Source organism: Paraburkholderia mimosarum LMG 23256 = NBRC 106338 (genome assembly GCF_000739815.1).
Taxonomy (GTDB): domain Bacteria; phylum Pseudomonadota; class Gammaproteobacteria; order Burkholderiales; family Burkholderiaceae; genus Paraburkholderia; species Paraburkholderia mimosarum.
The window spans coordinates 1-57671 of the sequence record NZ_BBJJ01000018.1; the positions used below are offsets into that span (position 1 = coordinate 1).

The 57671-nt window shown below is 63.0% G+C and carries 47 protein-coding genes and 2 pseudogenes (1 of these 49 running past the window's edge); 22 read left to right on the forward strand and 27 right to left on the reverse strand.

Annotated features, from left to right (window positions below; genetic code table 11):
* Window positions 1-430: 430 nt before the first annotated feature.
* The 4 genes from BMI01S_RS15270 to BMI01S_RS15285 form a co-directional block, all read right to left on the reverse strand.
* Window positions 431-1519, reverse strand: coding sequence for a porin (locus tag BMI01S_RS15270; protein ID WP_341809839.1), 1089 nt, complete (start codon window positions 1517-1519; stop codon window positions 431-433).
* Window positions 1520-1649: 130 nt separating this feature from the next.
* Complete coding sequence (locus tag BMI01S_RS15275; protein WP_028213719.1) at window positions 1650-2159, reverse strand: bacteriohemerythrin; 510 nt, start codon at window positions 2157-2159, stop codon at window positions 1650-1652.
* 34 nt (window positions 2160-2193) lie between these two features.
* Window positions 2194-2730, reverse strand: coding sequence for a cupin domain-containing protein (locus BMI01S_RS15280; RefSeq protein WP_028230971.1), 537 nt, complete (start codon window positions 2728-2730; stop codon window positions 2194-2196).
* A gap of 29 nt (window positions 2731-2759) precedes the next feature.
* Window positions 2760-3875, reverse strand: a complete 1116-nt coding sequence (locus BMI01S_RS15285) for an alcohol dehydrogenase catalytic domain-containing protein (protein WP_208460986.1) — start codon at window positions 3873-3875, stop codon at window positions 2760-2762.
* A 373-nt stretch (window positions 3876-4248) separates the two neighbouring features.
* Between BMI01S_RS15285 and BMI01S_RS15290 the strand changes: the two genes are divergently transcribed.
* The 4 genes from BMI01S_RS15290 to BMI01S_RS15305 are packed head-to-tail and all read left to right on the forward strand — an operon-like array spanning window position 4249 to window position 9423.
* A complete protein-coding gene (locus BMI01S_RS15290) occupies window positions 4249-5598 on the forward strand; it encodes a Rieske 2Fe-2S domain-containing protein (protein WP_028213722.1) in 1350 nt (449 codons plus the stop codon).
* A 30-nt stretch (window positions 5599-5628) separates the two neighbouring features.
* Window positions 5629-6651 (forward strand): ring-hydroxylating dioxygenase ferredoxin reductase family protein, encoded by a 1023-nt coding sequence (locus BMI01S_RS15295; protein ID WP_028230973.1) that lies wholly within the window; start codon window positions 5629-5631, stop codon window positions 6649-6651.
* Between the two features lie 27 nt (window positions 6652-6678).
* Window positions 6679-8004 (forward strand): M20 family metallopeptidase, encoded by a 1326-nt coding sequence (locus tag BMI01S_RS15300; protein ID WP_028230974.1) that lies wholly within the window; start codon window positions 6679-6681, stop codon window positions 8002-8004.
* Between the two features lie 21 nt (window positions 8005-8025).
* A complete protein-coding gene (locus tag BMI01S_RS15305) occupies window positions 8026-9423 on the forward strand; it encodes an amidase (RefSeq protein WP_028213725.1) in 1398 nt (465 codons plus the stop codon).
* 49 nt (window positions 9424-9472) lie between these two features.
* Here BMI01S_RS15305 and BMI01S_RS15310 read toward each other — a convergent pair whose 3' ends face one another.
* Complete coding sequence (locus BMI01S_RS15310) at window positions 9473-10060, reverse strand: winged helix DNA-binding protein (RefSeq protein WP_028213726.1); 588 nt, start codon at window positions 10058-10060, stop codon at window positions 9473-9475.
* A 489-nt stretch (window positions 10061-10549) separates the two neighbouring features.
* Between BMI01S_RS15310 and BMI01S_RS15315 the strand changes: the two genes are divergently transcribed.
* Window positions 10550-10990, forward strand: a complete 441-nt coding sequence (locus BMI01S_RS15315) for a DUF488 domain-containing protein (RefSeq protein ID WP_028230975.1) — start codon at window positions 10550-10552, stop codon at window positions 10988-10990.
* Window positions 10991-11053: 63 nt separating this feature from the next.
* Window positions 11054-11974, forward strand: coding sequence for a LysR family transcriptional regulator (locus tag BMI01S_RS15320; RefSeq protein ID WP_028213728.1), 921 nt, complete (start codon window positions 11054-11056; stop codon window positions 11972-11974).
* On the opposite strand, the gene BMI01S_RS15325 is transcribed toward BMI01S_RS15320, so the two are convergent.
* The 10 genes from BMI01S_RS15325 to BMI01S_RS15370 form a co-directional block, all read right to left on the reverse strand.
* A complete protein-coding gene (locus BMI01S_RS15325; protein ID WP_028213729.1) occupies window positions 11971-12672 on the reverse strand; it encodes a sterol desaturase family protein in 702 nt (233 codons plus the stop codon). The genes BMI01S_RS15320 and BMI01S_RS15325 overlap by 4 nt on opposite strands.
* A gap of 62 nt (window positions 12673-12734) precedes the next feature.
* A complete protein-coding gene (locus BMI01S_RS15330) occupies window positions 12735-14111 on the reverse strand; it encodes an MFS transporter (protein ID WP_028230976.1) in 1377 nt (458 codons plus the stop codon).
* Window positions 14112-14179: 68 nt separating this feature from the next.
* Window positions 14180-15901, reverse strand: coding sequence for a GMC family oxidoreductase (locus BMI01S_RS15335; protein WP_028213731.1), 1722 nt, complete (start codon window positions 15899-15901; stop codon window positions 14180-14182).
* Between the two features lie 47 nt (window positions 15902-15948).
* A complete protein-coding gene (locus tag BMI01S_RS15340) occupies window positions 15949-16755 on the reverse strand; it encodes an enoyl-CoA hydratase/isomerase family protein (protein ID WP_028230977.1) in 807 nt (268 codons plus the stop codon).
* A 6-nt stretch (window positions 16756-16761) separates the two neighbouring features.
* On the reverse strand, window positions 16762-18336 hold the full coding sequence (locus BMI01S_RS15345; RefSeq protein ID WP_028230978.1) for an AMP-binding protein: 1575 nt from the start codon (window positions 18334-18336) through the stop codon (window positions 16762-16764).
* Entirely contained in the window at window positions 18329-18865 is a 537-nt protein-coding gene (locus tag BMI01S_RS15350; protein WP_028213734.1) for a (2Fe-2S)-binding protein, read from the reverse strand. The genes BMI01S_RS15345 and BMI01S_RS15350 overlap by 8 nt, the downstream gene beginning before the upstream one ends.
* Window positions 18862-19683 (reverse strand): FAD binding domain-containing protein, encoded by an 822-nt coding sequence (locus tag BMI01S_RS15355; protein ID WP_028213735.1) that lies wholly within the window; start codon window positions 19681-19683, stop codon window positions 18862-18864. The genes BMI01S_RS15350 and BMI01S_RS15355 overlap by 4 nt, the downstream gene beginning before the upstream one ends.
* Window positions 19680-22721, reverse strand: a complete 3042-nt coding sequence (locus tag BMI01S_RS15360; RefSeq protein ID WP_028230979.1) for a xanthine dehydrogenase family protein molybdopterin-binding subunit — start codon at window positions 22719-22721, stop codon at window positions 19680-19682. The genes BMI01S_RS15355 and BMI01S_RS15360 overlap by 4 nt, the downstream gene beginning before the upstream one ends.
* On the reverse strand, window positions 22718-23338 hold the full coding sequence (locus BMI01S_RS15365) for a UbiX family flavin prenyltransferase (protein ID WP_028213737.1): 621 nt from the start codon (window positions 23336-23338) through the stop codon (window positions 22718-22720). The genes BMI01S_RS15360 and BMI01S_RS15365 overlap by 4 nt, the downstream gene beginning before the upstream one ends.
* Complete coding sequence (locus tag BMI01S_RS15370) at window positions 23331-24824, reverse strand: UbiD family decarboxylase (protein ID WP_028230980.1); 1494 nt, start codon at window positions 24822-24824, stop codon at window positions 23331-23333. Before BMI01S_RS15370 ends, BMI01S_RS15365 begins: the two co-directional genes overlap by 8 nt.
* Window positions 24825-25103: 279 nt before the next feature.
* On the opposite strand from BMI01S_RS15370, the gene BMI01S_RS15375 reads away from it, so the two are divergent.
* The 3 genes from BMI01S_RS15375 to BMI01S_RS15385 are packed head-to-tail and all read left to right on the forward strand — an operon-like array spanning window position 25104 to window position 28523.
* Window positions 25104-26045: a LysR family transcriptional regulator gene (locus BMI01S_RS15375; protein WP_028213739.1), complete on the forward strand. Its 942-nt coding sequence runs from the start codon at window positions 25104-25106 to the stop codon at window positions 26043-26045.
* Window positions 26042-27481 carry an aldehyde dehydrogenase family protein gene (locus BMI01S_RS15380; protein ID WP_028213740.1) on the forward strand — a complete coding sequence of 480 codons (1440 nt, stop codon included), beginning with the start codon at window positions 26042-26044 and terminating at the stop codon, window positions 27479-27481. Before BMI01S_RS15375 ends, BMI01S_RS15380 begins: the two co-directional genes overlap by 4 nt.
* 19 nt (window positions 27482-27500) lie before the next feature.
* Window positions 27501-28523 (forward strand): XdhC family protein, encoded by a 1023-nt coding sequence (locus BMI01S_RS15385; RefSeq protein WP_028230981.1) that lies wholly within the window; start codon window positions 27501-27503, stop codon window positions 28521-28523.
* A 124-nt stretch (window positions 28524-28647) separates the two neighbouring features.
* On the opposite strand, the gene BMI01S_RS15390 is transcribed toward BMI01S_RS15385, so the two are convergent.
* The 3 genes and pseudogenes from BMI01S_RS15390 to BMI01S_RS40810 all read right to left on the reverse strand — a co-directional run bounded on the left by BMI01S_RS15390 (window position 28648) and on the right by BMI01S_RS40810 (window position 32185).
* Entirely contained in the window at window positions 28648-29742 is a 1095-nt protein-coding gene (locus BMI01S_RS15390; RefSeq protein WP_028213742.1) for a branched-chain amino acid aminotransferase, read from the reverse strand.
* A 165-nt stretch (window positions 29743-29907) separates the two neighbouring features.
* Window positions 29908-31018, reverse strand: a pseudogene (locus BMI01S_RS15395) (2-isopropylmalate synthase); the annotation flags it as partial.
* Window positions 31019-31936: 918 nt separating this feature from the next.
* Window positions 31937-32185 (reverse strand): hypothetical protein, encoded by a 249-nt coding sequence (locus tag BMI01S_RS40810; protein WP_154671246.1) that lies wholly within the window; start codon window positions 32183-32185, stop codon window positions 31937-31939.
* Between BMI01S_RS40810 and BMI01S_RS15405 the strand changes: the two genes are divergently transcribed.
* The 6 genes from BMI01S_RS15405 to BMI01S_RS15420 all read left to right on the forward strand — a co-directional run bounded on the left by BMI01S_RS15405 (window position 32184) and on the right by BMI01S_RS15420 (window position 41468).
* Window positions 32184-36335: a CheR family methyltransferase gene (locus BMI01S_RS15405; RefSeq protein ID WP_051381409.1), complete on the forward strand. Its 4152-nt coding sequence runs from the start codon at window positions 32184-32186 to the stop codon at window positions 36333-36335. The genes BMI01S_RS40810 and BMI01S_RS15405 overlap by 2 nt on opposite strands.
* A 120-nt stretch (window positions 36336-36455) precedes the next feature.
* A complete protein-coding gene (locus BMI01S_RS15410; RefSeq protein WP_028230984.1) occupies window positions 36456-37457 on the forward strand; it encodes a chemotaxis protein CheB in 1002 nt (333 codons plus the stop codon).
* Between the two features lie 191 nt (window positions 37458-37648).
* On the forward strand, window positions 37649-38065 hold the full coding sequence (locus BMI01S_RS40815; protein ID WP_154671247.1) for a hypothetical protein: 417 nt from the start codon (window positions 37649-37651) through the stop codon (window positions 38063-38065).
* 447 nt (window positions 38066-38512) lie between these two features.
* A complete protein-coding gene (locus BMI01S_RS39010) occupies window positions 38513-38650 on the forward strand; it encodes a hypothetical protein (protein WP_407669011.1) in 138 nt (45 codons plus the stop codon).
* Between the two features lie 1044 nt (window positions 38651-39694).
* The gene (locus tag BMI01S_RS15415; RefSeq protein ID WP_028230986.1) at window positions 39695-39970 is read left to right on the forward strand and encodes a hypothetical protein; all 276 of its coding nucleotides are present in this window, start codon (window positions 39695-39697) and stop codon (window positions 39968-39970) included.
* Between the two features lie 280 nt (window positions 39971-40250).
* Window positions 40251-41468, forward strand: a complete 1218-nt coding sequence (locus tag BMI01S_RS15420; protein WP_028212714.1) for a DUF2252 family protein — start codon at window positions 40251-40253, stop codon at window positions 41466-41468.
* A gap of 439 nt (window positions 41469-41907) precedes the next feature.
* On the opposite strand, the gene BMI01S_RS15425 is transcribed toward BMI01S_RS15420, so the two are convergent.
* Both BMI01S_RS15425 and BMI01S_RS15430 read right to left on the reverse strand, forming a co-directional pair.
* Window positions 41908-42960 carry a GGDEF domain-containing protein gene (locus tag BMI01S_RS15425; protein WP_028230987.1) on the reverse strand — a complete coding sequence of 351 codons (1053 nt, stop codon included), beginning with the start codon at window positions 42958-42960 and terminating at the stop codon, window positions 41908-41910.
* Between the two features lie 239 nt (window positions 42961-43199).
* Complete coding sequence (locus BMI01S_RS15430) at window positions 43200-44924, reverse strand: methyl-accepting chemotaxis protein (RefSeq protein WP_028230988.1); 1725 nt, start codon at window positions 44922-44924, stop codon at window positions 43200-43202.
* A gap of 646 nt (window positions 44925-45570) precedes the next feature.
* Between BMI01S_RS15430 and BMI01S_RS15435 the strand changes: the two genes are divergently transcribed.
* Genes BMI01S_RS15435 through BMI01S_RS15445 form a run of 3 tightly spaced genes read left to right on the forward strand, consistent with a single transcriptional unit; the run spans window position 45571 to window position 46755 of the window.
* Window positions 45571-45945 (forward strand): cytochrome b562, encoded by a 375-nt coding sequence (locus BMI01S_RS15435; protein ID WP_042289722.1) that lies wholly within the window; start codon window positions 45571-45573, stop codon window positions 45943-45945.
* Window positions 45946-45970: 25 nt separating this feature from the next.
* The gene (locus tag BMI01S_RS15440; RefSeq protein WP_028230989.1) at window positions 45971-46531 is read left to right on the forward strand and encodes a cytochrome b; all 561 of its coding nucleotides are present in this window, start codon (window positions 45971-45973) and stop codon (window positions 46529-46531) included.
* Window positions 46532-46575: 44 nt separating this feature from the next.
* Window positions 46576-46755: a hypothetical protein gene (locus tag BMI01S_RS15445; RefSeq protein WP_028212719.1), complete on the forward strand. Its 180-nt coding sequence runs from the start codon at window positions 46576-46578 to the stop codon at window positions 46753-46755.
* 489 nt (window positions 46756-47244) lie between these two features.
* Here BMI01S_RS15445 and BMI01S_RS15450 read toward each other — a convergent pair whose 3' ends face one another.
* From BMI01S_RS15450 to BMI01S_RS40820, 3 genes are all read right to left on the reverse strand, one after another.
* Complete coding sequence (locus BMI01S_RS15450) at window positions 47245-48417, reverse strand: FUSC family protein (protein WP_051381411.1); 1173 nt, start codon at window positions 48415-48417, stop codon at window positions 47245-47247.
* Between the two features lie 456 nt (window positions 48418-48873).
* Window positions 48874-50049 carry a porin gene (locus BMI01S_RS15455; protein WP_028230991.1) on the reverse strand — a complete coding sequence of 392 codons (1176 nt, stop codon included), beginning with the start codon at window positions 50047-50049 and terminating at the stop codon, window positions 48874-48876.
* 37 nt (window positions 50050-50086) lie between these two features.
* Window positions 50087-50473: a hypothetical protein gene (locus BMI01S_RS40820; RefSeq protein WP_154671248.1), complete on the reverse strand. Its 387-nt coding sequence runs from the start codon at window positions 50471-50473 to the stop codon at window positions 50087-50089.
* Between the two features lie 291 nt (window positions 50474-50764).
* On the opposite strand from BMI01S_RS40820, the pseudogene BMI01S_RS15460 reads away from it, so the two are divergent.
* Together BMI01S_RS15460 and BMI01S_RS40825 are read left to right on the forward strand one after the other, a co-directional pair.
* Window positions 50765-52304 (forward strand): annotated as a pseudogene (locus BMI01S_RS15460) (methyl-accepting chemotaxis protein).
* 317 nt (window positions 52305-52621) lie between these two features.
* Window positions 52622-52771, forward strand: a complete 150-nt coding sequence (locus BMI01S_RS40825) for a hypothetical protein (protein WP_154671249.1) — start codon at window positions 52622-52624, stop codon at window positions 52769-52771.
* 368 nt (window positions 52772-53139) lie between these two features.
* On the opposite strand, the gene BMI01S_RS39020 is transcribed toward BMI01S_RS40825, so the two are convergent.
* Together BMI01S_RS39020 and BMI01S_RS15475 are read right to left on the reverse strand one after the other, a co-directional pair.
* Window positions 53140-53292, reverse strand: coding sequence for a DUF892 family protein (locus tag BMI01S_RS39020; RefSeq protein ID WP_244145355.1), 153 nt, complete (start codon window positions 53290-53292; stop codon window positions 53140-53142).
* A 39-nt stretch (window positions 53293-53331) separates the two neighbouring features.
* Window positions 53332-54207: a manganese catalase family protein gene (locus BMI01S_RS15475; protein WP_028230993.1), complete on the reverse strand. Its 876-nt coding sequence runs from the start codon at window positions 54205-54207 to the stop codon at window positions 53332-53334.
* Between the two features lie 23 nt (window positions 54208-54230).
* On the opposite strand from BMI01S_RS15475, the gene BMI01S_RS15480 reads away from it, so the two are divergent.
* The gene (locus BMI01S_RS15480; protein WP_154671250.1) at window positions 54231-54872 is read left to right on the forward strand and encodes a phage protein NinX family protein; all 642 of its coding nucleotides are present in this window, start codon (window positions 54231-54233) and stop codon (window positions 54870-54872) included.
* A gap of 41 nt (window positions 54873-54913) precedes the next feature.
* Here BMI01S_RS15480 and BMI01S_RS15485 read toward each other — a convergent pair whose 3' ends face one another.
* Window positions 54914-55336 (reverse strand): CBS domain-containing protein, encoded by a 423-nt coding sequence (locus BMI01S_RS15485; protein ID WP_028230994.1) that lies wholly within the window; start codon window positions 55334-55336, stop codon window positions 54914-54916.
* Window positions 55337-55835: 499 nt separating this feature from the next.
* Window positions 55836-57101: a phosphatidylserine decarboxylase family protein gene (locus tag BMI01S_RS15490; protein WP_028230995.1), complete on the reverse strand. Its 1266-nt coding sequence runs from the start codon at window positions 57099-57101 to the stop codon at window positions 55836-55838.
* 391 nt (window positions 57102-57492) lie between these two features.
* Here BMI01S_RS15490 and BMI01S_RS15495 point away from each other — a divergent pair, with 391 nt between their 5' ends.
* A protein-coding gene (locus tag BMI01S_RS15495) for a DUF4377 domain-containing protein (protein ID WP_051381413.1) crosses the window boundary here: on the forward strand, window positions 57493-57671 show its 5' portion. Its footprint extends 643 nt past the window's final position; the window shows 179 of its 822 coding nt (coding positions 1-179); it begins with the start codon at window positions 57493-57495; the stop codon falls past the right edge of the window.

Consider the following 57671-nt stretch of genomic DNA (forward strand, 5'->3'; position numbering starts at 1 on the left):
CTAGGCTCCAATCAGCAACTGCCGTCAGAATGCGAGGTAAACACCGGCGGATTCGTGGGTCGATCGGATTCCGGTTGTGTGCTTCCGGAATTCATTCGCTTTCCACCATCACGATAATGTTCAGGTTTCCTTATCATCGAGGAGAATATCACTCCGGGAATGCGGTTGTCCATTGAGAACCACAGGCCAGTCCAAGTAGTCGGCAACCACTCGGTGAAACCCATTGACGAAACATTGCCAGACGAGGCGCGCCGTGCCGCATCCGTAACCTTGATCTCCGCCACCCCGCCCGCTGCAGTGACCTCCCTCACTGCGGCGAGCTTGTCCTCGGTACTGCCGCCAGGACTACTGCAGCCCCTTCCGCTGCAAGTCCCAGCGCGGTCGCACAGCCCATCGCGGCCATGTTCCGTACGTTGCAGGGCCGAACCGATCAGAACACGTGATGGATACCGATATCGACGCCAACGGTCGTACCAGAAGGCGCGTACAGCGAGCTAGGCGTATTGCCGCCATTGCCAATCTGGAGGCCGAAATTCTGGTTGCCCTTGTTGTTGACCACGCCGACCTGCGTGTACACCCCGGTGCGTTTCGACAGACTATAAGTCGCCCCAAGCGCGCCAACGAGCGATTTGCTGTCGGTATCTTTGCGGTTGACCGTGTACCAGACGCCGGCATCGAGATTGAGTGCTGGCGTGGCCTGCCAGGCGAAGCCGCCGTTCCAGATATCGTAGTCGATGCCGCTTCCCGCCATCTTGAAGTCGGTAAACGAGGCCTTGGTCGTCAGCGCGCCGAATTTGTAGGTGGCGCCGATAACACGGCCTATCATTCCAAGCCGATCGGGCAGCGGTGCGGTGGGAGGTCCCTCGATGCCGTTATAGTAGGCGGCATAGAGACCAAGCCCCTCCCAGTTGTACGAGAGATTGGCAGAGTAAGAGCGACCGGTCTTGAAGCTACCCGCCACGCCGCCTGGCGCATACATCACGCTGGCTTGCAGTCCGCCCAGCACGGGGCTCGTGTAGGTCAGCGCGTTGGCGCTGAAGATGGCCGTCACGACCGTAGTGTCGATGAACGGCACAAGCGAACTGCCGAGTTGCGACATGTTGCGCGGATCGAGCGCGTAAACGGTATTGAAAAACGGCGAATATTGCAGACCCGCGCGCGCGGTACCGAAGTTACCGCTCAAGCCAACCCATGCTTGACGGCCGAAAAAGTTGCCGTTCGAATCGTTGAGGCCACCGTTGGCGATATTGATGCCGCTTTCGAGCTTGAACTCGGCGTGAAGACCCCCGCCCAGATCTTCGTCGCCACGCAGGCCAAACAATGATGGCATCTGGCCACTATCGGTGAAACCGAAGAATTTCCCGCCATTGCCACCGCTGGCATTGCGGGTCTTGCTCAGATAGAGAAGTCCACCGTCCACGATACCGTACAGCGTCACGCTGCTCTGGGCCTGCGCGCCGACCGCAAACAACATGACCGAAGCGGCCAGCGCAGATTTCACGAAGTTTTCTTTAGCCAATTTACCGCGTCTCCAAATAATTGCTTTTTTCGAATCGGGGTCTCTGATTTCCCCGACTTATACAGGGCGAAAACCGACGTCGTCGTGACGGCGCCTTGTCACGCGACCCGCCCTTTTCCTGCGCATCCCATCAAAGCACCGCAGCCGGTGTCTCGATCTTCAGATCGCGGCGCACCACTACAGGCGCACCGCCATGCAGCTTCTTGTTGACCCAGGCAGACAAAGCGGAGTCCATATAATCTGCATGACCTGGAAACCAGTCGATCAATGCCTGCGCAAGCCTCCTGACGTCCGACAACCCCGCTTCCCCAACCGCCGCCAGTGCGTTCACCTGCTGGACCGCGTCGAGCACTTTCTGATGTTCATCGAGATGACACTCCCTGGCCGGGAAGCCAGTTTTCGTCATCCACTCGAGTTCGACGGCGAAGTGGGACAGCAGATGCGTCTCCACTGCCTGCAGGCAGGCAAGCGCGGTGTGCTGTGTGCACTCGCGCAGCGCCATGACAACGTCGACGAACTCCTCGTGAGCCTCGTCGATCGGCGCATGGCCCAGCAGCATCGCGCTGCTCCATTCGAGCGTTTCAGTGTGCGGCGCGACGCGCGGCCGGTGCTGCCCGTGGTGTCCAGCTTGCTGACTCATCGTATGCGTTTCCACCTGGTTTCCCCTCTGAGCATTACTTCCGGTCGGCACCGATCAGGATCGCCGCCATCACGGCCGGTTGCGCGCTGCTGTTGCGCCAGGCATGACGGGTGCCGTTCTGGATCACGACATCGCCGGCCTTCAGGTGGCGAACCTGACCATCATCGAGTTCGAGCGTCAGTTCGCCGGCCAGGATGATGTCGTAGTCCACCGATTCGGTACGATGGAAACCTGAGCCGTTCGGCTCGAAGCACTCGGCCAGACCCGGCAGGTTCGCAGCGTACTCAGCACCCGCCGCGGCCGGATCAAAATCCGGCGAGGCCATCACGCTGTCGGGCGGAAACTGCACGATCATGAAGCGCGTGCCATGCGGGTCAGGAATCGTCGAGTCCAGGCTGACCACCGGATCGCCGCCCGGGTGCGGCAATGCGGCAGCCCCCTCGAACGTCGCCCAAACCTGTGTGGTCTCGAAGCCCGGTACCGCCGCATAGGCATGCCGGCTTTCCACCTCGCCATCGGCCACGAATACCGACTTGCCGTCCTGCTCGCCGGTCACGATACGTCTCACCATGTCGATCTCCTCGATTTACTTTGGATACCTTACTGAACAATGACAACATTGACGAAGCCGCTCGCACGCTTCTCGGCGTCCGACAATGCTTCGTTAGCCTGATCCAGCTGATAGCGGTGGTGGTCGAAGACATCGAGATCGAGTGTGCCGGCCGCGGCCATATTCGCGAGGTCCTGACCTTCGGCGACGGAGAACCATACAGAGCCGATGATGCTGATCTGCGAACACATCATTTCGTGCATGACGATCGGCAGCGGATCGGTCATCGAACCGATCTCGACCAGCTTGCCGCCGCGCCGCAGCGACGCCATCGCATCGAGCGTGACCTGGTGCGGTGAGCCGGGACCAATCGCGTCAACGACGGCATCGACTCCGGTCCCGCCGGTTTCCTGGCGAGCCCAATCGGCCAGTGAGCCAGTTCCGTACGAAAACGTACTGATTCGCTGCGGATCGAGTGCCTTGACCTTTGCCAGCACCGCCTCGTTGCGCGCCACGCACAGAATCTTGATGGCGCCCATGGCACGCGCGATCTGCACTGCACCCAGGCCCAGCGTGCCGGTCGCGCCAACGATCAGCACCGTGCGCCCTGCGCCAACACCCGCCTTGCGCAGACCGGAATAAGCGGTACCGAGATAACCGAAACGCGCTGCCGTTTCGAAGCTCACGGCATCTGGCAGCTTGACGAGGCCATCGGCCGGCGCCGTCGCAAACTCGCAGAAGCCGCCATACGGGTACTGCCGGTAGATGTTCTTCGACTTCGGACCGAAGCCGAAGTAACCCTGGAACGTGAACGCCTCGCAGTTGATCGGCTCGCCGATACGACATGCATGGCACGAGCCGCACGAGCGGCCCGGATTGATATAGACACGATCGCCGCGGCTCAGACCTGTCACTGCACTGCCAACCTCAGCGACCACGCCGGCCGCATCGAGGCCGTAGATCGCGGGCAAATCGGGCACGGTGAGGTAGGCGCGATCGCCGTAGTGGCTCATCACGTTGCGCAGGTTCGGCACGACGCCGGACGCCTTCACGCTGACCAGCACATCGGTCGGCCGCAACAAATCGGGCTTCGGAATCGTGTCGAGAACGAAACGCCCACCCGCGTCGTGAACGCGCATCGCGCGCATGGTATTGGCCGTGCTCATTGAGATGTCTCCTTTTGTTTATCGGGGTAAATCCTTAGCGCCGCAGCAGGGCGCCGAACCGTCTGAAGCGTCCTCTTCCACTCGGGATTAACCCCGATTCGGCCTGCACATGCGAGGACTGCAAGCAAGCCATCCGTCCGCTGGCAGCGCCATCTAGCAAGGATTCACGTCAATTTCCATGACGACGGTCAAGCCATCGATCACGGATAGACGATCGAACATTGATTGAATTTAAATTGACTGTCAATTTATATTTCCGTAGCCTTCACGCACAGCATCGAACACGGGGCCGTCCATATCCGTGTCCGTCTGTGCAACGCAAGCTTCCGTCGCGATGCGACAGCTAGCCCATAACAACCCGGAGATACCAGTAATGAGCGATACGCCCATCGTCCGCCGTCGCAGCGGCGCGCGTCTGAACGACATCAGCGATGCCCGCGTCAACGACGCCAAGGTTCAAAGCCAGTACCAGCCCTACAAGGACGCCGCGTGGGGCTTCGTGAATCATTGGTACCCGGCCCTGTTCAGCAATGAGCTGGCAGAAGATGCCGTAGAGGGCATCCAGATCTGTGGCATTCCGATCGTGCTGCGCCGCGTCGACGGCAAGGTCTACGCGCTCAAGGATCAGTGCGTGCATCGCGGCGTGCGCATGTCGGCCAAGCCGATGTGTCTGACAAAGGACACCATCAGCTGCTGGTATCACGGCTTCACGTTCAATCTGGCGGATGGCAAGCTCGCCACCATCGCTGGCAACCCGGACGACAAGCTGATCGGCACCACCGGCGTTACGACCTATCCGGTCGAGGAAGTGGCCGGCATGATTTTCGTGTTCGTGCGCGAAGACGACTTCCCGCTCGAAGACGTGCCGCCGCTCTCGGCAGACCTGCCGATCCGCTTCCCGGAGAACGACGAACGCTTCCCGCATCCACTGTGGCCATCGGCACCCAGCCTGCTCGACAAGGACGTGGTCGCGCGCGGCATGCACCGCACCGGTTTCGCAAACTGGCGTATCGCCTGCGAGAACGGCTTTGACAACGCCCACATCCTGGTCCACAAGGACAACGCCATCATCCACGCCAAGGACTGGGTGCTGCCGCTCGGCATCGTGCCCGCTGCCGATGACTGCATCGCAGCGGTGGAAGACGAGAATGGTCCGAAAGGCCTGGTGCAGTGGCTGTTCACCGAGAAGTGGGCGCCGATCCTCAAGAACGAGACGGTCGGTCTCGAAATCAGCAACCCGGTCGCACGGCCGTACCGCACCTCGGTATTCCTGCCCGGCGTGCTGATGGTCGAGAACTGGCCGGAAGAGCATGTCGTGCAGTTCGAGTGGTACGTGCCGATCACCGACGACACCTACGAGTACTGGGAAATCCTGGCGCGTGTGTGCCCGACCGAGAAGGAGCGCAAGGACTTCAACTATCGCTACGAGTACTTCTTCAAGCCGCTGTGCCTGCACGGCTTCAACGACTGCGACCTCTACGCGCGCGAAGCCATGCACGACTTCTATGCCGACGGCACCGGCTGGGATGACGAACAGCTGGTGGCGACCGACGTCTCGCCGATTACGTGGCGCAAGATCGCATCGCGCTGGAACCGCGGCATCGCCAAACCGGGACGCGGCGTGGATGGCGCGATCAAGGCGGGCGCGATCCGCATGAAGCGCACCGCAGAGGGTAAGGCACCCGGCTACTTCGTCGAGAAGATCGAAGAAGACGATAAGTAATCCGTAATTCTTCCGTATCAAGGTACCCGTATGTCATCCGTTAAACATGTCACTCTGAAATTCCGCGACGGACAGGAGACATCGGTTGCCGTGCAGCCTGGCGAGAGCGTGCTTGATGCCGCTCTCGCCGCGGGCGCCCCGGTCCTCCACCAGTGCCGCTCTGGCTCCTGCTCGAGCTGTATGGCGCATCTGGTGGAAGGCCAGGCTGGCCTGCGCGCCGGTGCGAGCTCGACTCTGCTCAAGAGCGAGTTCGACGCCGGCGAGCGTCTGCTGTGCGTAACCGAGCCCGAAAGCGATTGCACGTTCTCGCTGAACTACGAGAGCGCTGTGGGGTCGACAAAGGCCGTCAAGGCGCATGCTTTCGTGGACAGCATCGAGAAAATCGCCCCGAACGCGGTGCGCGTCTCGCTCGAACTGGCCGAAGGCTCGTGGCTCGATTTCCGCCCCGGCCAGTTCATCCAGGTTCGCGTTCCGGGCACGGATGTGACGCGCAGCTACTCGCCGTCGAGCACTGCGGCCGACCTGCCGAAAATCGAACTACTGGTGCGCCTGCTCGAGGACGGCGTGATGTCGTCATGGCTCGAGAATCGGGCGCAGCCCGACGACGTGATCGAGATCGAAGGCCCATTCGGCAACTTCTATCTGCGCGAGAAAGTCCCGGCGCCGCACATCATGGTGGCGGGCGGTACGGGTCTCGCGCCCATCATGTCGATGATCGACACGATCCGCCGCAAGTCGGGACGCAAACCATCGGTACTGCTGAGCTTCGGATGCGCGACTCCCGAGCAGCTGTTCTGCCTCGACGACATCGATCTGCGCAAGCACTGGCTGCCGCAGCTGGACGCGCGCATTTCGGTCGACCACAACCCCACCGGCGATTTCCTGCGAGGCAATCCGGTCGATGCGCTGAGCGCCGACGACGTCACGCACCCCGACACCGTCGCCTATCTGTGCGGGCCGCCGCGCATGATCGAAGCCGCCACGCTCAGGCTGACCGAACTCGGCTTGCGCCCGGAAAACATCTACGCCGAGCAGTTTTCTCCATCGAACTGATCGCACTTGTGAATGCAGAGGTACGTCTTGCTGACAACGAAACCGTTGCCCTTCTCTCCTGAACAGCAGGTCTGGTACGAACGCGCCTGCGCCCGGCTCGATCCGGGCCGCCTGCAACGGCTGCTGTTCGATTTGACGGACATCCACAGCCCTACCGGCGCGGCCCGCGAGGCCAGCGAGTTCATGGCGCGCCATCTCGGCAACATCGGCATGAACGCCAGCTACCGCCGCATGAACGAACGGACCGGCAATGTGGTGGGCGAGAAGCGCGGCAGCGGCGGCGGCGCCTCCGTGATGCTGTACGCGCCGATCGACACGCACCTCGAAGGCGATGCAACCGACAACCCATGGGTCGGACCGCCCGAGCACGTCGATCTGAAACCGCAGGCGCGCATGGAGGGCGACTGGGTGTTCGGGCTCGGTGCCTCCAATCCGAAAGGCATGATCGCCACCCTGACCGAGGTGGCGACCGCGCTGATCGAAGCCGATGTGCCACTGACGGGGGACCTGATCGTCGCGATGGCCGATGGCGGCATGCCTGTCGACGTCGCCGCACGCGACCAGGCCGGCATGTCGGCCGGCGTCACCCATCTGCTGAGCCGCGGCGTGGCGCCCGACTTCGCGATCGTGATGAAGCCGTGGAACTGGGTCTATCACGAAGAGCCGGGCATGGGCTGGTTCAAGGTCAAGGTCAAGGGCACGCTCGGCTATGCGGGCGTGCCGCGCGGGACGCCTGGCTTCCGCAGCTCGGTCGTGCCCGCCGCGCGGGTGATTCTCGAACTCGAGCAATGGCTGATCGAGTATGCCGAGCGCAATACCTCCGGTGTGGTCAAGCCGCACGGCTGGATTGCAGGCGTCCAGGGCGGCTGGCCCGAACGTCCGGCGTTCCCGTCGGCGGTCACGGAAATTTTCTTCGATGTGCGTATCAATCCACGAACGAGCCCAGGCGAGATCAAGGCACAGTTCGCGGCATTCATGACCGGGCTGCAGGCACGCCACCCCGATTTCGATCTGGACTGGGAAATGTACGGTTCGGTGCCGGGCGGCACGACCGAGCCCGACAACTGGATCATCCAGTCCGCGCGCCGCGGCTGGGAGCATATCGAACAGCGCCCGCATCCGACGCCCGACTATCTTGGCGGGCAGACCGACGGGGCCGCGCTGCGGCGCTTCGGGATCCCGACCGCCCGGATCGGCTGGCCGTGGCCCGCCGAAGGCTCGCCCGAACCGCTCGCCGAGGGGCTCGGCGGCATGGGCGCCACCTATATCCCCGATCTCATGCCGTGCGCCCACAAGATCCTGTACGCGCTGATCGATACGCTTACGCGGCCGCGCGCGGAACTCGGTCTTTAAACCCTTCGTCCGGACCTGATCATGTCAAATTCCGAATTGCATTACCTGGATATCCGCACGCTCGCACAGATGATCCGCGCTCGCGACATCTCACCCGTCGAAGTCACGCGCGCCATGCTCGAGCGCATCGAACGGCTCGAGCCAACGCTGCACAGCTATGCGCTCGTGATGCACGAGCAGGCGCTCGCCGACGCCAGCCAAGCCGAACGCAAGGTGCTCGCGGGCGAAGCGCTCGGCCCGCTGCATGGCGTGCCGCTCGGCATCAAGGATCTGTTCTGGACTGCCGCCGTACCCACTGCGGCAGGCACCACGATCCACAAAGGCTTCGTGCCGTGCGAGGATGCAACCGTGGTCAAACGTCTGCGCGAAGCCGGCGCGATCATGCTCGGCAAGCTACAGATGACCGAAGGCGCATTCGCCACACATCATCCGACCATCGCCGAACCGGTCAACCCGTGGCACGGGAACCACTGGGCCGGCGCCTCGTCGAGCGGCTCGGGCGTGGCTACAGCCGCCGGCCTTTGCTACGGCGCGCTCGGCACTGATACTGGCGGCTCGATCCGCTTCCCGTCGGCGGCAAACGGCCTGACCGGCATCAAGCCGACCTGGGGCCGCGTGAGCCGGCACGGCACCTTCGAGCTGGGCGCGAGCCTCGATCACGTTGGCCCGATGGCGCGCAATGCGGCCGACGCCGCGCTCATGCTTGGCGTGATCGCCGGCCACGATCCGCTCGACCCGACTTCGCTGCCGGAGGAACGCCTGGCGCTGCCAGAGGACGCCGGGGATCTGCGCGGCCTGCGTATCGGCATCGATCCCGCCTGGAACACCGAGGGCACCGATGCCGTAATCGTCGAGGCGCTCGAACGCGTGCTCGAGGTGCTCCGGGAACTTGGCGCCGAGATTCGCGAGGTGCGTTTCCCTGCGGTTCGAACCGTGGTCGACGAATGGCAGGAAGACTGCGGCGTGCAGGTCGCGCTCGCGCACGCCGACACCTGGCCGCGCCGCGCCGCCGAATACGGTCCGGCCCTGACCCGTCTGATCCAGATCGGACACGAAACCAGCGCGCTGCGCTATCAGCAGGTGCTGCTCAATCGTGCCGCGCTACGCGGCAGGGTCAACCAGGTGATGAAGGATATCGATCTGCTGGTCGCGCCGGTGCAGCCATTCGCGGCACCCACGCACGAGCAGTTGGGCGCGCTCGCGCAGGATCCCGACCTCAATGCGCGGCTGATCCAGTTCACGGCGCCGTTCAATTCGACGGGACATCCGGGCATGGCGCTACCGTGCGGATTCACGCCTGACGGACTGCCGATCGGCTTCCAGTTCGTGGCCGCCCACGGCGCGGAAGCGACGCTGTGCCGGGCCGGCATGGCCTGGCAGCGCGCCACTGACTGGCACCGCGCACGTCCGCTGGACTGACTCCCGTGCTGGCTATGACCGGGGGACTGCTGCCCGGCAAGACCAGGCCTCAGCCCCCGGACGTCTTGCGCGTCTTGCGGGCCGGCTTGGGTGTGGGCGCAGCCTCGAGGATCTGTGGCGTAATGGTCGCGGAATCGCGCGCCGCCTCTTCATAGATGCCCGTGAGAAGCGACATGAAACGTGCGCCCTTTTCGAACTTGTCCGCGACGTCGGTGATTTCCTCGAGGCGCTTGACGAGAATTTCCTGCCGGACCTTGTAATACTCGTCGGTGAGCTTCACGCCCAGTTCGCTCGCCACATAGGAGTAGGTCTTGCTGTTCTTGTCCTTCAGCTTTTCGATGAGACCGGCCGCTTCGAGCTTTCTGAGGCTGTACTGGATATTGGGGATGTCGTCCCGGTTCATCAATCGCGCAATCGTCGCGCTGTTTTTGGGGCGGTCCTGCATGCGGATCACGTGCAGGATCACGTGTTCCTGGTATTTGATGTCGACATCCGCCGCAATGGTAATCATGCCTGTCGACAGGACGAAGCGCGAAAACGCTTCATAAAAACGTATCAGCGACCATTCGAACTCCGTCGCCTGGTACTCCATGTCGGTTTTGGCCAGATGCCACCCGCGATAGAACTTCGCTTCCATTCCGAACTCGCAAAAAAGAGGTGTAGAGGTCCCGGCCTCGTGCATGCGACTGTCTGCTTCCCAATCGCAACTACCCCGGCACCTTCGATCAACTGTCTACTGATTAACAATGGACAGTTTAACAATGAAATGTGAACCTGGCGCAATCCCTGGTGGCCGCCTTTTCCGCCATTGCCCACACGCCGGCGCAGATCCAGTTGCTCCGGGCCGAGCCGCAACGCGCGCAAGCCCGTTGACGAGCCCCTCGACTTTGATTGTCGTGTGCACCAGCGTTGGACCACAGGACCGTACCTGCCCTGCGCACCTCGACCAACCGTCAGCGGAATAACCGCCCGCGGCGACGCAGAGTTAGACTCGCGGGAACGGTGCATCAAATTGCGCGAGCGACGATACGGCCTTCGCCCGTTACCCGGGCGAACGGCGGCCGGCGCGGATTCCGCATCGCGCGGCCGCCGGGCGACGGGCCCTCAGTGAACAAGGAATGCGGAAATGGACGTGGCAACGATTGGATTCACCAACAAGTCCGCCGAGAAGTTCTTCGGTCTATTGCGTCAGGCGGAAGTGCGTGCGCTGCTCGACGTTCGAGTGAACAATACATCGCAGCTCGCAGGGTTCGCAAAGAAGCCGGACCTTGAATATTTCTTATCGCAACTTGTTGGCGCGGTTTATCTGGAGCTACGCGACCTGGCACCTGAGAAGCAAATGCTCAAGCGATATCAGAGAAAGGAGCTGAACTGGGACAGCTACGCCGCTGAATACATCGAGCTTTTGGCGAAGCGCCGCGTAGAGCGTAACCTCGATGTTGCATTGTTCGACAGGGCGTGCCTGTTGTGCAGCGAAGACAGCCCGCAATACTGCCATCGCAGAATTGCCGTTGAATATCTGAACCTCTGGTGGGACGACAACCTGAAGGTAACGCACCTTTTCTAGTACGCACGCAGCTAGCGTAATCGTCCAGCTCGCCTGCGAATCAGGTTCATAGAGCCCTGTCCCATGGAACTGAAGCAGATCCACTACTTCATCGCGCTTTTCGAAGAAGGCACCGTCACGCGCGCCGCCAGGCGGCTCAACATCGCGCAACCGGCGCTCAGCATGCAGATCGCCAAGCTCGAAACGGAGATCCGGCAGAAGCTCTTCGAGCGTGGGCCGCACGGCATGGCGCCGACCGAAGCCGCACGGTTGATGTACCGCCTTTACACGCCGATCATGCGCGACATCGACCACGCACGCGAGCACCTGAGTCGTCGCGATGTCATCGTGACGGGCCGCGTGTCGCTAGGGATGGTGTCGTCGGAGGCGCAGAGCGTATTGCCCGAATCGCTCGCCAGATTCGATGCGCTTTTCCCGCAAGTCGAAGTCTCCGTCGCCGATGGCTTCAGCGCGCAACTGATCGACGCTGTCGAAACTGGCCGGCTCGATGCCGCCATCATCAACAAGCCGCGCGGGCGGCTGACGCTCCACGTAGAGCCTTTGCTCGTCGAAGAAATGGTGCTGGTGACGAGCGTGGTACAAGGCCCAAAGCTGCCCGACGAGATCGATCTCACGCAGCAGTCGGGCATCGAATTCGTGCTGCCCACGCGCCGCAACGGCCTGCGAGGCGCGCTCGATGCCGCGCTGATGGCGGCTGACGTCGTCATCCAGCCGAAGTTCGAGATCGATCTGCTCAGCACCATCGTGCAGTTCGTTGAGCAGAGCAGTGTCGCGACAATCCTGCCGCGCGTCGTCGTGCAGGCGAAAGTGGACGAAGGGCGCTTGCGCGCACGCAGGATCGCGTCGCCGCCGATCGTGCGCCACATCATTCAGGTCACGCATCCGAAGCGGCCGATCGGGCCGGCCGCCCAGGCGCTCATCACGATCATCACTGATGAGATAAAGCGCGTGACGACGGGTGTTTTGGGGAAACAAGCGCCTTAGCGGCCGCGTTCCAACGGTTCGCGCGCACTACCCGGAACGTCGCTGCGCGTGCCGAACAGCGTGTCGCAGATCGGGAACGTGAGGTTGAAGTTCTGTGTCGCCATCACTTCGGGATCGTGGTGTGTGGCGTGCAGGCGCCGCACTGTGTTGACGAGCGGAACGCGGTCGAGGAACGGGCTGTCGGTGACGTGTGAGAGCGTATGCAGGCCCTCGTACATCAGAAAGTACGCCGCCATCGTGAGCAGCGCGATATAGCCTGCGTTGCGGGAGAATACGAACCCGATCACGAGCGCGAACGGCACGGCCGCCAGCACGAACGCAACCGGCGCAAAAGGCGGAAACAGCAGCGCGCGCCAGTGACGGTGGCCCTTGTATTCAAGCGTCACATGCGTGAAGAACCGGTGATGGACGGCGCAATGGCGCTTGTAGATCATGCTGAAATACTTCGTCGGACGATGCAGCACGTAGCGGTGCGCCGCCCATTCCGCCCAGTTGCCGAACAGAAAGAGCGGAATGACCGCCAGCCATTCGGCGAGCGTCGGTGCATGAAGCTGCATCAGGCAATACACGATCACGCCGCCGGTGAAGAGCAAGGTGAAGCCGAGGTGCATTTCACCGCGATACCACCATGGCGTGGCATTGACATACTCGTCACGGAACTTGTAAGAACGCGCACGAACGTCTTCTTCGTATTTCATCGATATCTCCAACTGTTGTGAAAGGCGTGCGCCCGTTGGCGTCCGCCGTTATACCCAATGACTCAGGAAGGACTGCGCGCGGAACCGTCTTCGAGCTTGCCGAGCGTCTCGGGCACGACGAATGCGCCCACGAGAAAGATCACGCTGATCGCGCCGACGAAGATGGCTAGCGTCATCGGCAACTGAGTCGCGTCCTTCGCCACCAGCGACACGGCCGTCGGCATCATTCCGCCGATCGCGAAGCCGATATTCCACGAAAGGCCCGTGCCCGTCGCGCGGATCGCGGTCGGGAAGCGTTCGTTCAGGAAGATCAGGATCGGCGCATAGCCGGCGCTGCCGAGCGCGCTGAGAAGGACTGCATAGACGCCGACCATCATGATGCTGTCCGCGGTAGGCAGCAGCAAAAACAGCGCGGGCAACGCGATGAGCCGGATAATGCCGATCAAGATGAACGCGCCCTTGCGTCCGATGAACGTACTCACGTGCCCTGCCGCGACCGAAGCGATCACCACGGCCACGCTGCAGATCATCAGGATCGCGGCAGCGGCACCGTTCGGCGCATGACTCACGACTTTGAGGAAGGTCGGCAGATAGCCCGATGTGAGGTAGTAGCCGCTGCCGCCGCCGATAGTCAGCAGCAGATTGACGAACAGCACGCTGCGATATTCACGCGAGAAAAGCGTGCGGATCGGCGAGCGCGCCACTTCGACGGTCGCGCTCCTGACCTGCGCGGTGGCCCTCGCGGCCTTTTCGGCGGCGAGCTTCTTCCACAGAGGCGACTCTTCAAGGCTGTTGAACACGAAGAGACCAAGCAGCGAGCTGATGATGCCGGTGAAGAACATGCAGCGCCAGCCCCATACGTCAAAGGCATCGCCGGGGAAAAGCGCCGACATCGCGAGGAACGTTACTGAAGCGAGCAGCGCGCCGAGTCCCGCGCCGCCGCCGCCGATCAGCCCCGACACCGCGCCGCGATACTTCGGCGCGACCGATTCGGTGCCAATGGTATGCGTGGATGCGACCACGCCGCCGACGAACACGCCCTGCACGAGACGCAGCAGCAAGAACAACACCGGCGCGACGATGCCCGCCTGGGCGACCGTCGGCAGCACGCCGAAGGCCGCCGTCGACACGCCGACGCCGACGACCGCGAGGATCATCGCGCCCTTGCGGCCGTGACGGTCCGCGTAAGAGCCGAAGAGCGCGGAGCCGAGCGGCCGCATCAGCAGCGTCACCGCGAAGGACGCGTAGACCGCAGCGAGCGAAAGCATCGCGTGCTCGGACGGGAAGAACAGACGCCCGACGATCGGCGCGACGTACAACAACACGAACAGGTCGAACAGATCGAGCGCCCAGCCCATGCACGACGCCAACACCGCGCCCATGACCTGCCGCTGACTAACCGGAAGCACGGTGGCCCCGTCTTGCGCTGCTACAGACATTTGCATCTCCTTGTGTCTCACAGGCACGCTTTGTCGGACGCGTGCTCTTGTTCGAGGTTGAAAAATCGTCAGTGGGCGGCGGCGAACGGCGATGCCACGCTCGCCCGTCGCTGGGCAACCATCGCATCGGCGATTTTCTCGGCGATCATGATGGTCGGTATGTTCGTATTCGCCGATGGCAGTCGCGGCATCAGCGATGCATCCACGACGCGCAGCCCTCGTGTGCCTCGCACGCGGCCTTCCGTGTCGGTGACGGCGTCGCAGTCCTGCGCGCCACCCATACGGCAGGTGCCGCTCGCATGCCACACGCCGAACACGTTCGCGCGGATGAAATCGGCGAGCGCGCGGTCGTCGTGGATCAGCGAAGTCATCTTCAGGCCGCGCGTGAAGAAGCGTTCGATCAGCAAACGCCGCAGCGGCGCCGGTGTGTCGAGCAGCGCTCCGAGGATCGAAGTCAGAAGCGCATTGCCTTCGCCGACCTTGCTCAGCGCCTTCACCCGCGGCGAGAATGCGGCCGGGAAGAAGTCACGCGAATCGCGGCCAAGACCGGATGCATCGACGACGCGCGCCAGCATCCGCACGCCGGCGGCGAGCCGTTGCAGATCGCGTTCGTCGTCGAGCAGATTCAGATCGACGCGCGGCGCAACGGCCGCCTCGGGCGACGCCAGTTGCACGCGGCCACGCGAATACGGCCGGTTGCACCACAGGAAAAACAGGCCGAGCCGGTTGCCGAGCGCATGCCACGCGGCGCGCGTCGCACTCGACAGATACAGGTCCGACTCGTCGCAGCCCGCGACGCCCGAACTCATGCGCGCGGCCATCATGCTCGCGCGGCGGCGTGCTAGCGGCATGCGAAAGCGCGGTTCGAGAAAATGACAGAACGTGAGCGACGGATGATCCTGCAGATTGCGTCCGACGCCCGGCAAATCCACCGCACACGGGATACCCATCCCGATGAGTTCGCGCGCATCGCCGATACCGGCGCGCATCAGCATCGCGGGCGACTGCAACGCGCCCGCGCTCAGCACGACTTCGCCTGCATAGAAACGCACGCGCTCGCCATTCGCCGCCATCGCGACGACACCGAGCGCCGTCGCGCCTTCCATCACGATGCGTTCGACGCGCAGATTCGAATAGATGCTGAGATTCGGGCGCTTGCGCGTGGCTTCGTCGAGATAGGCGATGGCCGTCGATACGCGCTTGTCGTCGATGTTCGAGAACGCGCCCGGAAAGAATCCGTCGCCGAATTCGCCGTTCTGGTCCTGAAGTTCGGCGAGGCCGTTCGCGCGCAACCCCTTCGCGAATGCATGACAGAACGCCGGCCAGTCCTCCGGCATGATGCGGCGGATCGGCACGGGACCGTCGCTGCCGTGCAATTCGCCGCCGGGAAAGTCCACGTCGCGTTCGAGCCTGCGAAAGTACGGCAGCACGTCGCGCCACGACCAGCCTTCGGCGCCGTTAGCGGCCCATTCGTCGTAGTCGCGCGGCAGGCCGCGATTGGCCGACTGCACGTTGATGCTCGAGCCGCCGCCCATCACGCGGCCCTGCTCGTAGACGCGCGGCGCGGCCTGCCGCGCGGCTTTCGCTTTCAGATCGGGCCAGATGTACGTGTCGCCGCAGAAGACGGGCATCGGGTAGCTGTCGAGAATCGCCGCGGGCACCGCGCCCGGCGGCGTGTCGGCGCCCGCCTCGATCAGCGCGACGCGCACCGACGGCTGGGCCGACAGTCGATGCGCAAGCACGCATCCCGCCGAGCCGCCGCCAACGATCACGTAGTCGAAGCGATCCATCGCGTTGTCTCCTCTTCTCTCGTCCGCCGTGCGGCGTGTCAGGTATATCAGTTGCCGCGAAACACCGGCTTGCGCTTGCCATGAAACGCTTCGACGCCTTCACGGAAATCGTCCGACGCGCGCAGACGGCTATAGCAATGTCCTTCGAGTTCGATCGCGATCGAGAGCGGCGCGTCTTCCGAATCGTTCAGTAGCTTCTTCGCGGTGCGCTGCGCGAGCGGAGAGAACGCGCGCAGTTCGTCGACGAGCGCGTCCGTCGCCGATTCGAGTTCCGCGTCCGCGACGCATTCGACGGCGATGCCCCACTCGTACGCCTGTTTGCCCGGAATGCGGCGCGAGCGCATCACGATGTCCTTCGTGCGGCCGATGCCGACCATCGACTGCAAACGCGCCGAGCCGCCCGAGCCGGGAATCTGGCCGAGCTTCTGCTCCGGCAACGCATAGAAGGTCGTATCGGTGACGATGCGGAAATCGCACGCCAGCGACAACTCGAAGCCCACGCCGAAGCAGAAGCCGCGATTGGCCGCGATCACCGGCTTGGAGCAGCGCGCGGGCGCCGCGATGTTCCAGGCGAGCTTCGACACATGTTCCGGCGATGCTTCCAGAAAGCCCTTGATGTCGCCGCCGCTCGAGAAGTGCTCGCCCTTCGCGCGCACGACGATCACGCGCACGCGGTCGTCCTCGTCGAGGGCTTCGAAAACGGCGCGCAACTGGTCGCGTGCGTGCATCGAAATGACGTTGAACGGCGGGCGATGCAGGATGATGTCCGCGCGCTCGCGCTGCGCGTCGATTTCGGCCGAGAAGCCGTCGAGGTCTTGCAGCAGCGTCTGGCCGCGATGGTTGAGATCACTCATTGTGGGTTACTCCTTGGTGGTTTCTGCAGGTTGCGCGGCCTGCGCTTTCGAATCGGGCGTGTACTCGCCCGCTTGCAGCTTGCGGCGCAGAATCTTGCCGACGGGCGACTTCGGAATGTCATCGACGAACACGTAGTCGCGCGGGCGCTTGAAGTTGACGAGGTCCGACTGGCGGCACCATGCATCGAGTGCAGCGGAATCGACGTACTCGCGGCGCTTGATGAACGCGACCACGCGCTGGCCCCAGCGCTCGTCCTTGACACCGGCGACCGCGACTTCATCGACGGCGGGATGCAGCGACAACACCGATTCGATATCCACCGGCGAGATGTTTTCTCCGCCGCTGATGATCATGTCGTCGACGCGGCCGGTCACGTAGAGATCGCCGTCGGCATCGAAGTAGCCGGTGTCGCCGGTGAAGTACCAGCCGTCGCGCAGCGACTTCGCGTTGGCGTCCGGACGGTTCCAGTAGCCTTCGAACGCTTCGTCGCCGAGCAGGTCCACGATGATCTGCCCTTCTTCGCCGACCTCGGCGTTCTCAGCGGGCGAGAGCGCATCGAGCTTGACGACGCGCAGCCGCGTATTGATGCCCGCGCGGCCCGCGCTGCCGGGCTTCTTTGTCGCGTCCTGGTCGATGCTGAACGTGTAGACCTCGGACGAGCCGTAGTGATTGACGAAGAGCTCCGGCTCGAACGCGGCCGAGAGGCGCTTGAGCAAGCCGTCGTTCATCGGTGCGCCCGCGAAGCCGAGCTTTCTGACCGACGACGTATCCGTATCCGCGAACGCGCTGTCGGCGAGCAGATCGTGATAGAGCGTCGGCACGAGATAGAGGCAGGTGAGCGCGTGCTTCGAGATGCATTCGAGCGCGAGCTTCGCGTTCCAGCGCGGCACGCAGACGAAAAGGCCATCGACGAGCGCCATCGCGAGCAGCGAGCGCACGCCCATCGTGTGATAAAGCGGCATCACGCCGAGCGTGCGTTCGCCGCGCCTGTACAGGTTCTGCGCGACGTGCGCGAGCGCCCCCGCGCGTTCATGCCGATGCCGGCGCGGCACGCCCTTGCCTTTGCCCGTCGTGCCTGACGTGTAAAGGATCAGCGAGATGTCGTCGGCGGTGGCGTGCGTCGTGTCGGTCACGTCGCCGCTGCGCGTTCGTTCGACGATGAGCGCATCGAAGGTGGCGGTGCGGCCGGGCGCGTCGTCGAGTCCGACGCGCGGCACTTGTTGGGCGGCGGCGCTCTGCGCGACCGAATCGGCACTGACGGGTTCGTAGACGATCGCCTTCGCCCCCGCGTCGGTCACGCAGTAGTCGACTTCATCCGGCTTCGCGCGCCAGTTGAGCGGCACGATCACGATGCCCGCAAACTGTCCGGCCCAATGCAGCGTCGCCATTTCCCAGCGGTTTTGCAGCACGACGAGCAGCCGGTCGCCGCGTTGCAGGCCGAGCTCGCGCAGGCCATCGGCGACATTCAGGATCATGCGATGCCACTGCGCGTACGTCAGTTGGACATCGCCATCGACGAGCGCGAGCGCGTTCGGACTGCGCTCGACGCTTTGCAGAAATGTGCGGCCAAGATCAAGCATGTTCGACCTCTTCCGTGCTTGCCTCGGCCCGGCGGCGCGCCGCCACGTCGAGCACGGCGGCTACGATCGGCGTGTAGCCCGTACAGCGGCAGATATGACCCGAGAGCATCTCGCGCACTTGCTCTTCGGACGGATCCGGCACGCGCCGCAGATAATCCGCGCATGACATCAGAATGCCCGCCGTGCAGAAGCCGCATTGCAGCGCGTGATGCCGCTGGAACGCCTGCTGCAGGTCGCCGAGCGTCTGATCGGGCGCGAGGCCTTCGACGGTATCGATATGCCGCCCATCGGCCTGCACCGCGAGCATCAGGCACGAGCGCGCCGCGACGCCATCGACCTGCACGGTACAGGCGCCGCACACGCCGTGTTCGCAGCCGACGTGCGTGCCCGTCGCGCCGAGCTCGTGCCGGATGAAGTCCGACAGCAGTTCGCGCGGCTCGCAATGGCCGCTTCGTTCGCGGCCGTTCAGCGTCAGCGCGATGCGCTGCGCTTTGCCGTGCCGCATGATGGTGTCCGACATCTTGCTCACTTTGCCTCCTCGATCACGCGCCATCCGAGTTGCCGGACCAGATTCCGGCGATATTTCGCGCTGATGTGCGCGTCGTCCTGCGCGTTCAGTTTCCAGCTCAAATCGTTCAGTGCGCCGCGCAGGTCGTCGCCCTGCAGCCGCGGCCATTGCTCCGTCACAGGCCGGTCCGCGACGCCGCCGACTGCAATACGGATCGACTCGTCGGTGACCACGGCCGCGCACGCGACGATCGCGAAATCGCCGTGTCGCGCCGAAAATTCCGCGAACGCGTAGCGCTCGCCTGCCTTGCGCAGCGGGAAGCGCACCGCTTCGACGAGTTCGTCGGGCTCGCGCGCGGTCATCAGCATTCCCTGAAAGAAGTCCCGCGCGGCGAGCGTGCGGCGCCTCTTTCGCGAGCGCAGCATCACATCGCCGCCGAGCGCCGAAAGCACGAGCGGCAACTCCGCGCTCGGGTCCGCGTGCGCGATCGATCCGCACACGGTTCCGCGATTGCGAATCTGAAAGTGCGAGATATGCGGGAAGGCCATCGCGAGCAGCGGCGCTTCGTCGGTGAGCGTGCTGCGCCATTCGACGCTGCCTTGCGTCGCCGCGGCGTTCACGACGAGATGCCCCGCCTGCTTGTCCACGCGCACGGCATCGAGTTCGACGGTGCGCGAGATATCGACGAGCACCTTCGGCTGCGCGAGCCGCATATTGAGCACGGCCATCAACGACTGGCCGCCCGCCAGCACGCGGGCGTCTTCGCCGTATTGCGCGAGCGCGTCGAGCGCGTCTTGCGCGCTCATCGCGCGCAGGTAATCGAACGGTGCGGGCTTCATGCGTGTCTCCTGAAACGTGCGAGGAGTCTTGCGATCCACGATCCGTGCGCTTGCACGGGCTGGCCCGCCGCCTGCCGTCCGAGCGATTCGAACAACTGCTTGAGCACGACCTTCGCCGCGCCTTCGAGCATGCGGCCGCCGACCGCCGCGACCTTGCCTGACACCTGCGCTTCATAGTCGTACGTGAGCCGCGTGCCGGTGCCTTGCGGCGTCAGTTCGACGAGACCGCTGCCGCGCGCGCTGCCGAGCGGCGAGATGCCCGCGCCAGCGAGTCGCAGGCGGCGCGGCGCATCGATCTCCGACAAGCCGATACGCGCCTCGAACCGCGCCTTGATCATGCCGACGCCGACGGTCACGTCCGCGCGATACTGGTTCGGCGCCGTCTCTTCGAGCGCGTGACAGCCGGGAATGACGTTCGCGAGTGCCTTCGGATCGAGCAGCACGGCGAACACAGCTTCGGGTGCCGCGGGCAGATCGACGGCGCCCTGCGCCGTCAATGCGCGTCCGCCGCCTGGCGTCGCGGGCTTCGTGGCGGGCGCTGCGCGATATTCCGGCCGCGACGGTTCGGGATCGTCCATGCCGATCATCGCCATCACGCTGGGCGGCGTGAGCGGCAGGCGAATGTCTTCGACGCCGAGCGCGTCCGCCACCGCATTCGCGATGCACGGCGGCGTGCTCATGTTGTTGCCTTCGCCGAGCCCCTTCGCGCCAAGCGGCGTGAAAGGCGAAGGCGTCTCCAGATGCACGATCAGCGGATCGGGCACTTCGCAGGTCGTCGGCATCAGATAGTCGGCGAGCGTGCCGGACTGGAAGCTGCCGTCCGCGCCGTAGCGGAACTCTTCCATAAGCGCCGCGCCGACGCCTTGCGCGAACGCGCCGCGAATCTGGCCATCGGCGAGTGCGGGATTGAGGATGGTGCCGGCGTCGTGCACGGTCACATATCGGTCGATGCGCACGCGTCCCGTCACGCGATCCACCTCGACGCCGCACATGTCGAACGCGAAGCCATACGCCGCCGATGTATTGATGCGGTCCTGTTCGTCGGGCGCATCCATGTGCGGCGGCGACCAGAACACGGTTTCGCGCAGGCCCGGCTCTTCGCCCTCGGGCAAGAGCGCGGGCGCCCAGTGCGGCGCATTGCTCGCGGCGCGCGCGAACGGCAGCGCGCGGTCTTCGGCGTCGTGCGGATAGACGCGCGCGCCTTCGAAGCGCACGTCGCCGGGCGCGCAGTTGAACTGCTTCGCGAGCACGCGCGCGAGCTTGTCGCGCACGCGCGTCGCGGCGAGATGCACCGTGCCCGCCACCGCGCCCGCGAAGCGGCTCGAATAATTGCCGGCCGCGACCGACCAGGCGTCCTTGTGCGTATCGAATTCGACATTGACGACGATGTCCTTCGGATCGAGCCCGAGCACATCGGCGACGACTTGCGCGCACACCGTCATGTGGCCCTGGCCCGCGGGCGTCGAAGCAATCGTCACGACCACGCCACCGAGCAGATCGACGCTGACGGTTGCGCTCGCGATCGCGCCGTTCTTCGGCCCGGCTTTCCTGCGTGCGTCGGCGGGCATCACGGTCGTGATGTAGCCCATGTTCGATACCGACGGCTCGACGATCGCCGCGAAGCCGATGCCATACAGCCGCCCTTCGTTGCGCGCGGCGTCGCGGCGCGCAACGAGTTCCTGGTATCCGCCTTCGTCGAGCGAACGGCGCAGCGCTTCCTGATAATTGCCCGAATCGAGCAGCGCGCCCGCCGCCGCGCGATACGGAAATGCATCGGCGGGAACGAAGTTGCGGCGATACACGTCGAGCACATCGAACTTCAGTTCGATCGCGATGCGCTGGATCAGCCGCTCCAGCGCGAAGTACACCTGCGGCCCGCCGAAGCCGCGCACGAGCCCCGTCGGCGTCTTGTTCGTCAGCACGACGCGATTGCGCACGAGCAGATTCGGGATCGCGTACGCGCCCGTCAGGCAGCCGTGCATCCGGTAGAACGTCGCGGGCTCGGGCGCGCGCACGTAGCCGCCGACGTCTTCCAACTGATCGTAAGACAGCGCGACGATGCGGCCATCCGCCTCGACGGCCGCTTCTATCGTCGAAACACGGGCCGTCGCCGAGGTTGCCGCGCTCAAGTGTTCGAGCCGATCCTCGACCCACTTCACCGGCGCGCCCGCCTTGCGCGACGCGAGGCACATCAGCACGACATACGGAAACACGGCCTGCTTCACGCCGAAGCTGCCGCCGGAATCGCGCGGGGCCTTGTGACGCAGGCGATTGGCGGGCACGTTCAACGCCATTGCCATGACGGCGTGCAGCGAGAACGGCCCCATGAAATTCGACGTGACGTCGTAGCCTTCATCGCCAGAGAGATACTCGGCGATGACCACGCCGCACTCGATCGGCGCGCACGTGTTGCGCGGATAATGCGCGACCAGCTTCACGCGATGCGGCGCGCGCCCGAAGGCCGCTTCCGGCTCGCCGTAGCGGAAATGCCGGTCGCTGATGACGTTGCTGCCGACGCGTTCGTGCAGCACCGGCGCGTCGTCCTTCGCGGCTTGTTCAATCGACGTCACGGGATCGAGCATCGCGTAGTCGACCTTGATCAGATCGAGCGCGTCTTCCGCGAGCGCACGCGATTCGGCCATCACGACCGCGACCGGCTCGCCCACGTAGCGCACGCGGTCCATCGCGAGCGCCCACTGTTCCATCGGCGATTTCACGCCGACGACGAACGGTCGCGACCACGGACGCAAATCGTCGCGCGTGAGCACGGCGCGCACGCCCGCGAGTTTCGATGCAGCTTGCGTATCGATAGACAGGATTTCCGCGTGCGCGTGCGGCGAACGCAGAATCGCGGCGTGCAGCGTGCCCGGCTTGACAGCGATGTCGTCGCCGTAGCGGCCACGGCCCGTCAGGATCGCCGGGTCTTCGAGGCGCTCCATCGAGCGTCCGATGTGACGCTGCGGTGCGGTCGCTTCGCGCGCCTGGCTGCCGGCGACGCGCGCGTCCATCTCGGCAAATGCGGTTTCGCGCTGATTCATGACGTGACTCCTCGTGCGGCGCGGCCGCCGAATTCATCGGCGAGACCGCTCCAGCGGCGGGCAATCTCGCCATGCTCGATGCCGAACAGATCGAGAATGCGCCCGACCGTGTGGTCGACCACGTCGTCGATAGTCTGCGGATGCGCGTAGAACGCGGGCACCGGCGGCATCACGATCGCGCCCATTTCCGTGGCGAGCGTCATGTTGCGCAGATGCGCGAGATTGAGCGGCGTTTCGCGCGCGACCAGCACGAGGCGGCGGCGCTCCTTGAGCATCACATCGGCGGCACGCGCAAGCAGGTTGTCCGCGAAGCCGTTCGCGACGCCCGCGAGCGTTTTCATCGAACATGGCGCGATCACCATGCCTTCGGTCACAAACGATCCGCTCGCCACGGCCGCGCCGATATCGCGCACGTTGTGCACGACATCGGCAACGGCTTCGAGATGACCACGCGCGAGGCCGAGTTCCTGTGCGGCCGTCACCGCGCCCGATGACGACACGATGAGATGCGTCTCGTGCGTGCCGAGCCGGTGCAACGCGGCGAGCAAACGCACGCCGATCACCGCGCCGCTTGCGCCCGAAATGCCGACGACGATGCGCTTCTTTCGCTCAGCCATGATCGCGCGCCAACCAGGCGTCGAATGCGCTGTTGTCAGCGGCGACGAGTGCTTGCAGGTCGACCGTGTCTTGCCCCGGTATCTGCACGCGCGTAAACACATGCGCGGGATAGACGACGGGGCGCGTCGCATCGAGGCCCATCTTCGCGCTCACGCCTTGCAGATGCGACGGCGCATCGTCGGGCTGACCGACCGTCGTCGATGGATCGAGCGGCGAACCTTGCGCGCCTGCTATCACGACGAGATCGCGGTCTGCCTGGAAGCGCGTCGCGATCGCCCATTCGATTTCGGCGGGATCGTGCACGTTCACATCGGTATCGACGACGACGACCTGCTTGATGTCGTAATGCGCGCCGAACGCGCACAGGATGACGTTCTTCGCTTCGCCTTCGCGCTTCTTGTCGAATTGCACCCACAGGTGATAGCGGCACACGCCGCCCACCGACAGATGCACGTCCTTCACGGCGGGATGGCTGCGCTGAAGATGCGCGAGCAACGTGGCTTCGCGCGGAATCGCGCCGAGCAGCAGATGCTCCATTTCGGCGGGCACGATCGTATGAAAGATCGGATCGCGCCGATGCGTGACGGCCGTCACTTCGATGACTTCGCGTGCTTCCTTCGCGCTGTAGTACTTCGGAAATTCGCCGAACGGACCTTCCGGCTCGCGCACGTTCGGCAGAATGCGCCCTTCGATGACGATCTCCGCGAACGCCGGCACGTGTACGCCGTTCGTCATGCATCGCACGACAGGCAGCGGCGCACCGTGCAGCGCGCCCGCGATTTCGAGTTCGTCGTGATCGATCGGCGTGATCGCTTGCGACGCGAGCATCGTCAGCGGATCGACGCCAATCACGATGGCGACGTCGAGCGCATCGCCCGCGGCTTCCGCGTCGCGCTGGAATGCGTAGAGATGACGCGGCAGCAGCAGGATCGCCATGCGATCGGGGCCGTGCACCTGAATGCGGTTGATCGAAACGTTCTGCACACCGGTGCGCGGATTGCGCGCGATCACGAGACCGGCGGTGATGTACGGGCCATTGTCGTGTTCGCTGTGCGTGGGAATGGGCAGCAGCGCGTGAAGATCGACGCCGCTCGTATGCACCACTTGCTGACACGACGCGTCCTCACGTTGAATCAGCTTCGATGCGAGCGGCGCAGCGGCCGCAGCGGAAAAACGCGCGAGCAACGCGGATTCATCGACGCCCATCGCTTCCGCGATCCACGCGCGCTTCGACATGAAGCCGCTCACGACGGGCATCGCATGTCCGTGCGGCTGCGTGAAAAAAGCAGCTCGTTCGCCGTCGAGCCGTTTCGCAATGGCGGCGAGTTCGTGCTCGAGCGCGACGGGCTTGTCGATCGTCGCGACACGGCCGGTTTTCGCGAGATACGCGAGCCAGTCGCGCAGCGACAGCGAGCCGGTGTCGGCGTGATCCCGTGCCCAGGCGAATGAGGGAATGCCGTGCGTTTCGGCATCGCGTGTGTTCATCATTGTCTCCATCGGTGCGCGCCTGCCATGGCAAGCGCATGGGATGAAGCGTAGCGAGATCACGCTATAACTTCTAATACTGTTTGCTGATGCGCCGCATCATTCGTTCTTATATGGGTGTTAGCCCGGATGACAGCGCTCTTACAGTTACGTATCAATAGACCCTCGCGCACGCCCGCACGGAAGGGCGCACGACGATAAGGCGCCCTGCACCGTCGACGAACGCAGGGTGATAATGTCACTGCACCCCATTAGCGTCGCTGATGCCCCGAGGGAAACATGGACCTCAAGCAAATTCAGTACTTCATCGCGCTGTTCGAGGACGGCTCGGTCACGCGCGCCGCGAAGCGGCTGAACATCGTGCAACCGGCCTTGAGCATGCAGATCGCGAAGCTCGAAGACGAACTGCATCAGCAGCTGTTCGAGCGCGGCGCAAACGGCATGGCGCCGACCGCCGCGGGACGGCTGATGTACCGCCTGTTTTTACCGATCATGCGCGACCTTTCCCACGCGCGGCAGCAACTTGTACAGCGCGACGAAGTGGTGACGGGGCATGTCGGCATCGGGCTGATCGCATCGGTGACCGAAAGCGTGCTCGCGGATTCGCTGTCGCGCTTTCACGCGCGTTACCCCGATGTCGAAGTCACCGTCGCCGATGGCTACAGCGCGACCTTCATCGACTGGGTGGCGGGCGGCCAGCTCGATGCCGCCATCATCAACAAGCCGCGAGCGCGCCTTTCGCTCGACTCGCGAGCGCTGCTCGACGAAGAGATGGTGCTTGCCACCAGCGCTGCGCACGGCCCCGACCTGCCGCACGCAATCGAACTCGCGCAATTGCCCGAACTCGAACTGGTGCTGCCGACGAAGCGCCACGGCCTGCGCGGCGTGCTCGACAGCGCCGCGCAACACGAGGACGTGTTGCTCGCGCCGCGCTTCGAAATCGACGTGCTTTCGACGATTCTGAAGCTCGTCGAGCACACGCGGTTCGCGACGATCCTGCCGCGCATCGTCGTTGAGCGGGCGGCGCGGCACGGCACGTTGCGCGCGCGCCCGATTCTGGCGCCTCGCATCGTGCGGCACATTGTCTGCGTGAACCATCCGCGCCGCCCGTTGAGCGCGGCGGCGGAAGCACTGATCGAGGTCATCGGCGACGAGTTGCACCGCGCGTCGAACATGTCGGGCGGCGAGCCCTCACACACCATCAAGGAACGTTCAGCATGAACGCACGACACTGGATTGCCGGCGAATGGACCGGCACACCCAACATCGACAGCATCGATCCCGCGACGGGCGAAGCCATCGGCCAGTTCGCCGACGGCGGATCGGGCGAAGCCGATGCCGCCATCGCCGCCGCGCGCCACGCGTTCGATCGCACGACATGGGCGCAGGACGCGCGTTTGCGCCAGGACGTGCTGCTTGGCTGGGCGTCGGCGCTCGAAGCCGAACGCGACACGCTCGCAACCCTGCTCACGCGCGAGAACGGCAAGGCGATCGCGCAATCGCGCGGCGAGATTGCGGGTGCGATATCGGAAGTACGCTATTACGCGGGGCTCGCGCGGCATATTGCCGGGCACGTGCTCGAACCGGAACCGGGCACGATATCGACGATGCTGCGCGAAGCGGCCGGCGTTGCGGCAATCATCGTGCCGTGGAATGCACCGGCCGTGCTGCTCGTGCGCTCGCTCGCGCCCGCACTGGCGGCCGGCTGCACGGCGATCGTCAAACCGGCGGCGCAGACGTCACTGCTCACGGCCGCGATGTTGCGCTGCTTCGAATGCACGGCGTTGCCTGAGGGCGCAGTGAACCTCGTCAACGAACGGGGACACGCGGCCGGCCAGCGGCTCGTGGATTCTCACGACGTCGATGTGGTGAGCTTCACGGGGTCGACGGCAACAGGCAAGAAGATCATGGCGGCCGCTGCCGACAGCATGAAGAAGCTGTCGCTCGAACTTGGCGGCAAGTCATGCTGCATCGTCTTCGACGATGCCGATATTGCGGCGATAGCGCCGCGTCTCGCGCGCGCCGCGACGATCATCTCCGGGCAGCAATGCACGGCGGCGCGCCGGGTGCTGGTTCATGCGTCGCGCGCCGCGGAGATGCGCGAACACCTCGCGTCGGCGCTTGCGTCCCTGAGGGTCGGACCGGGCATCGATCCAGCAACAGATATCGGCGCGCTCATCGACGGCACTACGCGCGATGCGGTGCAACGGACGATCGAGCGCGCGTGCGGGATGGCCGAGCGCGTGCTGCTGCGAGGCACTTGCTCGGGGCATGCGTTTCTGTCGCCTACGCTCGTCGAACATGGCGATCCCAAGGCGTTCTTCTGTCAGGACGAGATCTTTGGCCCGTTCGTCACGCTGGAAGTCTTCGAGAACGAAATGGAAGCGATCGACAAAGCCAACGACACCGTCTTCGGTCTCTCGGCAAGCGTATGGACGCACGACGGAGCGCGCGCGTTGCGCGTAGCGCGTGCGCTGCGCAACGGCACTGTGTGGATCAATGACCACAACAAGCTTTTCGCCGAAGCCGAAACGGGCGGCTATCGCCAAAGCGGACTGGGTCGGCTGCACGGCTACGATGCGCTTGCGGACTTCACCGAGTTGAAGCACATCTGCATGCCGGCCGGCGTTGCGGAACGTATTGCGCCGTTGCGGTGAATGGCAGGGAAGCGAGTCGATGGACAGCGTGGATCTCGAAGTCCTGAAAAGCAGCGCGCGATGGTTGGCAGACGGGCATCGCGTGCTGCTGGTGACGGTGGTGAAGACGTGGGGATCGTCGCCGCGTCCCGCAGGCGCGATGCTTGCCGTGCGCGCCGATGGGCATGTGGTCGGGTCGGTCTCGGGCGGATGCATCGAAGACGATCTGATCGATCGCGTGCGGCAGCGAGGCATCGAACCGGAAAGGCCGCAGGCGTTGAAGTACGGCGTCAGCGCGCAAGAGGCGCATCGCTTCGGCCTGCCATGTGGCGGCACCATTCAGCTCGTGCTGGAGCCGTTGACGCCTGCGAGCGGTATAGCCGCGCTGTGCGCAGCGGTGGAAGCAGGCAGGCTCGTCGCGCGCACGCTCGACATGGCGACGGGCGCTGCGCGCCTCGAACCCGCGCAGGCGACGGACGGCGTCCTCTTCGACGGGACGACGCTGCTGACCATCCATGGGCCCCGTTACCGGATGCTGGTCATCGGTGCGGGACAGTTGTCGCGCTATCTGTGCAGCATCGCGGTTGGGCTGGATTATCAGGTCACGGTGTGCGATCCGCGCGAGGAATATACGGACGAGTGGAACGTGCCGGGCACGAGCATCGTTCGTGCCATGCCCGACGACACCGTGATGGACATGAAGCTCGACGAACGCTGTGCGGTGATTGCGCTGACGCACGATCCGAAGCTCGACGATCTCGCGCTGATGGAAGCGCTGAGAACGCCTGCGTTCTATGTGGGTGCGCTCGGTTCGCGTCGCAATAACGCGGCGCGGCGAAAGCGCTTGAAGGAGTTCGATCTCGACGATGAAGAACTCGCACGCCTGCACGGACCGGTGGGCATCTACATCGGCAGCCGGACGCCGCCGGAGATCGCCCTGTCGATACTTGCCGAATTGACGGCCGCGAAAAATGGCGTGCCGTTGCCACAACTGCTAGGGGTCGAAGGCGCGAAAGCGGCCCGCGAGATGGCGGGCAACGCGGTGAGCTGTGGCGCCTTGTAAGCGGAGCAGAAACGTAAGGCGCGATTGCAGTAATTTCATGAAAATTACTGCAATCATCACAGGATACCTCGGGGCCACAAAGCCCTTGGCTCGCATGCCTAAGCACCGGTTCCAGGAAAATCGCTCAAGACACCTTATGGGTCCAGCCGAATGCGTCAGAAATTTTCCCGCGCTGAATACCGGTGAGCGTAGTGCGAATTCGTTGCGTGACAGGGCCTTCGCCGCCATCGCCGATCTTGAATTCGCCCGCCGCGTGACGAACCTCTCCGATGGCCGTCACAACCGCTGCCGTACCACAGGCAAAGGCCTCCTTGACTCGACCGCTGATCGCATCGGCTTGCCACGATGCGAATGCATAAGGCTCTTCGGAGACTGCGATGCCCTCCCGTTTGGCCAGTTCAATAATGGAAGCGCGCGTAATACCGGGCAGGATGGTGCCCGATAGCGGAGGTGTACGCAGGGAGCCGTCGTCCATCACGAAGAACACGTTCATGCCGCCCAGTTCTTCGACCCATTTGTGTTCCGCAGCGTCGAGGAACACGACCTGGTCGCAGCCTTTCGCTGCCGCTTCGGTTTGCGCAATCAGGCTGGCGGCATAATTTCCGCCGCACTTGGCCGCGCCCGTTCCACCTGGCGCCGCACGGGTGTATTGGTCGGAGACCCAAACAGTGACCGCCGTCTTGCCCGCCTTGAAATACGGCCCAACGGGCGAAGCGATAACACAGAACAGATACTCGTTGGCGGCGCGCACCCCGAGGAAATTCTCCGTTGCAAACATGAAAGGCCGAAGGTACAAACTGCCATCGCCGCCAGGAACCCAGTCCCGGTCGATCTTCACGAGTGCCTCCACTGCGCCGACAAAGAGTGTTTCGGGGAGTTCCGCCATCGACATGCGCGCTGCCGACGCGCGAAACCGCCTGGCATTCTCGTGAGGCCTGAAAAGCGAGATCGAGCCGTCGTCGCCGCGATAGGCTTTCATGCCTTCGAAAATCTCCTGCGCGTAGTGCAGCACAGCGCAGGCGGGGTCGATCTGAAACGGCCGGCGCGGCTCAACTTTCGCGTCGTGCCAGCCAAGCGCATTGGTCCATCGAACGGTCGCCATGTGATCGGTGAACACGCGACCAAATACCGGGTTGGCGATGCTCGCGGCGATCTCATCGTGCGGGGTCGGTGTCGTGCTGGGCGAAATAACAAACTGGACAGTTGTTTCAGTATTCATGGTTTCTTCGAGCAATGACGAAAATAACGCGGCCGCAGGATATTCCTGCAGTCCGGCGGTCTGTGGTGTGAAAGCCTTTTTTCGCTAACCGTTATGGATGCATGCTGCCGGAATTCACGCCCTCGCCCTGCCGTGCCAGGGCGACCAGCGCGACATCGGAAACGATGGCCTCACGATCAGCGAGAGCCTTGAAGCGCGCGAACGCTGCATTCAATTCAGCGTCGCTGTTCATCATAACGCCGAGCTCACGCAGGCGCTGTTTGAAGGCAGTTCGACCGGAGAGCTTCCCAAGCACGATCCTGTTTGCACTCCAGCCTACGTCTTCCGCCCGCATGATTTCGTACGTATCGCGCGCTTTGAGCACACCGTCCTGGTGGATGCCGGACGCATGAGCGAACGCATTAGCGCCAACTACCGCCTTGTTGGGCTGCACTGCGAACCCGGTAATCTCCGAGACCAACTGCGAAGCCGCGACAATCTGGCTCGTATCGACGCGCACGTCGAGGTCGAAATGATCTCTCCGGGTCTTGACCGCCATGACGACTTCCTCGAGCGCCGTATTCCCTGCCCGTTCGCCAAGTCCGTTGATCGTGCACTCGATCTGCCTTGCGCCGCCTGATTTGACCGCGGCTAATGAGTTCGCCACGGCGAGGCCAAGATCATCGTGACAGTGCACCGAAAAAACCGCCCGGTCTGAATTCGGAATGCGCTCACGTAGTTCGCGGATCAATGCTGCATAACCTTCTGGCATGGCATAGCCAACGGTATCGGGTACGTTGATCGTGGTCGCGCCTTCGGCAATGACGCCTTCCAGCACCCGGCAGAGAAAGTCCATGTCTGAGCGACTAGCGTCCTCTGGCGAGAACTCGACGTCATCGGTGAAGCGACGCGCCTCACGCACTGCGCGACGCGCCTGCTCGTACACCTGGTCGGGCGACATGCGGAGCTTTTTCTCCATATGCAGCGGCGACGTCGCGAGAAAGGTATGGATGCGAAAACGACTGGCTGGCTGCAGCGCTTCGGCCGCACGTGATATGTCACGCTCGTTCGCGCGCGCGAGAGAACAGATAATGCTATCTTTCACTTCGCTTGCGATTGCACGCACTGCCTGGAAATCGCCATCGGAGCTCGCCGCGAAGCCCGCTTCGATCACGTCGACCCGCATACGCTCCAGTTGCCTGGCGATCCGGAGTTTTTCTTCTTTCGTCATCGACGCACCCGGCGACTGCTCTCCATCCCGCAAGGTGGTATCGAAAATGATGAGTTGTTCTGCCATGCCAGTCTCCTGTAGGGATCGGCAACTGCATTGATCAGGGGAATGGGGGTAGCCTTTCCCGCTTGCGCTTGCCGGTACGCTGGATCTCAGCACCCGGCCGTCCGCGATTATAGCCAACGATATTTCAGCTGAACCTGGGGTCAACCCGCGACTTCGAAAGCCCGCTGGCGCGCCAACGGGCGGGCCGGACTGGGACCTGCAGTACGAGCCCGCCGATGACGGGACGAAGCAAAATTGTGCCCCTCCTCATTCGAAGACTATATTCACCCTCTGTGTCTCGATGACAATCTCATCGACGAAAACGAAGCGCCGACATTTGCTCGTGCGCGTGCGATGGGCTGGGTAGAAGAGCACTGCGTCTGGGCAACCGGGCCTGTGCCTAACCAGGCTGGTCGCAGGGTGCCAGGCCATTCAGCCTGAGAAATTGCACGCCGCAGCGTGCCCTCAACATGGCCAGATCAGTTCGCAGGGCGCTTCGCGCCTCGTCAAGCCAAGGCGCAAGGCAAGCTTCTGCGCCGCGCTCCATCTGCGCAAGGCGGGCGAGGCGTGCCCCGATCTCGGCATCAATATTCAGCATGGCCAAACTGACCCGTCATTGCCTGGCTGACAGGCAACTGGAAAGCGCCAGCCCGGCCTCTGCCGAAACGCGGCCCCCATCTTTCTCCACAACAAGTCGTGAAGCACCACCGTTGGCCTCTGACGTTCGCCATGTCAACTTGACGTATTGCACGCGCAAGTGAATTCAACACGATCGAGGTTCACGGCGCCTGCGACGGTTATGAGCCGAGCCGATTTTGCCTGGCCCCTGGACGCCGCGAGGTCCGGCCCCGCCATCCATCAGCGGATCATGCCGTCCCGGCATTCGAGGGCGAAGCAGCGTTAGCGACGATAGCCGGCCGCCCTGACCATCGTGCAGCGTCAGACTTCGGCGAGCCCTGGCAGGCGAGCGTCGGCGCGCCGACCCGCCGGCCAGGCGGCCAGCACGTCTTGACGGCAGCGAGTTGTGGGCGGCACGTTGACCGCAGGTTCAAGCGGCAGTAAGGTGCGGATCGCATCCTGCGACGACGCGCAGGAGTGCCCGTACACACCTGTCATCTGCCCGACCGGATTTCGCCCAACACAACAATGCCGGCCGGCAATGACGGCCAGATAGAGGACCTTCGACATGACCACCACCAATCCAGGCGATATCGGCCGGGCCGATGACGTCCGCGCCGCGGCGGGTCATCCCCTGCTCACGGTCGTGGGCATCGGGACATCGGCCGGTGGCATTCCTGCGCTGATCAATTTTTTCAGTCATGCGCCGGCCTCCATGGGGATGGCGTTCGTCGTCATCATCCATCTGTCGCCGGAACACGAAAGCCACGCCGACGCGATCCTGCAGCGGGCCACCGCCATGCCGGTCGCTCAGGTCACGAGCGCTACGCGGATCGAAAGCAATCACGTGTATGTCATCGCGCCGGGCAAGCAGCTTCGCCTGTCCGACGGCTACCTGCACGTGACCGATCGCGATGAGCCGGACCGCAGGATTCTGACCATCGACGAGTTCTTCCGTACCCTCGCCGACGCCCAGGGCGTGAACGCCATGGGTATCGTGCTGTCCGGGACGGGCTCGGACGGTGCGGCGGGCCTCAGCCATATCAAGGAGAAAGGCGGCGTAACGATGGCGCAGGAGCCGAACGATGCCGAATATCCCGAGATGCCGAAGCATGCCATTACCACGGGACAGATCGATATCATCCTGCCGGCTGCCGAAATGCCCCAGAAGCTGCTGGAGCTGCGGGACAATGCCCGGCGAATCCACGTGCCCGAACTGGAAACGGCCGAGCCGGAGGAAGACGAAGGCATGCCGCGAGGCGATGCCGAGCGCGTACTCCAGGACATCCTGATGCATCTGCGCGTACGCACAGGCCATGATTTCCGTCACTACAAACGCGCCACGGTGCTGCGCCGCATCGAGCGGCGTCTGCAGGTGAACGGTCTTCCCGATCTCGAGCGCTACCGCAACTATCTGCGCAGCAACCCCGAAGAAACGACCGCGCTGCTTGCGGACATGCTGATCGGCGTTACGCAGTTCTTCCGCGACCGCGAGGCGTTTGACTTCCTGCGCGAGACGGTCACTCCCGAGCTGTTCCGCGCCGCCCCCAGCGATGCGCAGATTCGCGTATGGATTGCCGGCTGTTCGACGGGCGAGGAAGCCTACTCCATTGCCGTGCTCATGGCCCAGGCGCGTGAGGCAGCTGGCTCGGCATCCGCGCTGCAGGTCTTTGCCACAGATATCGATGAGACGGCAATCGCGCGTGCGCGCACCGGGTCCTACCCGGAGTCCATTGCCGCGGACGTGCCCGCCGATCTGCTGCGCCGCTACTTCATTCACGAGGCAGGCCGCTATGTGATCGTCAAGCCGGTACGTGAGCGCATTCTCTTTGCGGCACACAGCCTGCTGAAAGACCCGCCGTTTTCGCATCTCGATTTCATCTCCTGCAGGAACGTCCTCATCTATCTGGATCGCGCCGTTCAACGGCAGGTTCTGGAGCTGTTCCACTTTGCGCTGCGCCCTGGCGGATATCTCTTCCTCGGATCGGCCGAGTCTGCCGATGCAGCCGACGACCTCTTCACGGTCGTCGACAAAAAGCATCGCATCTACAGGGCGAGAAAGATCCTCAACCGCGCGAGGCAGGCAGTTTCCTTCCCTTCGCTGGCGCAGCCGGGTGTGGCCACCGAGGACGCGCAGTCGGTGGTCGCAAGCGCGAGACCGCCGCTGCCGCCCGACCGGCGCAACTTCTCATTTTCGGCGCTGCACCAGCGTGTCCTCGAGGAATACGCGCCGCCGAGCGTCATCGTGGACCGTGACTCGGCGATCGTGCATCTGTCCGATAACGCAGGCAGATTCCTGCATCATGCCGGGGGCGAGCCTTCGACCAATATCATGGCCGTCGTCGTACCCGAATTGCGGCTGGATCTTCGCACGACGCTGTTTCGCGCACTGCAAACCGGCGCGAGCGTCGAGGCCCGGCGCGTGAAGATGGTCCGCGACGGCCGCACGTCGTGGATCAACATGACAGTGCGCCCCTTTCACGACCCGGGCGTCAACGCCGACTTCTTCCTCGTGCTGTTCGACGAGGTGCAGGAGCGCATGTCCGAGGAAGGCGAAGCCGAGCACAAGGGCCAGGACCCGGTGCTCGTGCAGCTCGAACAGGAGTTGCAGCACAGCCGCGAACAGCTGGCCACCACGATCGAGCAGTACGAGACGTCCGTCGAAGAGCTGAAGGCCTCGAACGAGGAATTGCAGGCAATCAACGAGGAACTTCGGTCGGCCACGGAAGAGCTGGAGAGCAGCAAGGAAGAATTGCAGTCGGTCAACGAGGAGCTGACGACGCTGAACTCGGAGTTGCACTCGCGTGTCGAGGAAACCGCGAAAGCGAACGACGACCTGCAGAACATCATCGTCTCGACCGAGATCGCAACCGTCTTCGTCGACAAGAAAATCCAGGTCAAGCGGTTCACCCCGAGCGCGACGCGCATCTTCAAGCTGATCGACTCGGACATCGGGCGCTCGCTGTTCGACATCACGCATTCCCTGAAGCACCCGTCGCTTGCGGAGGACGTCAAGGAAGCATTCGAAACGCTCAAGCTCATCGAGCGGGAAGTGCAAAGCCAGGACGGACGGTGGTATCTGATGCGGCTGTTGCCTTACCGCACGGCCGACGACCGCATCGATGGCGCAGTCCTCACGTTGATCGACATCACTGCGCGCCACGAGGCGGAAGAGCAGGCCAGAATCGGCGAACAGCGGCTGAGGCTTGTGGCCCAGTCGACCAACGATTACGCCATCATCGTTCACGATCCCGCCGGCCGCATCGTCAGTTGGAACACGGGCGCCGAGCGGATCTTCGGCTATGCCGAAGCCGAGGTCAGGGGCAAGGACATCTCGCTCATCTACGAACCGCAGGACCGTGAGACACAGGCGCCCGTGCGCGAACGGGAGACAGCCGCGACCGAAGGGCGCGCCGACGACGAGCGCTGGTACGTAACCCGGGACCACCGCCGCGTGTGGTGCAGCGGTGTCGTCACGCCGATCTCCGATGCGTCGTTCACGGGCTTTGCCAAGATCCTGCGTGACCTCACGCAGCGCAAGCAGCGCGAGGACGCCAAGGACGATGCGCTGATGCACGAACAGGAGGAGCGGCAGCGCGTGTCGGACACGAGCCAGTTGAAAGACGAGTTCATCGCGGTGCTCTCTCACGAGCTGAAAAACCCGCTGAACCTCATCGGCATGAAGGCCGAAACACTGCCGCGACTGCCCCAGACGCGCGATATCGCGGTGGTGCGCGAGACTGCCGACGCGATCAAGCGCGCGGTTCGCAGCCAGGCGCAGATCATCGACGATCTCCTGGACCTGTCGCGCGTTCGCACCGGCAAGCTCGCGCTCGAACTGGAGCCGGTCGATTTCGCCGCGACGGTGCGCGACATCACCCAGGCCTGCGAGCCCGATACCGCCGCACGCCACATCAGTCTGTCCGTCACCGGCACGGAGCAGCCCGCCATGGTGAGCGCCGACCGCGCCCGTTGCGAACAGATCCTGTGGAACCTCGTGTCGAATGCAATCAAGTTCACCCGCGACGGTGGCGCAATCGAAGTGCGCCTGACTCACGAGGCGAACATGGTGCGCGTCGATGTGATTGACAACGGCAAAGGCATCGCGGCGTCGGAACTGCCCCACATCTTCGAGATGTATCGTCAGGGAGCGCGCAGCCGGACCAGGAGCGGCCTTGGAATCGGCCTCGCCGTCGTGAGGCAGCTCGTCGACATGCACGGTGGTCGCGTCGCCGCTCAGTCCGACGGGCCAGGCCGCGGAACCACGCTGACCGTATGGCTTCCGGCGCTGGACAGCACGCCAGAAGCTGGACAGGACACGCCGCTTTCGGGATCGCTTGCAGGCGTGCGGGCCATGCTTGCGCTCGACGACCCGGAGACCACTGCATCCCTTGGCAAGCTGCTCGAACTGGAGGGCGCGACCATCATCACCGCCAACGACATGGACCACGCGATCAGGGCGATGGAGAGCCAACCGGTCGATGTCGTGATCTGTGAGGTCCAGGACTCGGCTGCCAACGCACTGGAATTCATCGCTCGCGTGAAGGCCAGGCCGTTACTCGAGAGCGCCCGCACCGTGGCGGTGACGGCCAGTGACCAGGAAGCCGGGCGACGCCGTATTCTCGAGGCCGGATTCGACGCGCAGATCAGCAAGCCGATCGACTTTCAGGCACTGACGCAGATCCTGAGAAACTTCCTGCCGACGCTGAACAGCCGGTAGTGCGGTCTGAGCCTGCTGCTGCGACGAAGCATCTCGTCGCAGCAGCAGATTCGCCGCACTCATCCAGACTGCGGAGAAGCGGGAACAGTGTTTGCGCAAGCGCCATGAACGCGGAGAACCATGGAATCACGCCACATTGTCGTCATCGGCGGTTCGCGCGGCGCTTTCGGCGTACTGCGCACACTCGCTGCCCGACTACCGCCTGACCTGCCGGCGGCCGTGTGCATCGTATTGCACGTCGGCCGGCACGAGAGCGCCCTGCCCGAGCTGATATCAAGGTGGGGCCCCCTGCCGGCAAGCCACCCTGTTGACGGTGAGCGCGTCGCGAGCGGCAGGATTTACGTCGCACCGCCGGATCGTCACCTGCGGCTATCGCGGCATCGGCTTCATCTGGATGACGGAGCCGCCGAAAACTTCGCACGCCCCGCCGCCGATCCCCTGTTCAGGTCCGCCGCGGCCAGTTACGGCGAACACGTCGTCGCCGCCGTACTCAGTGGAGATCTCGACGACGGCGCCGCAGGACTCGCAATCGTACGCGCGCATGGCGGCTACTGTATCGTCCAGGACCCGGCCGACTGCGAGGCCCCGTCCATGCCCTGCTCAGCGCTCGCGGCTGCAGGTGCTGACGCGATCGCGAGTGGCGAACGGCTCGCGGACCACATCCTGGCAGCCGTGCACGGTGCACCGCGCAGGGAGGTGAACCTCATGCCCACCGAAAAACCGGATCCGGAGGCCAGCCTGGACGGGATGGACGTCGTCGAACCGGAGGACCTCGACAGGGTCGGGGAACGTTCACCGATCACCTGTCCTGAATGCGGTGGCACCCTCTGGCGCATGCGTGACGACCGGGTCCTGCGCTATCGCTGCCACACGGGCCACGCCTTTAATGCACTCTCCCTCCAGGATGGCCGGGAGAAGGTCGAGGAAGAAGCCATATGGTCAGCGATCCGCGCAGTCAACGAGCGGATCATATTTGCGCGCGAGCGGCAGAAATGGGCCGAACGTGTCGGCGATCGAAAAGAAGTCGAAATCGAGCAGGCGCGAATCGACGAAAGCGCGAGGCTTCTCGAGGCGCTAAGAAGCGCGTTCCGAAGCGGGAGCGATGAGGCGCTGGCCCAATGACGGTTCGCCGTTCGGGGCGGTATTGAGGGCGTGGACCGGTCGAACGCTGGGCGCCGCCCCGGTATCTGCCTGCAACGCGGGCGTCCCGGGCAGTGTCGAGTAACTTGGGGCATTCCCCAAGGGACTTTCAGCGTGCCGCCCTGATATTGTGCAACGCACAATCAACTGGAGCGCGATGGAGACTAATACGAATGGCTCATGACCTGCTCGTCGCACTGCTTAACCTCGACGCAGAGATCAAGTACCGCCTGGCGCGGCTGACGCAGCTCGATTGCCAAACAGATGAGCCGGTGACGCCGTGGCGGCAGGAAGCCCGCGCCGATCTGCTCGGGGAGCTGGCCCTGCTGCAGGCACGCCGTGAAGAATGTTTTCTCAAGCTGAACGGCGTGCGGCGCGAACCATCTTCCGGGTCACCGCCACGCGCGGATCCGCTTCCCGAACGAACAGGTACGAGCACCGGTTCATATCCCAGGTCGGATCCGCCAACACTTGACGCTTCACCAGTTGCATTCGAGGGACACGTTCTCGCGCCGCGCTACGGCGGGGTCCGTGTACGGTCTCATGCCGCGCTGGAAAAAGGCGTCGGGAGCCCAAGCCGTCCGCGCTGACCTCGCTACCCTTTCCTCGCCGGTCGCAAGTCCTCTTCGATGCGCCTCGAACGCATCGATGGCTTCGGGTGCAACCGAGATCCGGCCTGCTCGCCTCTAGAGCGAAGGACGGAATACGCTGCGGGCCATGCCGCCACAGGCGTCAGGTACAAAGCGCTTTGCGGAGGGAGTCGTTTTCGACCGGACAGGTTGGGCCGTCGTTGGGCCCGGCGCACAGAATCCTGCGCGTGGTTTAGCTTCCGTATGCGTCGCCCAACGGGTCACCCGGTATGTATTCCGTCAAAAAACGGCGTCCTCCGAACCGGAACGACGCGGCGAGTCGCTACTTGCAGCCATCCGGGGGGGTGGACCTCCGCCATCCTTGCCGCGGAGCGGCTTGTACGAAACTCGCGCATTGAGGACAGCAGCAGACCACAAACAGCCAACCCAACGAAGCTTGCGGCCGCAATGAGCAAGCTCGTCGACGCGCCGAAAACACCGTTGGGCGTTCCGCCTGGCACCGAACACCCCGGCTGCCATCGCCGCGAAAAACGCTTGCGTGGTGCAGGAAACAGTAGCGTGGAAGGCACTGTCGGCGTCGACTGACGTTGATTGCTGAGTGACGAACGCGGCGGCTCGATATCTCCAGCCGCTGCTCGCGTGACTGCCCGTGTACCTTGAAGTCGTTGTCCTTGACTATCACGCGAGATTGCCTCGAGCCTGGCCGGAAACGCGCACCCGCCCTGCGCCATAGCCCGTCGCCGATAACAATAAAACTGATCAACATCAACGGATTTGTACGGCGAGGCGCGACCATTGGACTTATGACGCCGGACTCGCGCTGGTTCTGTTTCCGCATTGGCAAGTGGGGCCGTTATGGGCATTGGTATGCAGATAACCTATGTCGGGTTACCCCGAGCGGCATCATTGGAGAGCGAGGCTGCGTTGCAGCTCTTGCGCCTGCAAATATACGCCCCGTATGTCCCGGATCTCTGGTTATCGATTGAGCGCCATGGCACCTCGCCGGCAAACGCGGAATACGAGGTCCGCCTTTCAGTCGGGAAGACAAAAGACGGCGCCAGACGCATCGGACGCTGCGTTCGCGATAGCGTTGAAGCAGCGCTTCGTTGCGCTTTTAATATCGCGGTTCGGACTCTCGAACTCATCGCGCTGCATTGCCGGTGGTGACTTCGGTCAATTTACGCCTTCTGCGTGAGAGGCAGCACCCGAGGCGATCATCAGGCTCGATGGTCGGGCCCACTAGAGGACACTCGATCCCTCGCGACGATCGGCGGCGATGCGGTCATTCGGCAGCGAATGCGGGCACCCATCGCGCAACGACAGATGGCTTCGGCATCATCGCGCCTGCCGTGCCTGGCAGCCGGACGGCTGCGCAGCCTCGGCATCAACGTGCTTGCTGCCGCCGACATCGCGCGCCGCCAGAACTGCAGCACTATACGTTAGGATTTCGAATTTATCGATACGACCAGTTTCTTGTCCGACGAGCATCTTCAGGTCGGTTGCGTCGCTGTCCGTGCCGCGTCATTGCTTAAAAAAACGGCGTCCTCCGAACCGGAACGACGCCGCGAGTCGCCTTTTGAAGCTGTCCCGGAGCGGGTGGCCACCGGAACGAAGGAAGTATAGCCATCCATGGCGGAGAGCGGCCTGTACGAAAGTCGCGCATTGAGGACAACAGCCGAGCACCGCCGTCGTGTGCTCCTGCGCAATTGTATCGACGATGGACTTGACGATTTTCGGCAGGTCGATCTCAAGCGTGCGCTGTTAAGCGAGACGCGAGTAACCGCTGCCAAAATCGTCGATGTACAACGGATGCCCTGCCGCCCGGAAAGCCGCAACGACGCCGGGAGTGGCATCGGCGTTCACGAAGCGGCGCTCCCGTCGCCTCTGCGGGCCGCATTTGTGTGAGAGGCGAGAAGGTTCAGGAAAGCGGGAAGCGCAAAGATCCAGCGTCCCCAACGCTTAGGAATACCTCGGGCGAGATGGCCTTCGCGTTCGGCTTCCAGCGCACCGGCTGAGTCAGTGATCCCATTGCCATGCTGCCCTGGGGCGCCCGCGACTGCGCGACCTGGGTACGCGTAATGCGCTCCGGTTCGCAACGGTTGCGCCGTTGCCGGGCGGTTTGCTGCTGATGTGCCCCTGTGTTTCGGCAGCGGGGAGCCAGTATTTGGCTTCGCAAGGAAATGTCGTGAGCAAGAAGACTTCGAAACAGCCCCCAGATCCGGGCGAGAGGGCGCCGATACTCGCACGGATTCGCGCGCAAAAGAAGGCGCGATCGGCCTACGACTATGTGCGTGGCAGCACGAAGCGCTTCTATGACTGGCTCGATAGCCAGGCCGCGAACGCCTTGCCCGTCGGGCCGGCTATCTGGATATGCGGTGACTGCCATCTCGGCAATCTCGGGCCGCTCGCCGATGCGGATGGCGAGGTAGCGGTTCAGATCAGAGACCTGGACCAGAGCGTGATCGGCAATCCGGTGCACGACCTGCTACGACTGGGACTTTCGCTGGCAACTGCGGCGCGCAGCGCGGACATGCCAGGCGTTATCACCTTTCGTATGGCGCAAGCGCTTCTCGACGGCTACGAGCAGGCGTTCGATGATGCCCGCCCGGACAGGACGAAGCCCGTTCAGCGACCGGCTGTCGTCAAGGTTGCAATGAAGGCGGCGCTGCACCGGTCCTGGCGGAAGCTCGACCAGCAGACGATCGACGGCAGTGCCCGCATTCCTCAAGGCAAGCGCTTCTGGCCGCTATCCCCTGTTGAAGCGCAGGATATTCGTGCGCTATTCGAATCGCAGTCCGGTCGGGAAGTCCGGCAAGCGCTATATCCACAGGCCAAAGCCGAGGGGAAAATCGACGTGCTCGACGCAGCATTTTGGGTTAAAGGATGCAGTTCCCTCGGACGGCGCCGGTACGCGGTGCTGCTCGACATCGACGGGACTTGTTCAGCAGGCGGGCCTCCATGCCTGATCGACGTGAAGGAAGCCGTCGCCGCAGCGGCGCCGAGACAGGCCGGCGTGCTGATGCCGCGTGACAACGCAAGGCGTGTCGTGGAGGGGGCGAGACACGTGTCACCGCTGCTCGGAAACCGCATGTGCGCGGCTCGTCTGGACGGCTGCGCGGTCGTGATTCGCGAACTGATGCCCCAGGATCTCAAGCTCGATGCTGAGCGCCTCACCGAAGCGGACGCGGTCAAGGCGGCGCGTTTCCTCGCGCTCGTGATCGGTCAGGCCCACGCACAGCAAATGAATCCTGCCACCCGCAAAAGCTGGCTGGCTGAGCTGCAGACAAGACGCCCACGATCGGTCAATGTTCCCTCCTGGCTATGGCGCTGCATGGTTGATCTAACGCTCGCCCATGAAGAGGAATACCTGGAACATTGCAGGCGCTATGCGCTTGATCGTTAGCGTAAGCCTCTCGGCGCGACGGACCCAGGATGGATGCGCGAATGGCGGTTGGTGCTTCCGAAGTTCGAATAGCAGGTATGTATGTCGCCCTGCTAGTTGTGACATTCCGGGAAATTTGACGAAAGCTCTTCTTGAATGAGCGAGGCGGCGATGCGAATCCTTCGGACTCCAAAGCCGTTGCGCGAGAGCTTGAGGGTCACAGCAGTGCCACAGCATGGCCCTCTTCCTCTGCTCGCGCCGCTTTCACCGTCCCGTTGAGTCCCAGCATATTCGTCTGAAAGCCGCGCCTTTGACAATGCCGGTGGAGCAAGCAATGCTGCCGACCTCTACCTTGTAGCCGCCATCGGCTAAACGGCCTGACCACCGAGCGGGCTGCCCTCGCCTCACTCCCGTGAAGCGCCCATGTGCCGAAAGGATCGTCGCACTATGAAAGAAAGCATCAGCGCGACTGCAGCTTGAATCCCTCGCCGCCGATACCCGCCCGATCCACCGCCGCGATGCGGTTGCGTCCCTGATCTTTGGCCTGGTAGAGTTGAGCATCCGTCAGGTTGATGAACGCCGTAATGTCGATGCCTTCGTTCGGCACGACGGTGGCCACTCCAAAGCTCGCCGTGACACGCTGACCGTGGGGGGATCGCAGATGCGCGATGCCTTCCTCCCCGATCAGCGCGCGGCAACGCTGCGCGATGCGCACGGCCTGATCGGCGTCGGTTTGCGCGAGCACGAGCACGAATTCCTCGCCGCCAAACCGGCCCAGGAACGCGTTCGGCCCGGCTGCCTCGCCGAGCACGCGCGCAATACGCTTCAGACATTCGTCGCCCTGCAGGTGACCGTAATAGTCGTTGTATGACTTGAAGAAATCGATGTCGATCATCACGAGCGAAAGCGGCTTTCCCGATGCCGCCGCGCTCGCCCATTCGCATGCAATGACCGTGTCGAACATGCGACGGTTGCCGATGCCCGTCAAACTGTCGGACAGCGAGAGGCGTTCCAGTTCGCGCTGGAGTTCCGCGAGCCGTTCCTCCGTGCGCTTGCGTTCGCTGATGTCGAACATGAAGCCGATCAGCGCGTCAACGTCGCCGTTCTCTTTGCGCACGACGTGGACAACGTCGCGAATCCACACGTAGCCGCCGTCCGCCGTAAGTGCGCGATAGTCCGCCTCATGGTCGGTGCCCGCCTGCGACTGCGCAACGCAAAAATTCACCACGTCCTCACGGTCGTCAGGATGCATGCGTGCGGCCCAGTCCTCGGCCGTTCTCCATGTGGACGGCGCGTAGCCGAGCAGTGCTTCGATCTGCGGGCCGATATAGGCGAACTGCATCGTCGCCCAGTCGATCTTCCAGGGGATCGCCCTGGTGGATTCGAGCAGCGTGCGATAAACGGCGGGGTTGTCCTCGCCGGGCTGACGCCCGGGGGGTGCAAGGCTGTCCTCATGGCGCAGGAATGCGGCCTGAAGCGAACTGCGTGCCAGATCTTTTTCTTCGTGGCTCATCGTGATCGTCCAATAACGCGTAAGTGCGTTATCGGCAAGTAGCAGCAGAGTCTTGAACGCGGCGTGAAGGTTGTTCGCCTGAAACCTCGTACGGCGACGCTCCTGTTGCCGTACGGCAGCCGCCTCGTTTTCGAGCTTGGCCAGTTGCGCTTTGAGTTCCCTGTACGTTGCCACCTTCGCGCAACGCGGGCGCTTTCGGCAAATGTCCCTCGCGAGCGGCGAAATCGACGGGATTCCACTCAAAATGTCTGCCAGTCCCCGGCACCGGTATCCGTCGCGACTGCGGCCTCCCTGTCGGCAGTACTGACTGGCGATGGCCTCGTCGAAGTTGCACGGGAAGGAGTGCGAACTACTGGTTCCGGCCGACGCAGCTCATTGCGGGACGCAACCACCCGGGATGGCGATGCATCGGCAATCCTGAAGACTGCCACAGCTCGACGCAGCGCCTGGGCCTGCTGGGCCATCGACTGCGTAGCAGCCGCGGCCTCCTCGACCAGCGCGGCATTCTGCTGGGTCACGAGGTCCATCTGGCTCACCGCCGTATTGACGTGCTCGATGCCGGTGCTCTGCTCTTCCGATGCCGACGAGATTTCACCCACGATGTCAGTCACGCGCTTCACCGACTCAACGATTTCGGTGATCGTGCTGCCCGCTGTCTCCACCAGCTTCGAGCCAGCGTCCACCCGATCTATCGACTCGCTGATCAGGTCCTTGATTTCCCTGGCCGCGGTGGCACTGCGTTGCGCAAGCGTGCGGACCTCGCCAGCCACGACGGCAAACCCCCGTCCCTGTTCACCGGCGCGGGCCGCCTCGACTGCAGCGTTGAGCGCCAGGATGTTCGTCTGGAACGCGATACCCTCAATCACGCTAATGATCTCGGCCATCTTCGCCGAGCTGCCGGAGATCCCGTGCATGGTCTCGACCACCCGTCCGACCACTTCGCCGCCGCGCTGAGCGATTTCCGATGCCGTGCCGGCCATCGCGGTTGCCTGCCTTGCGTTATCCGCGTTATGACGGACCGTGCTGGTGAGCTCTTCCATGCTGGAGGCGGTTTCCTCAAGTGACGCGGCCTGCTCTTCAGTGCGCCGTGAGAGATCGGTGTTGCCTTGCGCTATCTGGCCGGCAGCGACCGAAATTGACTCACTGGAGGCCTGGATGCCCCGAACGATTGTCGTCAACTGATCCTTCATGAGACCCAGCGAGAACATCAGGCTGCTGCGATCGCCCGCCTTCAACGGGACCGCCGTGCACAGATTGCCTTGCGCGATGTCGCTCGCGAGCGCGGCCGCCTCGCGTGGCTCGCCACCAAGCTGCCTGGCCAGGCCGCGCGCAATGACCAGCGCCAACAGCAGCGCACTTGCCGACGCAGCGACGATCAGGCCAACCACGAGTGCAATAGCGTGCGAATACGCCTGGTCTGCGGCTTCACCTTCGCGCCTGGATCCCGCCACATTGACGTCGACAATCGTCGTGATGTCTTTGTCGATGGCATCGCGAAGCGTAGCCGCCTGATCCCTGACGACAGCCATGGCGTCGGCCCCCTTGCCCGCTTTGATCAGCGCACGAATTTGCCGATCGATCTGCAGATATTGCGGCATCAGCGTCTGGATATCCGAAAACGCTATCTTCTCCTCCGGCTCGGAGATGAATGTCTCGTATTCCGCGACTGCACGGCCATAACTTGCGATGCCGGCCTCGATTCGTGTATCGGCTTCCTGAATTTGAGCAGGGGTCTCAGAAGTCGCAAGGCGGTATTCGCCAAGGCGAATCTCGCGCAGCCCCGCCTGCATCTGCAGGCTGCTGCGCACGGAGGGTAACCAGTTGTCGCGCATCTGCGAGACATGACTGTTTTCTGCACTCATCTCGAAGAGGCTGAATAAACCGAGGCCGATCAACAGAATAATCACCGCGGAAAATCCCAGCATCAACTGGGTCAACACTCTCAGGTTCTTCAGATATTGCACGAAAGATCACCCCGTATTTTTAAAATAGTAAAACGAAAGCAGCTTGATTACAGCTGGGGACCGATCGCCGATATTCGCAGCGTAGAATTAGTCAGCCTATTGAAACTGCAAAAAAACTCGCTGCTGGCACACTCACGAAATCGGGGCACGGCCGGGCTTACGAGCTGGCGGTTCTTGAAAGACATTCACATCATCACCTAAATAATGTTAAAAGACTACTACATCTATCCCATCATCGCATATCGGTTTTTGTTCAGAAAAACGGCGAATTCTTATTACAACAAGCGCAAACGTTTCCCATGAATCGAGGCTTGACAGCCAGAGATTTTCTTATTGCTTGCATGGAAATTTGCGATTTTCATCGGTCGGTTTATGAGACTGGAACAGCCTCCCGCGCCCAATTAATGTGGCCACAACCTTTCGCTGCCGCCGTGCCACATTTTCGCTCGGCCCTTATCTGAAATTCATGTGTGAAATTCATTGGGCATTTCCGCCGGCAGACAGCGGTCATCGATCTGTGCGCTCAACTTCGCTTGCGAGTTCGCACCCGCTGGCCGCGCCGTCCCGTGCCCGGGGGCCTTAAGCCTGCGTTAACTTTACGCTCCGTACAATTGCTGAATCGATATCTCACGCCTGATGACCGCCCATGTTCAAGCTTTCGTGCCACCATCGCGCCAATCTGTTGCTGTGCGCGTCACTTCTCGCGGTTTCGTCATTCGCACAAGCCGGAGAAATCAAGATGCTGATGAAGGACATGAAGCTCGCCATGCAGGGAGCGATGGCAAGCACAACGATGCCCGCCTTGAGCAGTTACGTGGCCCGTCTGGAACGTGATGTGGAGCAAGTTAGTCATCAAGCTTATCGCGACGACCAACCCACCTACGACGAAGGTATGCAGGCTCTGCGGGACGAACTTGCCGAGGTTGATCAGGCCATTCGTGCAAACGACATGACGACCGCCAAGAACGCGCTGCGCAGGATCGACGGGACCAGAAAGCACTACCACGCCCTGCTGGGCTAATCGATACGCCAACGGACATCATTGCATGAAAGCCCCTTCGCGCTACCCCATTTCAGTCAGTCTTTTGCATTGGTTGCTGGCCATCGCGCTGATCGGCAATCTTGTCATCGGCTGGCTGCTCGACGACCGCGAGGGACTCCTCGCCTTGCACAAGTCGATCGGCATCGCCATCCTCGCCCTCGCACTCATTCGCCTCACAAACCGGTTGCGTGTGCGCGACCAATTGCCGCCTTCCGTGAACAAAACCGGTACGGCGGCATACTTCATCGAAGGCATGGTCCATCGCTTGCTCTACGTGTTGATGCTTGCGGCTCCTCTGCTCGGGTGGCTAAAGACCAATGCGGCAGGACATCCAGCCAGCTTCTTTGAACTCTTCACGTTGCCGACGCTTTTGTCCAGAAACCGCGAGCTGTCTCACTGGTTTGGAGAACTTCACGCAATGGCCGCCTATGGACTGGCCGCACTGGTAGGTTTGCATTTGCTGGGGGCGCTGGCGCACCGGCTTCTCAAGGGGCAAAACATCGTTCCACGCATCGTTCCCTTGCCCCGACGACCCCTACCCAAGGCGAGACGCCTGGCGGACTAATCTGGATCGACTACGTCGCGATTCCGCAAGCCGCACGGGTTCGCATGCTGTCGACACCGCCGCGATTTTCCGTGGCCGGCATGGTGCACTTCGTGGACGTCAAATTCCAGGGACGATCAGCTTTCCGATTGACCGCCAATCGGGCAAGCGCGATCGCCATTCGCGGCAGCGAAGCGTCGAGCCCCAGCGCGCTCATTGCCGTCGTGAAGCTCGCGTGGTCGTGAGGAGCTGCGCGCGCTGCTCGGCGCGGGGCCCGACGACCTGCCGGAGATCCGGCCCGTGCCTTTGCCGCTGCCGCAGGCGACCTTGCCGCCCACGCTCTCGTATGAGCTGCTGGCCCGCCGGCCGGATCTCCAGGCCATGCGCTGGTACGTGCAGTCGTCGTTCAGCCGCATTGACGCGGCCAAGGCCGCGTTCTACCCAAGCTTCGACATCAAGGCGTTCTTTGGCGTCAATGCGCTGCATCTTTTCGATCTGTTCACGCACGCGAGCCAGCAGATCAACCTGATTCCGGGCCTGTGTTTGCCGATCTTCGAGGGCGGACGCCTCAATGCGAAACTCAGCGGCGCTCGCGACGCGAGCAACGCAGCCTGCTTTGCCGCGTCGCGGGTCAAGCCAAACCCGCCGTGCGCGACGGGGCGGACCGGGCATTCGCTCACCTCGACGAGGCTTGAGCGCAGCAGCGGCGCGAACTTCAAGTCGAGCGTCCGCTGTTACTCACGAGCCAGCACGACGCCCACGCGTGCCGTCGTGGACGGCATGAGCAGCAAGGCTGCGGCGAGCGACACGAGGCATCCGGCAAAGACTTCCTCGATGCGCAATTCGGCAAGCGGCACGATGGCGAAGCCAAGCTGGCCGTAAACGAGCCCGACGAGCGTCGTGATGAAGAACACGCCGCGAGCGTATGCGTGAAAAATGTAGTAGGCCCAGCCGAAAACCGATAAGGCCATGGCGGCCACGAGCAGCCAGGTTAGGTGTCCGCATAGGGTAATGAGCAGCACGCTGACCGCCGCGCCGCTCAGCGTGCCGGCAATGCGCTTCATGACCCGTGCGCGCGTGCCCTGATACGAAGTCGTCCCAAGAAAAACGACGAACGTGCTGATGACCGCCCACATCGAACGGTCTTCGGACAATTCGCCGCCCGCCAATATCGCGAGCAGGGCCGCGACGCTGGCGACGAGGGCCGGCCGCCACGCGAGCCGGTGGAGCCGGTGCGCGAGCACGGTGGAGAGGGGCCGCCCGGTCGGGCGTCCGGTCACGAGGAGGTCGGCGACATCATGGATGGCTGCGCGGCCCCACGCCGTCGCAGCCGCCAGGGTGTGGGGCAACGCGCGCATGAACGACGGCGCCGGCGCACCGCCCCGCGCCACCGGGATGACGACGCGCCCGACGAATGCGACGATGAAAGGAGCCATCGCCATGGCGGTCAGCATTGTCATCAGCCGCGTGTGTGAAGGATGCAGATACAGGCCGAGGTAGAACGACACCAGCGTGAGCATCGCTGCGCCCACCGCGCGAGCGCCGAGCGATTGGCACAAGATGCCCAGAAACACGACGAGCAGCGCCCCGGCGTCACGCAGCGCGGGCTGCGAGGCGAGCGCGGCGGCACCGGCAAACGAGGCGCAGGTGCACACATAGAGAACAAGTATCGAGATGAGCCAGCTCGACCAGCGCGCTTCGCGCAGAAATAAAGGCGCAATCATCGCGAACAACGCGCCAGGTACGGCAAGCGTCGGCGTTTCGTGATGGTGCAGCGCCCAGGACACGCCCACGCCCGCCGTGAGCAGACAAGCGAGCGTCGAGCGTGCGGCACCGCGCAGGCGCGCGAATTCGGGGTCCTCGACAAGTGCGCGTTGGAACGCGCGTGAGCAAGCGGCGGCGATCATGGTCGACGATATCCGTGCGTGTCGGCTCCGGGCTTGTGGCCGTGGCCGATGTCCGGGCAGAGCAGCCCGGCGTTGGGGTGGACACCTGATGCGCACGCCTTCCGGGATCTCCGGTCTGGCGCGCGCCCGGTGAGGCGTGGTCCCGGGCTACGCCCAATCTGCGTCGAGGGTAGGACGCGAGGCGGGTGGTCCGGGTTTTCCCGGATGATAGCCGATCAAAATTACGTCAATGTCGCGATCGACAAAATCGCGCGCGAGGCGTCGCATCGACGCTTCATGCGCGAGGCGTTCCGACGAGCAAACGCGTCGCGGCCTCCCCTACTTTGGAGACAACGACAGCCAAGGGCTTTCGCAGCCGAGCCGCTGTTTGCACCAGGAGCCCGATAGATATGGGCCGACGCGATTGTGCCGGCCCGAGCCCTCAGACACGCAGCGCTTCAGAACGCATAAGACGCGTTAGAACATCTTGCGCAGACCGATTGCCAGGCCCAGCTGATTCGTGCGGCCAATATTGTTGGTCGCGTTGTTGTTGGCGTCTACACCGCCCGGATAGTCGGCAGAGAAGGCACCCGTGCCGCGTGCCCAGTCGGCGATTCCGTAAACTTCCGTGTGCTTCGAGAACGAGTACTCGGCAAGCACGGTCGCCGACTGGTTGGTGCCTCGCCCGAGGCTGCCATCGAGCAGAAGCGCGTTGCGCGTCTGAGCGTAGTAGTACGCAAACGTAAACAGCAGCGGAGCGGTTGCCTGCCAGTTCGCGCCAACATAGTACGTATCGTCGATACGGTTACGGCTGAAGCCATGCAGTGCCGGCGCGCCCCCTTGTTGCATGTTGTAGTCGGTCAAGCCAGTCTGATCCTGCCCGTGCAACCAGCCGGCCAGCAGGCGGATATCCTGGTTGAGCTGATAGGCGCCGCTGACGTGATAGAACGTGTTCTTGCCGCCATTGATCGCGCTGCCGATATTGTTGCCCACCGATGAGCCTGTCGCCGACGTCGGTACCGAAACCTGCTGGAAACCGACGTTGAGTTGCGCGGGACCATACGCATAGGTCAATTCCACGGCGTAGGTAGCGCCAAGTCCCACCGAACCCGGCTGGTTGCCGAAGCCGTACAGCGCATCGATCGACAGATTGTCGAAGGTGCCCTTGTACTTGACCGAGTTGTTGACGGTCAGGTAGCTGCCGACGCCGTTGTACATCCAGCTGTTTTGCCAGTAGTTGCCCACGGTCAGCGGATCGAAGACGTCCCCCAACGTATCGTAGGCCGGCGCATACTGCCTGCCGAAGGTCAGCGAGCCCCACTTGTTGCTCGACAGCCCCACGTAGGCCTGCCGGCTGAAGATCGTGTTGGACTCGTGGAGTTGTCCATTGAATGCTTCGAAGCCGTTTTCGAGCCGGAAGACAGCAGAAAGGCCGTCGCCCAGATCTTCAGAGCCCCTCAAACCCCAGCGGCTATGAGTTTCCGGACCGGAGGTCATCGAGACCTGATCACTTCCGCCGGCAGCGGCATTCGTCTGATAGCGAATGGCGTTGTCGACCAGACCGTACAACGTAACCGAACTCTGAGCGAACGCCGATGTGGCTGCGACAGCGAACAGTGCACCCACAGCACCGGAAATTGCGACCTTCTTCATTTTTTACCCCAAGCGTGATTAATTCTTTGCGGCTCGATCAGTTCTGTTCGAGCAATGCGATAAAACCGTCGGCGGGATAATAGGCTGCCGCAATTTTGACGCATAGCGCCTGTTCGACATTGTTGCTTGTTTGCCAAGCGGCGATTTCGGCTGAATGGCGCTCAAGCCACGGATTAACAAGACTGTTTTTTATTATTAAACTTACAGGAATGATCTTTTCCAGATTCTCGATGAATCGCACTGATTCATGGGCTCGACTGGTTTTTGAGGAAAGCGTCCTCGCCACGGAGGCCAGGAATCTATGAGACCAACGATGATCATGATCAGGAGTGCAAATATAACCAATGAAGAATCCGATAAAAAAAGCATTGAGACAAGCCAGCCACAAAGCCACATGAACCGAGGTCGCGAACAGTTTCAGCACATGGAAATAGCTGTCCGGAGAATTACCATAGAGTCGCACAATGAATAAGACCACTTTTCAGAAAGGTCTCTTCCAGCTAGCGCCATGAACTTTCGAGCGATCCCAGCCGAAATACGAAAGACGTCAAGCAGATGCGAGTCATTTCCCCGGCAAGCATCCTCGCACCACGCTTCGCGCATCAACGCGCCATGCACGCGAGCGCCGCTTTCGTGGTGCACGCTGACGCACGGCCGGGGATCGCCGCCATAAGCCCAACCCATTCTCTCGCGAACTCAAGACAGGTGATGAAGCATGAAGCTCAAGATAGGTGCACGACTGATGATCACATTCGGTGTGGTCCTGGCTTTCCTGTTCGCGATCTGCTTGACAGCCACAGCGCAGATGGCGCGCATGAGCGCAACGACACAAACCATCGTCGGCGTTCGTGCCGAAGAGCTGAAGCTCGTGAACCAGATTCGAGAAGGGACGCTTAGACGGACGGTCTTGCTCTACGTAGCGCTCGACGAACCCACACCTGAAGCGCAACAAGCCGCGCTCGAACAGGAGCAGGCCATGGACGAGAAGGTTGACTCGATCTATCAGGCCATTCCACCGCTGCTCACCACGGCGTCGGGCCACGCTCTCTTCGACCGCATGGTTCAGGCGCGTGAGCGCTATCGTGAAGCATTGAAGCCGGCTTACGCCCAATTGGCGGCCCACGATGTTGCAGCGGTGCGAGCAACGCTCGTGAATGCGAGACCTCAACGAACCGCCCTTTTGCAGCAGCAAGACGAGTTCTTGAATCTGGTCCATGGCTTGATGGACAGCGCCGCGAAAGACACGCGCGATGCCTACGACACGGCGCGTGCGATGCTCTGGGCGGCGGCGGCACTGGCATTCGTCGTGGCGTTGGCACTGTGCACGGCGGTGACGCGTTCAATCGTTCGCCCCTTGCTGCGGGTGGTCGACGGTGCACATGCTTTGGCGCAGGGTGACCTGCGTATCCAGATAGACGTGCAACGCCGCGACGAACTCGGCGATCTGGCCGAGTCCGTGAACCGCGCAATCGCCAGGCTGGCGACGCTCGTCGGCGGAGTCAAGCACGCAGGCTTGTCAATCGCGGCCGCCACCGGGCAGGTAGCGGCGGGAAACACCGACCTCTCGCGGCGCACGGAAGCGCAAGCGGCCTCGCTCGAGGAAACGGCATCGAGCATGGAAGAACTGACCGCGACGGTCCGGCAGAACGAGGACAATGCTCACCAGGCCAGCGCGCTTGCGAGCACCGCATCGGCGGTCGCAGAACGCGGCGGAGAAGAAGTTGGCCGCGTGGTCGAGACCATGCGCGAGATTTCCGATAGTTCCGCCAGGGTCGCCGATATCGTCAGCGTGATCGAGGGCATCGCGTTTCAGACCAACATTCTCGCGCTCAATGCGGCAGTCGAGGCGGCCCGTGCCGGCGAGCAGGGTCGCGGCTTTGCCGTGGTGGCCGGCGAGGTCCGCACGCTCGCGCAACGCAGCGCGACGGCCGCTCGCGAGGTCAAGCAACTCATCAGCGACTCGGTGGAGCGCGTGGATGTCGGCTCGCAACTCGTTGAAAAAAGGCGGCAACACGATCCAGGAAGTCGTTCAGTCCGTCAAACGCGTGACGGACATCATGAGCGAAATCTCCGCGGCGTCGCATGAGCAAAGCACGGGCATCGAGCAGGTCAATCAGGCTGTCAGCCAGATGGATCAGGTAACGCAACAGAACGCCGCGCTCGTCGAAGAGGCCGCTGCGGCCGCCCAATCGATGGCTGAACAGGCCGAGGCACTGCGCAACTCGGTGGAGGTGTTCAAACTGGAAAACCGCTAGCGATGGCCGCACGCTGGACAGCGGCTGCGGTCAACAAGCACTCCGCCCCGAGACCTCTAGTGTCGACGCGCGAATTCGCGTGACGACGCGCACGCCCGGTTCACGCGTATTTCAGGCACGCGATAACGCAAGCCAGTGCATTCGACGCGCCTTGTCGATTGTGGGCGCCCGGTGGTCCTTCAACGAAGCGTCCAGTGGAACCGGTTGCTTCGTTCGCTATCGCGAGACTGACACCACCTGGCCCCACAGCCCGGACACATGAAGTCCTGAATTCGCTCACTACCGCTTTGAATCGACTGCCCAACCTCGAGGAGGTAGTGGGTGACGTCGAAATCGGGGTGGCTTTGCAGCAGCCTGCAGGACGGGCAAAGATTGGTTTCATCGATCGCCATGCCGGTTCCCTCGCGAAACATGACTTTTTGTTTGAACGCCGTAATTCGTTTGTCGGGCAAGCGCTGCGGCGATGAGCGGTCCGCCCCGCGTCTTCAGCGGTTGGCTCGACCGTTGGGACGAGCGGAGTATAGTGGGCGCGCGGCGGTCCGGGTCTGTTCGAAACGTGTGCGTTTGGCACAGTAGAGAAAAAAATGCGAATTGGATAGGCATGCGAACGGCTACGCGAGATCGCGCGGAAATCCTTTGCATGAGAAGGCCTGCCCCATCGAGCCGAGCGTGCTCGATGTGCCCCAACCGCCTGCATCGCGAGGCAAATCTCGACCCCCACTCACACGCTGGTGGCCAAAATTCTCAGGGAGGCGGCGCGCCGCCTCCTCTTTGCCACCCCTCGATCAACGTTTGGCGTCGTCGCGGTCTGACGCCGAGCGCGCGACGAATTTCGTCACGTGTCCGGGAGATGGTCGAGCAGCCACTTCGCCATCGCGATTTCCTGCGGCAAGATGCGCTCGCATGCGGCGCTTGTTTCTGGGTCGCCGGCCGCCTGTGCCGCCGCAATCAGGGCGGTGTAGGCCGCGATTTCGACATTCTCGGACACATAGCCGCTCATCATCCGCGCGCAAATGGGGCGCCCGCATCACTCGAGCTGCCTGGGGCCTTCGCCGAGTTCCGCGCCGGTCTCAGGATCGCTCGTCGGGTCCGACGCGAGTCGCTGCGTCATCGCCTGCAGCGCCGAGCTTTGCGAACCATCCAGCGAGACCGATGCCTCTCCATCGCCGCCGTCCACGGCCGGCTCGCCCGGCCGGATGCCGAGGCCATGTCCGCTGTTCCATGGCGCCGCCACCGTCTCGTCACCTTGCGACATCTTGTAGTAGACGCTCGCATATTCGGGAACCGGCGGACGCTTGCCAGGCGGGAAGTTCGGCGAAATCGAATAAAGCGCCTTTTCGAATGACTTCTGATGCGAGACCTCACGTGTCATCAGAAAGCCCAGCGCCTCTCTTACGCCCGGGTCGTCCGTTACGTTCATGAGCCGTTCGTAGATGATCTTTGCGCGCGCTTCGGCGGCGATATTCGAGCGCAAGTCGGCGGTGGGGTCGCCGATGGTGTCGATATAGGCCGCCGTCCACGGCACGCCGCCCGAATTCGTGAGTGGCGGCCCGCCGCCAAAAAGCAGCTGTGTGACGTGACTGTCGTTGCCCGCGCCGTTGAGCTTCCGATAAAGCTCGGCCTGACCATCCACGGCTTCGGCCAACTCGCCTTTCGCGCCGCGGTTGAGCATTGCGACGATCGAACCGATGATCTCCAGGTGGCTGAGTTCTTCGGTGGCGATGTCGAACAGCAGGTCCTTGCGGCCCGGGTCCTCGTCGCCAACGGCCTGCGTGAAGTAGCGCATGGCGGCAGCAAGTTCGCCTTGCGGCCCTCCGAACTGCTCAAGCATCAGATTGGCGAGGCCTGGATGCGTTGACGACACGCGCACGGTGTACTGAAGCCGCTTGTTATGCATGAACATGGGATTCTCCTTGAAAGACCTGCGTGGCCCACAGCGCATCGCGCGTTCCAGGAGTTGGCGTCGCGGAAAACGACGGGTACCGCAATTGCGCACGGCTAGCGAATCGCCGCCTCGATATCGTGGCGGCATCAACGATCTTCGAGACCATGATGCTGGTTTCTACGTCTGTGTCGAAACTGGCGGGCGCCGAATTGGACTACTGGGTGGCCCGCGCACTGCATGAATGCGCGAGCGAAATATCCTTCGCCGATGACCCCGGCAGCGTTTTTATCAAGGGATATGACCGCGGCGGGGACTGGAACGGGCGATTCGCGCCCTCTTCCTCCTGGGCGGCGGCGTCACTCGTGCTGGACAGGACAAGGCGATTGCAGATCGACGTCAATGCCGCGAGCGCAGTTCACTGCGTTGCAGAGTTTGCAGGAAGTACAGGTAATTTCGAGGCCGATGGGATTTCGGCACGCGAAGCGCTCCTGCGCGCCTTCGTGAAAAGCCGTTTCGGCGATGACGTTGGCGCGAACCTTGGCGGCAGAGCGCGGCCGGACGGAGCGAGCCTGGCCGGGCCCGTCATTGGACTGACTCGCGGCGCAACGCCGGCTCCGGAGTGCGAACGCGGAGAATTCGATCGCTCCCGCGTCTGTGACCGCTCATCGATCCTGCGAGAGTGAGCCAACGAAAGTCGGCGCAGCCGCCTGCAGCGCGCGGCCGGTCAGCGAGCGGGCCTGGACGGTGACGAAACCGCCTTCAAGGTTTCTCCCGCGTCACCGTCGGCCATCGAGAGGTCACCCAGCGACACGATGCCTACGAGGCGATTTTCCCCGTCGACAACGGGCACGCGCCGAATCCGGCTGCTCGCCATCTTTTGCTTCACGGCGTCGAGATCGTCGTCTTCCCGGCAGCACTGAACATGGCGAGTCGCGATCTCAATGACGGGTGCCACGGGCTCGACGCCGGAGGCGACCCCACGCACTGCGATATCGCGGTCGGTGACCGTGCCCACCAGTTTTTCCCCATCGCAAACCGGCAATGAACCAACCTTCAAGTCGGCCATCATCATCGCCGCCTGGCGAATCGTATCGTTCGATCCGATTGAAATCACATCGCGCGTCATCACGTCTGCTACGGTCTTCATGGCAGTCTCCTTCGAATTGCGGGTGGCGCAGTTGTGTTCACGTGCGAGGTCGGCGTACACGCGCGACAGGCGCTCTGACGACACGACTCGTTCTCTCCCGCCGTACGCTCGCGGCGGCACGTTCTCATAAAGCGTGGCGACCTGCGCGATCTTCATGGGATTGCACACCGCTCAAGTACACAATGGAAAAGCATCGGAATGCGTCGCAGTGGGTTGGCCCAGATCCGCCGTCCGGTTCCCGGCAACGGCGACGACTCCGGCTCTGGCGTTCACCGAAATGCGCAGCGTTCGTGCCTGGCGCGGGTACGCAAGCATGCGTGACCCATTGCGATTGCATCAACGAAACGGACGCGAGCTGCATCGTTCGCTGGGGACCGCCCTTGTCGCCGCAGCACGAGGCGACATACAGCGCGGATCATCGATGACCGAACGCACCGCGGTAACGAACGCGGCCGGGCCGGCTGACCGTGCCGCCACAGTGGCACCCGCGTCCGCTTACTCAAACGGTACGGGCGTTCTTGCGTGCATAGGCGAGAGCGGAGTTGACCCGAAGCGGTGGGACGTCATCGTGCCACGGAGGCTGCGGAACGAAGCGCTCGATGACGCCCGGCTGGAAAAGCAGACAGTATGTGCTACCGCCGAACTGGAAAAAGCCCAGTTCGTCTCCCTTGCGAACGTCGTCACCGGGGCGCACGACGATCTGGCACGAGGAGACCTCGGCCATTCCCACGAAAACGCATGCCATCTCCCCGATTACGGGATTGATACTGTCGATGACGATCACCGCCCGGGCGGCGATCGCAGTCGTATAGCCCTGCGAATCGTTCAGTCCGCCGGGATCCTCTCCCTCGGATTCGGCGTCGGAATAATAGGTGCCGTCGACGTTGTACGCCTCGACGATCTTGCCGTCCACCGGCGCATGCCAGCGATGATAATTGTTGGCACTGAGATACCCCTGATAAACGGTCCCGCCAACGAATTTGCGCGCAAGGGCTTCGTCGCTCGACGTCAGCATCTCACGCAACGAATAGGGCTGCGATTTAATCCAGAAATGGTCGACCAGCTTGACGTCTCCACGGACCTCGAACGGCGACGCTTCGCACGAGTTCACGATCACCTGGTTGTCATCGGGCGACGCAACCGGCCTCGCACCAGGTCGCAGATGGCGCGTGAAAAAAGCATTCCATGAATCGAATCCCCAGTGCTCGCGCGACCGATCGTGGACGAAGTCTTCCATTCCGAGCTTCGCGAGAGCGGCCTTGCAGAACCACCCGTTCGGCTCGTCTTCGACAAGCCAGGTTCGGGAACGCGGGCCGCCCAGAAAAGCGGACCATGTCGAGAGCACTCGCCGGAGCTGGGCGTTGAACGCCGGATCGCGAAATACCGCATAGCCGGAGGGCATGCACATCGGCCATTCCAGGATGGCATTCATCGGGGTCGCAATCGGCGCGGTTTCGCTAAATGGCGGGCTGAATGTCGTCAGATAATCGATGATATCGAGCAGTTCATCGACGTTTGAATATCCGAGCTGTTTGCCTCGCGCAACGGCTTCATCGATCGAACGACACAGGTTCATCCGGAGGATCGGATCGCCTTCGATCAGCCTGCCGAGGTCCAGAACGACGCTGGAGCGCGCCGTGTGTGCGCGACGTTCGCGCGCACGCGCAGCGATCTCCAGACGGAAAGCTGCCGCCTGTTCCTCCTTGTCCGGCATCCAGTTCCCGAGCCGCCTGCGGGCGGCGGCGTCTTTGGCCGTGTCGCTCATGTCGATGTGCTCCCGTGCGTCCTGGAGAGGAGACCCCATGCGCGAGCCGCCCTCCTCGCCTGACGGCGCCCCGCGCCGAGCCTCAGGCAGCCGTACCTCGGTCTGCTCGCGGGGCACAAGCGGCTAACAACCGGCTACTGCGCATTGCGCGAAATGCGCCGCAAGCGCTATGCCGGACCGGGATCCCGTGTTGTACGGAACGGTTCGTTTGCGGACGTCGAACGATCCGTTGGCGCTGGAACGCCGCCAGAGCGCGCGCCTGGATACTCACGATCGCCAGTTCCGACGGTTGCCCTATCATGTCCGGATGTAGGCGATCAGATTACCTTGCCGAATGTTTTCAACGCGATGAGCCGCCTGAAACATCCATCGAATGAACAGAGGTACCGCCGTGAAAATTCACCTGCTGTTGCTGCCGTTCGCCCTCGCTGCCTGCTCGCCTCTCCCTGACGCAGGAAGCCCGGTTCGATCATCAATGAATTCGCCCGATGCCACTGCGGGCGCGGCATCGACGACCGGGTCCGGTGTGCTCGGTCAGTACCACTGGCAACTCAAAGACGCATTCGATAG

Excerpts from the sequence above, each read along its gene's own strand:
- BMI01S_RS15275 (WP_028213719.1), bottom strand. The coding sequence starts at position 2,159 with ATGAGTCAGCAAGCTGGACACCACGGGCAGCACCGGCCGCGCGTCGCG.
- BMI01S_RS15280 (WP_028230971.1), bottom strand. The coding sequence starts at position 2,730 with ATGGTGAGACGTATCGTGACCGGCGAGCAGGACGGCAAGTCGGTATTC.
- BMI01S_RS15285 (WP_208460986.1), bottom strand. The coding sequence starts at position 3,875 with ATGAGCACGGCCAATACCATGCGCGCGATGCGCGTTCACGACGCGGGT.
- BMI01S_RS15290 (WP_028213722.1), top strand. The coding sequence starts at position 4,249 with ATGAGCGATACGCCCATCGTCCGCCGTCGCAGCGGCGCGCGTCTGAAC.
- BMI01S_RS15295 (WP_028230973.1), top strand. The coding sequence starts at position 5,629 with ATGTCATCCGTTAAACATGTCACTCTGAAATTCCGCGACGGACAGGAG.
- BMI01S_RS15305 (WP_028213725.1), top strand. The coding sequence starts at position 8,026 with ATGTCAAATTCCGAATTGCATTACCTGGATATCCGCACGCTCGCACAG.
- BMI01S_RS15310 (WP_028213726.1), bottom strand. The coding sequence starts at position 10,060 with ATGGAAGCGAAGTTCTATCGCGGGTGGCATCTGGCCAAAACCGACATG.
- BMI01S_RS15315 (WP_028230975.1), top strand. The coding sequence starts at position 10,550 with ATGGACGTGGCAACGATTGGATTCACCAACAAGTCCGCCGAGAAGTTC.
- BMI01S_RS15320 (WP_028213728.1), top strand. The coding sequence starts at position 11,054 with ATGGAACTGAAGCAGATCCACTACTTCATCGCGCTTTTCGAAGAAGGC.
- BMI01S_RS15325 (WP_028213729.1), bottom strand. The coding sequence starts at position 12,672 with ATGAAATACGAAGAAGACGTTCGTGCGCGTTCTTACAAGTTCCGTGAC.
- BMI01S_RS15330 (WP_028230976.1), bottom strand. The coding sequence starts at position 14,111 with ATGTCTGTAGCAGCGCAAGACGGGGCCACCGTGCTTCCGGTTAGTCAG.
- BMI01S_RS15335 (WP_028213731.1), bottom strand. The coding sequence starts at position 15,901 with ATGGATCGCTTCGACTACGTGATCGTTGGCGGCGGCTCGGCGGGATGC.
- BMI01S_RS15340 (WP_028230977.1), bottom strand. The coding sequence starts at position 16,755 with ATGAGTGATCTCAACCATCGCGGCCAGACGCTGCTGCAAGACCTCGAC.
- BMI01S_RS15345 (WP_028230978.1), bottom strand. The coding sequence starts at position 18,336 with ATGCTTGATCTTGGCCGCACATTTCTGCAAAGCGTCGAGCGCAGTCCG.
- BMI01S_RS15355 (WP_028213735.1), bottom strand. The coding sequence starts at position 19,683 with ATGAAGCCCGCACCGTTCGATTACCTGCGCGCGATGAGCGCGCAAGAC.
- BMI01S_RS15360 (WP_028230979.1), bottom strand. The coding sequence starts at position 22,721 with ATGAATCAGCGCGAAACCGCATTTGCCGAGATGGACGCGCGCGTCGCC.
- BMI01S_RS15365 (WP_028213737.1), bottom strand. The coding sequence starts at position 23,338 with ATGGCTGAGCGAAAGAAGCGCATCGTCGTCGGCATTTCGGGCGCAAGC.
- BMI01S_RS15370 (WP_028230980.1), bottom strand. The coding sequence starts at position 24,824 with ATGAACACACGCGATGCCGAAACGCACGGCATTCCCTCATTCGCCTGG.
- BMI01S_RS15375 (WP_028213739.1), top strand. The coding sequence starts at position 25,104 with ATGGACCTCAAGCAAATTCAGTACTTCATCGCGCTGTTCGAGGACGGC.
- BMI01S_RS15380 (WP_028213740.1), top strand. The coding sequence starts at position 26,042 with ATGAACGCACGACACTGGATTGCCGGCGAATGGACCGGCACACCCAAC.
- BMI01S_RS15385 (WP_028230981.1), top strand. The coding sequence starts at position 27,501 with ATGGACAGCGTGGATCTCGAAGTCCTGAAAAGCAGCGCGCGATGGTTG.
- BMI01S_RS15390 (WP_028213742.1), bottom strand. The coding sequence starts at position 29,742 with ATGAATACTGAAACAACTGTCCAGTTTGTTATTTCGCCCAGCACGACA.
- BMI01S_RS15405 (WP_051381409.1), top strand. The coding sequence starts at position 32,184 with ATGACCACCACCAATCCAGGCGATATCGGCCGGGCCGATGACGTCCGC.
- BMI01S_RS40810 (WP_154671246.1), bottom strand. The coding sequence starts at position 32,185 with ATGTCGAAGGTCCTCTATCTGGCCGTCATTGCCGGCCGGCATTGTTGT.
- BMI01S_RS15410 (WP_028230984.1), top strand. The coding sequence starts at position 36,456 with ATGGAATCACGCCACATTGTCGTCATCGGCGGTTCGCGCGGCGCTTTC.
- BMI01S_RS40815 (WP_154671247.1), top strand. The coding sequence starts at position 37,649 with ATGGCTCATGACCTGCTCGTCGCACTGCTTAACCTCGACGCAGAGATC.
- BMI01S_RS39010 (WP_407669011.1), top strand. The coding sequence starts at position 38,513 with ATGAGCAAGCTCGTCGACGCGCCGAAAACACCGTTGGGCGTTCCGCCT.
- BMI01S_RS15415 (WP_028230986.1), top strand. The coding sequence starts at position 39,695 with ATGGCGGAGAGCGGCCTGTACGAAAGTCGCGCATTGAGGACAACAGCC.
- BMI01S_RS15425 (WP_028230987.1), bottom strand. The coding sequence starts at position 42,960 with ATGAGCCACGAAGAAAAAGATCTGGCACGCAGTTCGCTTCAGGCCGCA.
- BMI01S_RS15435 (WP_042289722.1), top strand. The coding sequence starts at position 45,571 with ATGTTCAAGCTTTCGTGCCACCATCGCGCCAATCTGTTGCTGTGCGCG.
- BMI01S_RS15440 (WP_028230989.1), top strand. The coding sequence starts at position 45,971 with ATGAAAGCCCCTTCGCGCTACCCCATTTCAGTCAGTCTTTTGCATTGG.
- BMI01S_RS15445 (WP_028212719.1), top strand. The coding sequence starts at position 46,576 with ATGCTGTCGACACCGCCGCGATTTTCCGTGGCCGGCATGGTGCACTTC.
- BMI01S_RS15450 (WP_051381411.1), bottom strand. The coding sequence starts at position 48,417 with ATGATCGCCGCCGCTTGCTCACGCGCGTTCCAACGCGCACTTGTCGAG.
- BMI01S_RS15455 (WP_028230991.1), bottom strand. The coding sequence starts at position 50,049 with ATGAAGAAGGTCGCAATTTCCGGTGCTGTGGGTGCACTGTTCGCTGTC.
- BMI01S_RS15475 (WP_028230993.1), bottom strand. The coding sequence starts at position 54,207 with ATGTTCATGCATAACAAGCGGCTTCAGTACACCGTGCGCGTGTCGTCA.
- BMI01S_RS15485 (WP_028230994.1), bottom strand. The coding sequence starts at position 55,336 with ATGAAGACCGTAGCAGACGTGATGACGCGCGATGTGATTTCAATCGGA.
- BMI01S_RS15490 (WP_028230995.1), bottom strand. The coding sequence starts at position 57,101 with ATGAGCGACACGGCCAAAGACGCCGCCGCCCGCAGGCGGCTCGGGAAC.